Here is a 57,671-nt window from a genome sequence, read left to right on the forward strand (position 1 = left end):
GACATTACTCACCCGTCCGCCACTCGTCACCCAAGGAGCAAGCTCCTCTGTGCTACCGTTCGACTTGCATGTGTTAGGCCTGCCGCCAGCGTTCAATCTGAGCCATGATCAAACTCTTCAATTTAAAAGTTTGATGCTCAATGAATTAAACTTCGTAATGAATTACGTGTTCACTCGTTGAGACTTGGTATTCATTTTTCGTCTTGCGACGTTAAGAATCCGTATCTTCGAGTGCCCACACAGATTGTCTGATAAATTGTTAAAGAGCAGTTGCGACGCGCTTTAGCGCTCTGTCGCGAGGTCCCGTATATTACGTTTTCCTCATTCAGAGTCAAGCATTTATTTTTGCTTTTCTCTACGAGATTCTCAGGAGAACCCCGCTGACCCGGCGGCTTGTAATCCGTTGTTCCGTGTCAGTGGAGGCGCATTATAGGGAGTTATTTCAGGCTGACAAGGGGAAATTTAAAATAATCTTCCGAGTGCGTATTTTTTCATCAAAACCACTTAAACTGACAGTTTTTCGAGCGTTTTAAAGCCATAGCGCTGTAGCACAGGCAATAATTGTTCAGCTTCTGTCGTCATTGCCATACAAAATGCAACGTTCTCATCGGTTGATTTCGCATCTGGTGCTTCATGCTCTAACAACCAGGCCGTGCGGCGCGCTATCGCGGCACCAGAATCCACCAGTCTCGTCCCCTCGGGAAGGACCTGTAAAAGTTCTTCCTGTAATAGAGGGAAATGAGTGCAACCGAGCACTACTGTGTCAGGTGGTTCAGACATCCGCAGCCACGGACGCAGAATACGCCGCAGCTCTTCCAGAGAAACTGTTTTACCGTGCAGCTTCGCTTCCGCAAGTTCCACCAGCTCAGCAGAACCCAACATTGCAATTTGGCATTCGTTAGCGAATCGTGCAATCAGCTCATGGGTATACGACCGCTTCACCGTTGCACGTGTAGCCAGTAGCCCCACAACACCGTTCGCCGTGAGTCGCGCTGCCGGTTTAATCGCAGGCACCACGCCCACAACCGGGAATGCAAATTTCTCACGTAACGCAGGGAGTGACACCGTGCTTGCTGTATTACACGCGATGACCGCAAGAGAAAGGGGATAGCGCTGCTGGACCGCAGTCACAATCTCAACAACACGCTCGACGATAAACTCCTCGCTCTTCTCTCCATAAGGAAAAGCGACGTTGTCGAAAGCGTAGATATAGTGGAGATCCGGCAGAAGACGCCGGATCTCGTCATAGACCGACAACCCACCGACGCCGGAATCAAACACCAGCACGGTGGGACGGGGATCAGAAGGTGTAGCTGCCAGACAAGGTGTATTCCCGTCCTGCAGTTGCGTAGCCATAAACTGTCTCGTAATCTTTATCGAACAGGTTGGCGATTTTACCACGAACTGTCAGCTGTGAGGTGATTGGATATGACACTCCGATATCCCACAAGCTGACGCCGCCCAATTTAACATCACGATTATTGTCATAATCATTATCGTAACGTTCACCTATATATTGATAAGCAACGTTCCACCCCAAGTCCTGAACCTGCCCAGTTAACTCATACTTAACCTGCTGTTTTGCTCGGCGATAGAGTACCTTATTCGTATCATCATCCCGCGGGTCAACATACTGTAGCGTCAGGTGATGATCTACTGGGCCAGTCGTAACATTCCCAGTCCATTCCAGCCCTTTAATCGTGGCTGACTTAACGTTGATATACTGGTTATTCTTGTAATCGATCAGGTTTTGAATTTCATAATGATATGCAGAAAGACGCCAATCAAGCGGCCCTGTCAATCCATCAATCCCTGCTTCCCACTGTTTAGATTCTTCCGGTTTCAAATTCGGGTTGGCTGCAATACCCGGCCCATAGGAAGAGGCAAAACGCGTAGCCCCGTATTGCTGACCAAGTGAAGGGGCCAGGAAACCTGTGCCATAAGAGAGCGTTGCACGGTAGCCATCAACAAACTCCCAGCCTGCAGCAGTCTGCCAGGTGCCATGCCAGCCGAATTGTTCATCATGATCTTCACGGCCTGAGGCTTCCAGCGTGACGCTATCAATTTGTTGTTGCCCAGTTAGATAAAGTCCGGTCGTATCACGTTTATAAGCGTCCGATTTCGTGGTACTACTGGAAGTCAGCTTTTCTTGTTTCCAGTCGACACCACCGCTAATCGCTCCATGCCCAACCTCAACGTTATTTCCCCACTGAATATAGCGCTGTTCCATATTATCCAGCGTAGCATCCCCCGCATAACGACCGAGTTGATTGCTATAGTTGTAATCTTTGAGATGCTGGTAGTTAGCAATCAGTTGGGCGGAATAGATACCTGAGCTGTAACGAAGGCCGGAATCCCAGGACTGAGTGTAATTCTGAGCTTCGTCATTACCGCCAGCATAGCCATAAGAGCCCTGATCGTAATCGCTATTCGCCGTGTAGCCGTAACCACGGAAGAAACCGGAGAAGTTATCGTTAAACTTGTGCTGCAAGCCGCCCCAGAACAGTTTGTTGCGATAACCATCGCGATCGCTGTCACCGCTGTAAGGGGAATCAGGTTGAATGTTAAAACCTTTGGTCGTCTGGTAAGCGCCAGCCGCCGTCACCATCGTGTCACCAAATCGTTTATTTATCGTGCCGTCGTAGGTCTGATAACCATCAGTCCCCATACCTGCGTTGATCTGTGATTTCTCTTCATTACTCATCGTAATGATGTTCATCACACCACCGATCGCACCAGATCCGTACACAGCTGAACGCGGCCCGCGAATATATTCAACACGTTGCACCAACGATACCGGAATCTGACCAATATCAATCGCATTACCGATGCCTGCACGCGCCATCGGCACGCCATCAATCAATACCAGGACATGCCGGGACTCAGTACCGCGAACATACAGCGAGGAGCTTTTTCCCATACCGCCGCTTTGCGAAATATCTACGCCCGGCAATCGGCGCATGACATCATTGAGATCTTTTGACTGCCAGCGCTGAATATCTTCACGCGTCACCACATCAGTGGGGGCAAGGACAGTATTAACAGGCTGCTGAAAACGGTTGGCAGTAACAACGAGAGTATCTGGGCTAGTATCCTGTGCCCAACCAGAAAATGCCGTGACGGAAAGTGCCGTGCACAGCAACGATTTTTTAATCATTGTAAAGCATCCACAATATAAGAAGGATGCCGCAGGTCCCACCGATAGTACGCGATGATGAAAGCCAGATGCGACGTTAGCCGGCAGGTCTTCGGGCTTGGAGGCAACTTAAAGAGACGATAACTTCCCACGGCATGCCGCAGTGTCTGCACCAGGTGCGCTCATCCCCTACCTTCCTTACCGCTGCGCGTCAGCTCCAGATTCACACTGGATTCCCTTTTAACTCACAGGACCGGAAAACGGATGCTACAGTTTGTTACAACCCACTGTCCAGACTGCGTATCACAATATCGGAAATCATCAATGACTGGACATCTGATGAGCAATCCCTACAATCCCCGCGTACTTTTATTTTTCAGGACGCATCATGACCCCCGAACACCTTCCGACAGAACAGTACGACGCACAGTTAGCTGAAAAAGTGGTGCGTCTGCAGAGCTTAATGACGCCATTTTATGCACAGGCTCCGGAAGTGTTTCGCTCACCGGTCAGCCACTACCGTATGCGCGCGGAATTCCGTCTGTGGCATGACGGTGATGATCTGTACCACATCATGTTCGACAGCCAGACCAAAAACCGTATCCGTGTCGACAGCTTCCCGGCAGCCAGTGAGCTTATCAACACGCTGATGACGGCAATGATCGAAGGCGTTCGCAACAACCACGTCCTGCGTCACAAACTGTTTCAGATTGATTACCTCACAACCCTGAGCGGTCAGGCGGTGGTATCGATGCTGTACCATAAAAAGCTGGATGATGAATGGCGTCAGGAAGCTGAAGCGCTGCGGGATGGGCTACGGGCGAAAAACCTGAATGTGCATCTGATTGGCCGGGCAACCAAAACCAAAATCGAGCTGGATCAGGACTACATTGACGAACGCTTGCCGGTTGCGGGTAAAGAGATTATCTATCGCCAGGTTGAGAACAGCTTCACCCAGCCGAACGCCGCCATGAATATTCAGATGCTGGAGTGGGCGATTGATGTCACCAGGGGCTCAAAAGGCGATCTGCTGGAGCTGTATTGCGGCAATGGCAATTTCTCGTTAGCCCTGGCACAAAACTTCAACCGCGTACTGGCAACGGAAATCGCCAAGCCGTCCGTTGCTGCTGCACAGTACAACATTGCGGCTAACCAGATTGAAAACGTACAAATAATCCGCATGGCGGCCGAAGAGTTTACTCAGGCGATGAACGGCGTTCGCGAGTTCAACCGTTTGCAGGGAATCGATCTGAAGAGTTACCAGTGTGAAACTATCTTCGTTGACCCACCGCGCAGCGGTCTGGACAGCGAAACGGAGAAAATGGTGCAGGCGTATCCGCGCATTCTGTACATCTCCTGCAATCCGGAGACGCTGTGTAAAAACCTGGAAACGTTAAGCCAGACGCACAATGTTTCACGTCTGGCGCTATTCGATCAGTTCCCGTATACGCACCATATGGAATGCGGCGTACTGTTAACCAAGAAGTAAAACTGAACGTAGGCCGGCCGCTTCAGATTGCCGGATGGCGGCTTTGCCTTATCCGGCCTACAGTTACAACTGTTACTCTGCTATTTCCTGCTTACGGTTACGCACTTTAAAGCCGATCCAGAACACCAGAATCACCGACAGTACCGCCGGGAAGAAGTTAGAGCCGATATCCGGATATTCAGCGCGTACTACGGTGCTGTACAACAGAACGCCGAGGATAAAGCAGGCGGCAGCCAGGCCCGGCAATCCCACAGGCATGGTGCGGTTCTGATAGCGTTGATGCAGACAATACACCGTCAGCACCAGCGAAATGATCGGGAATACTGAGAATGGCACAATGGAGCTAAACAGCGCCGCAAATGTACCATTGATCGATAAGCCAGCAACCAGCGCCAGCAGCAGCGTACCTTTATCTTGACCTGACTGTTTCATTGCTTGTCCTTCTCGTTACTCGGAGTGGTGCGTCATCTTCTCTTGTTCACGGCGGTACCAATAAAATGCGCCTTTCGCGATCATGCGTAGTTGCAATACCAGCCGCTCTTCCAGCTGTCGGCGCTGCTCAGCGCCAACATCCAGTGCTTCTGCCCCGGCGCTGAACACAATGGTTACCATGGCTTCGGCTTGTGCTTCAGTAAACGCACGAGGCATATGGTTTTCGAGTTCCAGATAGTCCGCAAGTTCCGCGATGAAGTGCTGAATTTCACGAGCGACCGCTGCACGAAACGCTGCGGATGTCCCCGAACGCTCGCGCAATAATAAACGGAAGGCGTTGGGATTGTTGCCGATGAACTCCATAAATGTTGAGACCGAGGTGCGGATCACACTCCCGCCCTTCGCGATACGCTGGCGCGCCTGGCGCATCAACTGACGCAGCATCAGACCGCTCTCGTCCACCATCGTCAGGCCGAGTTCATCCACATCGCGGAAATGGCGATAAAACGAGGTTGGCGCAATGCCCGCTTCACGAGCAACTTCGCGTAAACTGAGGCTGGCAAAACTACGCTCAGCGCTGAGTTGACTAAATGCGGCTTCTACCAGCGAACGCCGGGTTTTCTCTTTTTGTTGCGCTCTAACGCCCATCACGATGTCTGAATCCTTCCACATACCTTGCTGGCACTATACCAGAGATTAGGCGGTTGGCATGGCTTTGTGAATGATTGTTTACGCGCAGTTTGTGCTTCGACTTCGCAAAAAAGCACAACGATAATTGGGTTATCTCAACAACGATGTTACTATTCTGTTGCTTTTATGTATAAGAACAGGTAAGCCTGACCATGTCACATTCTTACGATTACGATGCAATAGTAATAGGTTCCGGTCCCGGCGGCGAAGGCGCGGCAATGGGTCTGGTTAAGCAAGGAGCGCGCGTCGCGGTAATTGAGCGCTATCATAACGTCGGCGGAGGTTGTACCCACTGGGGCACCATCCCGTCGAAAGCTCTCCGCCACGCCGTCAGCCGCATTATTGAATTCAATCAGAACCCACTGTACAGCGACCACTCCCGACTCCTTCGTTCTTCTTTCGCCGATATTCTCAACCACGCTGATAACGTTATTAATCAGCAAACGCGTATGCGGCAAGGATTTTACGAGCGCAACCACTGCGAAATTTTGCAGGGAAATGCTCGTTTTGTTGATGAACACACGATCGCCCTGGAATGTCACGACGGTACGGTGGAAACGCTGACTGCGGATAAGTTTGTTATTGCCTGCGGTTCGCGTCCTTATCGCCCTGTTGATGTCGACTTTTCGCATCCCCGGGTTTACGACAGTGACTCTATCCTGAGCCTGCACCACGAACCCCGTCATGTGCTGATTTATGGCGCAGGGGTCATTGGCTGTGAATATGCGTCGATCTTCCGTGGAATGGACGTCAAAGTTGATTTAATCAACACCCGCGATCGTCTGCTGGCATTCCTCGATCAGGAGATGTCCGACTCGCTCTCTTACCACTTCTGGAACAGCGGTGTGGTCATTCGCCACAACGAAGAGTATGAGAAGATTGAAGGTTGCGATGACGGCGTCATCATGCACCTGAAGTCCGGTAAGAAACTGAAGGCCGACTGCCTGCTGTACGCCAATGGCCGTACCGGTAATACCGATTCGCTGGCGCTGGAAAACATTGGTCTGAAAACCGACAGCCGCGGGCAGCTCAAAGTGAATAGTATGTACCAGACGGCGCTGCCGCATGTGTACGCCGTAGGGGATGTGATTGGTTATCCGAGCCTGGCATCGGCGGCCTACGACCAGGGACGCATTGCCGCCCAGGCATTGGTAAAAGGCGAAGCCACTGCGCATCTGATCGAAGATATCCCAACCGGGATTTATACCATTCCGGAAATCAGCTCCGTTGGTAAAACAGAACAGCAGCTCACGGCAATGAAAGTTCCATACGAGGTTGGCCGCGCCCAGTTTAAGCATCTGGCACGCGCACAAATCGTGGGTATGAGTGTCGGAACGCTGAAGATCCTGTTCCATCGCGAAACCAAAGAGATTTTGGGGATCCACTGCTTTGGGGAGCGCGCGGCCGAAATTATTCACATCGGGCAAGCGATAATGGAGCAAAAAGGTGGTGGTAACACTATCGAGTACTTCGTTAACACCACCTTTAACTACCCAACCATGGCAGAAGCCTATCGGGTAGCGGCGCTAAATGGCTTAAACCGCCTGTTTTAACGCACTGTCGAAATGGCCATCCATTGATCCACGGATGGCCTCTGCCAGCTGTTCATAACGGCTGCGCAGCGGCGAACCAGGACGGTACACCAGACCAATCGTACGACGCGGTTCGGGTTTAATGCATGGCAGATAAACGACACCATCACGCTTACGCTCCGGTGGAACGGCCAGCGCAGGCAGTAAGGTAATACCACTGCCTGCCGCCACCATGTTACGCAGCGTTTCCAGACTGGTTGCCCGAAAATGGGTATCTTCATCAGCACCCGCTTCAAAGCAGAAACCCATCGCCTGATCGCGCAGACAGTGGCCATCTTCCAGCATCAGCAGTTTTTCACCCGCCAGATCGGACATCGGTACACAGTCACGGTTTGCCCATGGGTGATCTTCATAGATCGCCAGCATCATAGGCTCATCAAATAACGGTACTTCGATGAACGCCTCACTCTCTTTGACCAGCGCCAGAATGACGCAGTCGAGCTTGCCGCTATCCAGTTGCGCCAACAGCTGATGTGTCTGCGCTTCATGGAGATACATCTCCAGTTTTGGGAAGGTCTGGTGCAACATCGGAATAATATGCGGCAGCAGGTATGGCCCCACCGTTGGGATCAAACCAATATGCAGCGGGCCAGACATTGTCTCGCCTTGTTGGCTTGCCATCTCCTTGAGCACTTTGACCTCGCGCAGCACGGTACGCGCCTGATCCACCAGCAGCAAACCGGCCTGGGTGAACAGCACCTTGCGACTCGTACGCTCCAGCAACATGACGCCAAGCTCATCTTCCAGCTTGCGGATCTGCCCGCTCAGCGTTGGTTGGCTAACGTGACAGGAGTCTGCCGCTCGTCGGAAGTGACGATGTTCGGCTAGTGCCACCAGGTATTCAAGATCACGAATATTCATTATTCATCCTCCATCGCCACGATAGTTCGTAGCGATAGGTAGCATAGCAACGAACGATTATCCCTATCAAGCTTTCTGTTTAATAATGCACCACAGAAACGGAACGGTACCCCTTTAACCCTTGAAGCTACTGTCCGTTTGAGAGTTTCTCTCATACTCGAAATAACTAAAGCCAACGTGAACTTTTGCGGACCTTGAGTCCGCATTTTTTTTGCATAAAAAAAGCCCGGCGTCGCAAAGCTCGGCCGGGTTATGGTTTGGTAGGCCTGATAAGCGTAGCGCCATCAGGCAGAACGGCGCACAGTGCCGGATGGCGGCTTCGCCTTATCCGACCTACAGGCGTGCCTTCGCGTAGTCGATCGCCTGCGCAACCTGCTGCGGCGACACGCCACCTTTCGCTGCACGTTTATCCAGACACGATTGCAACGAGAGGATCGGGTAAACGTCATCGCCAATCACCTGGCTGAACTTTTGTAAGTCGGCAAGCGACAGCGCTTCCAGCGGTTTGCCCTGACGAATCGCCTCGACCACCGTTTCCCCCACAATATGGTGCGCTTCGCGGAACGGGACGCCTTTCGCCACCAGATAATCCGCCAGCTCAGTGGCGTTAGCATAACCCTGCTGCGCCGCTTCCTGACAACGCGGACGTTTCACCTGAATGCCATCCAGCACCAGCGCGGCCATATGCAGGCAGTCCAGCCAGGTGTCGAGCGCGTCGAACAGCCCTTCTTTGTCTTCCTGCATATCTTTGTTGTATGCCAGTGGAAGGCCTTTTAACGTCATCATCATGCCGGTCAGCGCACCCTGCACGCGACCGCATTTGCCACGGATCAGCTCCAGCGCATCCGGGTTTTTCTTCTGCGGCATCAGAGATGAACCGGAAGTCACACGGTCGGAGAGTTCAACAAAGCCCGCTTCGCCGGTGTTAAAGAAAATCAGATCTTCAGCAAAACGCGACAGGTGTACCATGCCGATAGAGGCATCGGAGAGTAACTCCAGCACATGGTCACGGTCAGAAACGCTGTCCAGGCTGTTGCGCGTTGCCGAGGCAAAGCCCAACCAACCCGCCAACTGCTCTCGATCGATTTCATACGCCGTACCCGCCAGCGCGCCGCAGCCTAACGGACTGACGTCCAGGCGTTTGAGCGCATCCTGCAAACGGCTCTCGTCACGCGCCAACATTTCAACATAGGCCAGACACCAGTGAGCAAACGTCACCGGCTGCGCACGTTGCAGGTGGGTGTAACCCGGCATGACGGCGTCCTGGTTATTCTCCGCCGTCACCACCAGCGCAGTTTGCAACTGACGATTGGCCGACAGTAATTCGATAACCGTGTCTTTGCACCACAGCTTGAGATCGGTCGCGACCTGGTCATTACGGCTACGCCCGGTATGCAGTTTTTTACCAAGCTGGCCGACTTTATCAATCAGCTTACCTTCCACCCAACTGTGAATATCTTCGGCATCGCTTTGCAAAATCTGCTGAGGATTCGCGCGAACCTCTTCCAGCAGGTTATTCAGCGCCTCTTCCAACTGCAGCTGTTCATCGGCAGTCAGTACACCTACCGTTACCAACGCTTTGGACCAGGCCACAGAGCCAACAATATCCTGTTCTGCCAGGCGGTAGTCAAAACGCAACGAGTCGTTGAACTGTTTGAACCGCTGATCTGCTGCCTGTGTAAAACGCCCACCCCAAAGTGCCATAACGAATTTCCTTAATATGATATTTTTGCCCGGTGGCGCTGCGCTTACCGGGCCTACAAAACCCACGTAGACCGGATAAGGCGAAGCCGCCATCCGGCACATTAATAGTTAAGCCAGAATACGCGTACCAATTGGCGTGCCGTTAAACAGCGCCGGAAGTTGCTCTGCATGACGCCAGGAGGCGATATCCACCGGACGGCCCAGCGTACGCGCGGCATCCAGCGCTGCATTCACCTTCACGATCATGCCATCGGTAATAATGCCCTGTTCAATCAGCTGTTCCGCTTTCGCCGCGGTCATTTCGGCAATGCGCTGGCCTTTGCCATCCAGAATACCGCTCACATCAGAGAGCAGGATCAGATCCGCACCCAGCGTTGCCGCCAGCGCCGTTGCAGCCTGATCGGCATTCACGTTCATCAGCAGACCATCATCAGTGACACCAATAGAGCTCACTACCGGCAGAAAACCGCTTTCCAGCAGCGTGTTAATCAGCTTAGGCGAGCCCGGCTGCGCCAGTCCAACATGACCCAGTTCTTTATCGAGCGGCGTCACTTTTACGCTGTCGCCATCGCCAAGATACAGACCAACAGACGCGATGTGATGCTTTTTCGCCCAGGCCAGCAAGGTTTTATTCGCCGTTCCCGCCAGGGCACCGGTAATAATGTCAATTTGATCGGCAGGCGTGACGCGCAGACCATTTTTCTTTTTCACCGGCAGATTCAGCTGCTTCATCAGCTCGTCGACCACGCAGCCGCCGCCGTGCACAATGACCAGCGGACGCTGGTGCGACTCACGATAATTCACCAGTGCGGTAAACAGACGCTCCAGCGCCTCTTCGCTATCCAGTAAAACGCCGCCCAGCTTGATAATTAATGGATTCATTGTTGCACCCTTAAATAAGAGACTGCGTTTGGGCAAAGCCAAAACGAATATTTGCGCACTGCATCGCCTGTGACGCCGCGCCTTTCAATAAGTTGTCTTCCGTCGCCACAACGATCAGATGCTCACCCTGCACAGCAAACCCGATATCACAGAATGGTAATCCAACCACATTCTTCAGCGCTGGAACCCCTTTGTCATACAGACGCACCAGCGGTTTATCGCCATACGCCTGTTGCAGCGTCTGTGCTACCTGAGCATGAGTTACGCCCGCGTTAAGGCGGCAAGTGATAGTTTCCAGAATTCCGCGCGGGAAGTTGCCCAGATGTGGGGTGAAAATCACTTCAGCCCCCAGATGAGTGGCGATTTCCGGCTGGTGACGATGGGTAAACACGCCATACGGTTGCAGGCTTACTTCGCAAAAACTATTAGAGATAGCCGCTTTACGGCCCGCGCCGCTCACGCCGCTGGTCGCATTAATTACCGGCCACTGGCTGAGATCCAACAGCCCGGCGTCAATCAGTGGTTTCAGCGAAAGCTGCGCCGCCGTCGGGTAACAACCCGGCACAGCAATCAGATTCGCTTCTTTCAGTTGGTCTTCGTTCCATTCCGCCAGCCCGTAAACTGCCTGCTCCAGCAGATCGGGATGCTGATGGGTAAAACCATAATATTTTTCATAGAACGCGCCGTCATTTACGCGAAACGCGCCAGAGAGGTCAAACACCACGCAACCGGCCTGCAAAAACTGCGGAGCCAGGTCATGACTTACCTCATGAGCCGTTGCGAGGAACACAACATCCACCCCTGCGCTAAACTCGCTGATATCTGACATTGGCTGCAACGGTAAATCGACAATGCCTTTCAACTGCGGATGCAAATCGGAGATTAATTTTCCTGCATCATTGCTTTGCGCTGAGACGGTCAAAGCGGTTATGGTCATATCAGGATGGCGATTTACATAGGTCACAAGCTCTGCGCCGGCATAGCCACTGGCGCCCACAATCAGCGTATTCAACATCGGGGCTGCTCACCTTCTTAGATTCTGTTGCCAGGTATAAGCCTTTATCACCTCACCTTACACTTGGTGGGTTTTATTACGCTCAACGTTAATGTATTTTTATTCATAAATACTGCATGAATATTGATACTATCATGACCCGAGGTGTGTCAACAATGAAAAACAATTTACCGCCATTTATCGAGATTTACCGCGCTCTGATTGCCACGCCATCGATTAGCGCTACCGAAGAAGCGCTCGATCAAAGCAATGCAGGTTTAATCACTCTGTTGGCGGGCTGGTTTAAAGATTTAGGCTTCAATGTGGAGGTCCAGCCGGTTCCCGATACGCGAAATAAATTCAATATGCTGGCGAGCATTGGACAGGGCGCTGGTGGTCTGTTGTTGGCGGGCCATACCGATACCGTACCCTTTGACGACGGACGCTGGACGCGCGATCCGTTCACCCTGACCGAGCATGACAATAAGCTCTATGGTTTGGGTACGGCGGACATGAAAGGCTTCTTCGCCTTTATCCTCGACGCGTTGCGTGATGTCGACGTCACGAAGCTGAAAAAGCCCCTCTACATTCTGGCCACTGCTGACGAAGAGACCAGCATGGCGGGAGCTCGCTACTTTTCTGAAACCACTGCTCTGCGCCCAGACTGCGCGATTATTGGCGAACCCACTTCACTGCAACCGGTTCGCGCACACAAAGGTCATATCTCTAATGCGATACGCATTCTGGGACAATCGGGTCATTCAAGCGATCCGGCACGTGGCGTTAATGCGATTGAACTGATGCATGATGCCATCGGCCATATCATGCATCTGCGCGATGACCTGAAAGCGCGCTATCACCATGATGCCTTTACCGTTCCGTATCCAACGTTAAATTTGGGCCACATCCACGGCGGCGACGCCGCCAACCGAATCTGCGCCTGCTGCGAACTGCATATGGATATTCGCCCGCTACCGGGTATGACGCTAAACGATCTCAATGGGTTACTTAACGAAGCGCTGGCCCCTGTCAGCGAACGCTGGCCGGGTCGCCTGACCATATCGGAACTGCATCCACCGATTCCAGGCTATGAGTGTCCACCTGACCATCAACTGGTAGAGGTGGTTGAGAAACTGCTGGGCGCACAGACTGAAGTGGTGAACTACTGCACCGAAGCGCCATTTATCCAGACGCTTTGCCCGACGCTGGTATTGGGTCCAGGTTCTATTAATCAGGCGCATCAGCCGGATGAATATCTGGAAACACGCTTTATTAAGCCAACTCGCGAATTAATCACCCAGGTTGTGCATCATTTCTGCTGGCATTAACTGCTTATCACCCCGCTAATCCTTTAGTGGTAAGCGGGGTGATTTTTTAACATTTCCATAAGCAACGCTTATTTGATTGGATGTGAATTAAATAACGTAAATTCACGGCATTTATTCGTTTGCTGAACCGATTTCGCAGCAATTGACGTCACGTGTTTTACGTGGCTTTATAAAAGACGGCTAAAAAGTTAAGTCCGCAAGATTTCGCGTGATAGTCAGGCGTGAAAGATACAGGACATATTCAAAATAGATGGGGTGTCTGGGTTAATATGAACGAACAATATTCCGCGTTGCGTAGTAATGTCAGTATGCTCGGCAAAGTGCTGGGAGAGACCATCAAGGATGCGCTGGGAGAGAACATTCTTGATCGCGTAGAAACAATTCGTAAGCTGTCCAAATCATCTCGCGCTGGCAATGAAGTTAATCGCCAGGAATTGCTCACCACACTGCAAAATCTGTCTAACGACGAGCTGCTGCCGGTTGCCCGCGCATTTAGCCAGTTCCTGAACCTGGCCAACACCGCCGAGCAATACCACAGCATTTCGCCAAAAGGCGAAGCAGCCAGCAACCCGGAAGTGATTGCTCGCACTCTGCGTAAACTGAAAGAGCAGCCCAACCTCAATGACGCCACCATCAAGAAAGCCGTAGAATCACTCTCTCTGGAGCTGGTACTCACCGCCCACCCGACCGAGATCACTCGTCGTACGCTGATCCATAAAATGGGTGAAGTGAATGCCTGCCTCAAGCAGCTTGATAACAAAGACCTCGTCGATTATGAACGCAACCAACTGATGCGCCGTCTGCGTCAGCTCATTGCCCAGTCCTGGCATACGGATGAGATCCGCAAGCTGCGCCCAAGCCCGGTTGATGAAGCCAAATGGGGTTTCGCGGTAGTTGAAAACAGCCTGTGGGAAGGTGTACCAAACTACCTGCGCGAGCTGAATGAACAACTGGAAGAGCATCTGGGTTATAAGCTGCCGGTTGATTTTGTCCCGGTTCGATTTACTTCCTGGATGGGCGGTGACCGTGATGGTAACCCGAACGTAACGGCAGATATCACCCGTCACGTGCTGCTGCTCAGCCGCTGGAAAGCAACAGATCTGTTCCTGAAAGACATCCAGTTTCTGATTTCTGAGCTTTCAATGGTGGATGCCACGCCGGAGCTGATGGCGCTGGTAGGCGAAGAAGGCGCAGCTGAACCTTATCGCTATCTGATGAAAACCTTGCGTTCTCGTCTGATGGCAACTCAGGCCTGGCTTGAAGCCCGTCTGAAAGGCGAGAAATTGCCGAAACCTGCGGGACTGCTCACCCAAAACGAACAGCTTTGGGACCCGCTATACGCGTGCTACCAGTCTCTGCAGGCCTGTGGCATGGGTATTATCGCCAATGGCGAATTGCTCGACACCCTTAGGCGCGTGAAGTGTTTCGGTGTGCCGCTGGTGCGTATTGATATTCGTCAGGAAAGCACCCGTCATACTGAAGCCCTGGGCGAACTGACCCGTTATCTGGGCATTGGCGACTACGAAAACTGGTCGGAAGCGGATAAACAGGCTTTCCTGATCCGCGAACTGAATTCCAAGCGTCCGCTCCTGCCGCGTAACTGGGAACCGAGCAACGACACCCGTGAAGTGCTCGACACCTGTCGGGTCATTGCCGAAGCCCCATATGGCTCCATTGCCGCCTATGTTATCTCGATGGCGAAAACTCCGTCGGATGTGCTGGCCGTGCATCTGCTGCTGAAAGAAGCCGGAATTGGTTTTGCTATGCCGGTCGCTCCGCTATTTGAAACGCTGGACGACCTCAACAATGCCGATGACGTCATGTCTCAACTTTTAAATATCGACTGGTACCGCGGCTTTATTCAGGGCAAACAGATGGTCATGATTGGCTATTCTGATTCCGCAAAAGACGCGGGCGTGATGGCGGCCTCCTGGGCGCAATACCAGGCTCAGGACGCGCTAATCAAAACCTGCGAAAAAGCCGGTATCGAACTGACGCTGTTCCACGGTCGCGGTGGTTCCATTGGTCGCGGCGGCGCGCCTGCACATGCGGCGCTACTCTCTCAACCGCCGGGCAGCCTGAAAGGCGGTCTGCGCGTGACAGAACAAGGGGAGATGATCCGCTTTAAGTACGGCCTGCCGGAAGTGACCATCAGCAGCCTGTCGCTGTATACCGGAGCAATTCTGGAGGCCAACCTGTTACCACCGCCAGAACCGAAAGATAGCTGGCGTCATATCATGGATGAGCTTTCCGATATTTCCTGCGAGCTCTATCGTGGATATGTGCGTGAAAACAAAGACTTCGTCCCTTATTTCCGCTCAGCGACACCGGAGCAGGAACTGGGTAAACTCCCGCTCGGTTCACGTCCGGCAAAACGCCGTCCGACCGGCGGGGTAGAGTCTCTGCGCGCCATTCCGTGGATCTTCGCCTGGACGCAGAACCGCCTGATGCTCCCGGCCTGGCTGGGTGCAGGTACCGCGCTGCAAAAAGTGGTTGAAGACGGCAAGCAAAGCGAACTTGAAGCCATGTGCCGCGACTGGCCATTCTTCTCCACACGCCTTGGCATGCTGGAAATGGTTTTCGCGAAAGCAGACCTGTGGCTGGCAGAGTATTACGATCAGCGCCTGGTCAAAAAAGATCTGTGGCCGTTGGGTGCAGAGCTACGCCAACGCCTGGCAGCAGATATCGATGTCGTACTGGCGATTGCCAACGACTCACATTTGATGGCCGACCTGCCGTGGATTGCCGAGTCCATTCAGTTAAGAAATATTTATACTGACCCGCTGAACGTATTACAGGCAGAGCTGTTACACCGCTCACGCCTGGCGGAAGAGCAAGGCAATGCACCGGACCCACGCGTGGAACAAGCATTGATGGTCACAATCGCTGGTGTCGCCGCTGGTATGCGTAATACTGGCTAACGACCCCTCTCGTCGCCTTCGTGCTATTGTATGAAGGCGACGGCAAAAACTGCTGTCCTAACCGCTTCTTTTTCAATATATTCCCGCCTGAATATATTCACTCCATGAATATATCAACAACAAAACACGATCCTAAGATCGTGATGCTTCAGTTCCTCTTAATGTTTAGTCGCTACTCTTGGCGCTACGATTAAAGACAGGCTCACATTATGCAATCCTTACAACTCCAGTCTAAACCCGCCTTTAGCTGGAAAGCCCTGGGTTGGGCGCTCCTCTATTTTTGGTTTTTTTCCTCATTACTGCAGGCCGTTATCTATTTTAGTGGCTACAGCGGATCTACCGGTTTACGCGACTCCTTGCTGTTTAGTTCGCTGTGGTTGATTCCGGTATTCTTATTTCCAAACCGTATCCGCATTATTGCTGCCGTGATAGGCGTGGTGTTATGGGCGGCCTCGCTGGCTGCTCTGAGCTATTACGTCATCTACGGGCAAGAGTTCTCGCAAAGCGTTCTGTACGTAATGTTTGAAACCAATGCGAACGAAGCCAGCGAATATCTGAGCCAATATTTCAGCCTGAAGATTGTCTTAATTGCGCTGGCCTATACAGCTGTGGCAATTCTGCTATGGACACGTCTGCGTCCTGTGCATATTCCATCACCCTGGCGCTATCTGGTGTCGTTTGCACTGTTATACGGATTGATTCTGCATCCGATGACAGTGAACACATTTATCAAACATAAGCCGTTTGAAAAAACGTTGGATGGTCTCGCCTCACGCATGGAGCCTGCCGCACCGTGGCAGTTCATCTCCGGGTATTATCAGTATCGTCAGCAGTTGACCGCGCTGAATAGCCTGCTGAATGAGAACAATGCCCTGCCACCGCTGGCCAACTTTAAAGACAACTCCGGTGATGCGCCGCGTACGCTGGTACTGGTGATTGGCGAGTCAACGCAACGTGGCCGCATGAGCCTGTACGGTTACCCACGCGAAACAACGCCTGAACTGGATGCGCTGCATAAATCCGATCCTAACTTCACCGTGTTCAATAATGTCGTGACCTCCCGTCCGTACACCATTGAAATCCTGCAGCAGGCGCTGACCTTTGCCAACGAGAAGAACCCGGATCTGTATCTGACCCAGCCATCCCTGATGAACATGATGAAACAGGCGGGTTATAAAACCTTCTGGATCACCAATCAGCAGACAATGACTGCCCGCAACACCATGCTGACGGTGTTCTCTAAGCAGACAGATAAGCAGTTCTATATGAACCAGCAGCGTACCCAAAGTGCGCGCGAATATGACAGCAACGTGCTGGCGCCATTTAAAGAAGTACTGGCTGACCCTGCACCGAAAAAGTTCATCATCGTTCACCTGCTGGGTACGCATATTAAGTACAAATTCCGTTACCCGGATGGTCAGGGTAAGTTCGACAATAATATCGACAATGTGCCCGCTGGCCTGAGTAACGATGAGCTGGAAGCTTACAACGATTACGACAGCGCGAATGTCTACAATGACCATATCATTGCCAGTCTGATCAAAGACTATAAAGCGACCGATCCGAACGGCTTCCTGCTGTACTTCTCCGATCATGGGGAAGAGGTATACGATACGCCACCGCATAAAACGCAGGGTCGTAATGAAGACAACCCAACGCGTCATATGTATACGGTGCCGTTCCTGCTGTGGACCTCGGAAAAATGGCAGGCTGCACACCCGCGTGACTTCTCACAGGATGTGAATCGTAAATACAGCAGCTCAGAGCTTATCCACACCTGGTCTGATTTAGCGGGCTTCACCTATGATGGTTTCGATCCAACTCGTGCCATTACCAGCCCACAGTTCAAAGAAACGACCCGCTGGATTGGCAACCCGTACAAAAAGAATGCCCTGATTGATTACGATACCCTGCCTTACGGCGATCAAATCGGTAATCAGTAACAGTCTGCCGGATGCGCTACGCTTATCCGGCCTACAGCTCGCAAAGACTTGTAGGCCGGATAAGGCATTAGCCGCCATCCGGCAATAATCGCTTGAGGGCGATTGTTTTCAACGTTACTGTTTCCCTGTCTGCTGCCTGCAAGGGATTAACATGTATCACGACATCAGCCACCTGCTCTCTCGCCTGATCAACGGCCCCACACCGCTGCGGCAGATTTACTTTGCCAGCACCAGTAGCTCAACGCCGGAACTGGCGTATCAGGTCGATTTTCCCCGACTGGAGATTGTGCTGGAAGGTGAATTCACCGATAACGGTGTTGCTGGTGCATCCGCGACGTTACAGCCTTGCGATGCCTTGTTCGTTCCGGCTGGTGGCTGGAACTTTCCACAGTGGCTCACACCGGTGACCACGCTCAGTATCTTATTTGGCAAACAGCAACTGGGTTTTAGCATCGTTCAGTGGGACGGTAAGCAATATCAAAACCTTACCCGCCAGCACGTCGCGCGGCGTGGACCGCGTATTGGCTCATTCCTGCTGCAAACGCTCAATGAAATGCAGATGCAGCCGCAGGAGCAGCAAACCGCCAGGCTAATCGTTGCAAGCTTACTGAGCCACTGCCGCGATCTGCTCGGCAGCCAGATCCAAACCGCATCACGCAGCCAGGCGCTTTTCGAAGCCATTCGCAACTATATTGACGAACGCTACGCTTCACCGCTCACCCGAGAATCCGTCGCGCAGGCGTTCTACATCTCACCCAATTATCTTTCCCACCTTTTTCAAAAAACGGGCGCTATCGGTTTTAACGAATACCTGAACCACACGCGACTGGAACACGCAAAAACGCTGTTGAAGGGTTACGAATTGAAGATTAAAGAGGTGGCGCACATTTGTGGGTTTGTTGACAGCAACTACTTCTGCCGCCTGTTTCGCAAAAATACCGAACGTTCACCATCAGAATACCGTCGGCAATACCACAGCCAATTGACGGAGAAAGAAGCTAATCCAGAGTAAGATGTGTGTGCTGTGGCGCTGAAAGCAGCTTTCGCACGGCGCTCATCACCCGCTGCGGCTCACGCAGAAATGCGCTAATGCCCGACTGAACGTATCGGCTCTGCGTAAAACGCTCTGCTCCTGCCAGTTCAATATCAGTAATGAGCAACACCACATCAGCGCGGTTAATATCCTCTTCCGTCAGGCGATTTTCGGTACCCAGTGCCCCTTGAGTTTCGATCTTGATGCTCCATTTTTCCTGCTGGCAAAGTTTCTCCAGCCGCTCAGCTGCCATATAGGTATGGGCTACGCCGCTTACGCACGCGGTGACAGCAACCAGATATCGTACAGGTGCGATGGTCATACTATCCTCCTACTGTTACCTGAAATCCGGCGCATTCTGCCATCTTACGTATAATATCCACCTCTTGCGCTGTCGGTACGGGCACTTCTTTCATCAACCAGGGCAAACCGAGCAGGCTGTATTTGGGCTCGCCATATTGATGAAACGGTAGCAGGTGTACCTGTTTTATGCCTAGTGATGACAACATCGTCAACACATGCTGCGTGTTATCTGAATTCATCGTAAAGCCCGGAATCAGCGGCAGGCGAGGTATGACATTAACCCCTTCCTCCACCAATAGCCGTAAATTCGCCAGTACACGCGGTAGGTTCATGTTGATGACCTCACGAGCCAGATCTCCATCCATTATTTTGAGGTCGAACAACACCTCATCACACTCTTTTGCCAGCGATAACAAGCGACCGGCCGGCGCATCGCCAGCCGTTTCAATTGCACAGCGCACATCCCAGCGCCGCAGACGTTGCAGGAACCGTGTGGCAAAGGGCGCTTGCATCAGCACTTCACCGCCGGAAAGCGTTACCCCCCCACCAGAAGAGCGAAAGAAAATATCATCTTTCATCACTTCACGTTCCAGCTCGTCCAACGTGATATCACGACCAATACGTTCAAACGCCCCAGAGGGACACTCGTCGGCATCACGCAGACAGGGTGTACAGTGCAGACATTTACTCTCCCGCCGTACCGTTTCAATACGTGGTGAGAGTGATTCCGGGTTAGCACACCAAGGGCAGGTATGCGGACAGCCTTTAAAAAAGACGACCGTACGAATACCCTGCCCATCATTCAGTGAGTAACGCTGAATGTTGAATATACGCGCGACTTCCTCGCCTCGTGGGTCAATTACCTCACAGTTGATGCGCGGTGCGGCGAATGATGTCATCCTGGATCTCCTTCGACAACTCGACAAAGAAGGCGCTGTAACCCGCCACACGCACCACCAGCCCGGTGAAATCCTGCGGGCGCTGCTGCGCTTCGCGCAATGTGTCGGCATTCACCACGTTAAACTGGATATGCTGGAGTTTGAGCTGGGTAAATGCCCGCAGAAAATCCGCCAGCTTGCGTAAACCGGCCTCACCTTCCAGTGTGGCTGGTGTAAACTTCACGTTCAGCAACGTCCCATTGGAAAGCAGTGTGTTATCCAGCTTGCTGACCGACTTCAATACCGCCGTCGGTCCTTGCATATCCTGTCCCAGCATCGGCGACAGCCCCCCATCTGCCAGTTGCTCCCCGGCTAAGCGGCCATCCGGTGTTGCCCCAACGACCGAACCCAGCGGCACGTGTGCAGAGACGGTATACGAACCCGGCGTAAATTGCCCGCCGCGTGGATTCTGGTATTTCTCTACCTCTTTGCAGTAATGACGTAGCAGTTCGGCGCTGATGTTATCTACATCATCGATATCGTTGCCGTATTTTTCGAAGCGATTGATCAGCCTGGAGCGAACTTTCTCGCCTTCCGGGGTAGCAAAGTTATCTTTTAGCACCGACAAAAGTTCATCAAAAGATAAGCGCTGTTGTTCGAATACCAGCCCATTGAGCGCATGCAGCGAATCGCTCAGGTTTGCAATACCAATCCCCTGTACGCCGGAGAAGTTATAACGCGCGCCACCGTCGGTAATATCGCACCCTTTATCCAGACAGTCGCTAATAAATGAGGAGAGCAGCGGCACCGGCGCCCAGTCGCGGTGACCGATATCGCAGATATTACTGCCCTCCACCATCAACGTGATGTAGTGGCTGATTTTGGCACGAATATGCGCCAGGAGATCGTCGTACGTCAGAGTACGGTTGCCTTCGTTCTCATGCAGACAAATTTCCATCACTTTCAGCAGATTAAACATAGCGATATCGTGCAAACCGTATGTTCTGCCTGGAATAGACAGCTCGACACAGCCTACTACCGCGTAATCCCGCGCATCTTCCAGCGAAACACCGCGATTAAGAAACGCGGGCACCACCACTTCATCGTTAAAGATTTGCGGGATGCCGGTACCAAGACGAATGGTCTGTGCTGTTTTCATCAGGAACGGTGTATCGATCAATGCATTCGTGCGCACACCGAGGTTTGGTTGTGGTAGCTGTACGTTCTGATACGCATCAAGACAGAGGAAAGACAAAACATTTACCGCACTACGACCATTCTCCGTCAATCCCCCCAGTAGCGCGGTGTAGCCTGTTGGGAAGCCAGCGAAATAGCGCGCACTACTGGTGGATCGCAGCAGTACGATGTCATTACATTTCACCCATAGGGATTCGAGGATCTCTTGTAAGAATGCTGGGTCTTCCCCCTGCGTCAGCGAAGCCTGATAAAACGGCAGCATATACTGGTCGAAGCGTCCAAGTGAAAGAGAACTGGCGTTGGATTCATATTGCAAAATAATGTTCATGTACCAGAACAGCTGACATGCCTGCCAGAAGGTTTGCGGCTTGCTTTGGGCGTTATGCCGAGAGTTTTCAGCAATCGTCAGTAATTCCTGGCGTCGCTGCGCATCCGGGCAGCTTTCCGCCATCTTCTCTGCCAACATAGCGTAACGCAAAATATGTTTTTGCGAAGCCTCAAGCAGTAGCAGCGCAGCCTGATAAAAGTGATTCTCCGGCTGCTGCAGACAATGCGCTCGCATCTGCGCTACCAGTTCGCCAAGCCCATGATTCAACAGGCGTGGATAATCAATAATGATATGTCCCTGACCTTTGTCAGTCTGGTTAATGCTAAAAATCTGGGTGCTGACGGCGGCTTTAACCTCATCGGTCATCTGACCGTTGATGAAATCTTTCATCGACCGCTTTTCCCAGTACGGATACAGCACATCGCGATAGAGATGTTTATCCTCTTCGCTGATGTCAAAACGGTCCTGCGGACGGGTTGGAAACTGCTCCAGCTCTTTAAGCAGCCAGTAAGGATCCATTTCCGGTGACATAATGCCCGCACGCGGTTTAACAGTACGGTTTCCGGCAATCAGTTCCTCATCACGAATCGAAATCTCAACGTGCTCAAGAATATATGCGGTGGCTTTCGCCCGACGCAGAATAACCGGCTCTCCCTCCGTCTGCTGGTGGCTGGCGGTATATAACAGCGCACGTTCAAGCGAAATTTCACGGTTGTTCTGAAACAGAGCGGTTTTTAAACGTTGGATACGGTTCGTCATGAGGAACTCCTGCGGGAATAGTTGCCTGATGGCGCTACGCTTATCAGGCCTACGCATCTGTAGGCCGGATAAGGCGAAGCCGCCATCCGGCAAACAAACGGTTAAGCGGTTTGCGCCAGATGCGTGCCAATCTTGTTCATGATGGCGTCGGCACGTTTCACTGCATCGCTGATGTTGACGCGAACGATAGTTTTGCCCGCAAAACGTTCTTCAAATTTAATACCAATGTCCTTGGTCAGAATGACCATGTCGGCTTCCGCCACATCCGCCGCGGTCAGTTCGTTTTCCAGACCGATCGAACCCTGAGTCTCAACCTTTACTTGCCAACCTTTAGCTTTAGCGGCGCTTTCCAGCGCTTCGGCTGCCATATAGGTGTGGGCAACGCCAGAAGGACATGCGGTTACTGCGATAATCTTGGTCATGACTCATTCCTCACTTAATTCATTTCAAAATCTAAATCCAGGTCATCTTCTTTCTGATCGACCTGAGACACTTTTTTCCGCGCCAGACTTTTCAGTACGTTAACGCACACGGCGGTCACTACAGCACCAACGGCAACAGCCGCGATATAACCCAGTTTTCCTTCCACTACAGGCAGAACAATCAGTCCGCCCCAGCCGGCATAACACTGCGCACCAAACAGGGCGGCGGTTACCGTGCCACAGGCGGAACCCACCATAATCGATGGAATGACACGCAGCGGATCGGCTGCAGCAAACGGAATCGCGCCTTCCGTTACGCCAACGCAGCCCATTACCAGCGCAGCTTTACCGGCTTCGCGTTCTTCAGAAGAGAAATTCTTACGACCAATCAGCGTCGCTAAACCTAAACCCAGCGGCGGCACGCAGATCCCTACTGCGGCGATTGCCACGACGGTATAAACCCCCTGCGCCACGCAAATCAGCATGAATGCGTAGGCAACTTTGTTAATTGGCCCTCCCATATCGAAGGCCAACATCAGTCCCATAATTACCGCCAGCAGCACAATGCTGCCCTGCTGCATACCCTGCAGCCACTCGGTCAGGCTAGTAGTTAACGCGCCAACAGGCTCCCCCAGCCCCCACATCATGATACCTGCGGTGATAAAAGTGCCGACGATGGGAATAACGAAGATAGGCATTACCGAACGCAACACCTTATGTACGGGGATCTTCTTCAGATAATGGACAACGATACCGCCAATAATCCCAGCAATTAATGCGCCAAAGAAACCTGCACCGAAGCTGTTTCCCACCCATGCGCCAATCGCACAAGGGGCCAGAGCAGAACGTTCAGCGATGGAATAGCCGATATAAGCAGCAAGAAATGGCACCATCAAAGTCAACCCGGCGACGCCAATATCAAACAGCTTTTTAAGATTAGGATCGGTCGCAGCATCCGGTACCGCGCCTTTGCCATACAGCATGACGGAGACAGCCAGCAAAATACCGCCCGCTACGACGAAGGGGATCATATGCGAAACACCGGTCATCAGGTGCTGACGAGTATTTTTCAGGATTTGTACCAACTCTTTCATAAGTCGCTCCCGGGCTGCCTAAAGCCCATATCCATAAACTTGTTGCGGAAAACAATAGGCAATCTGACGCGACGCAAACAGTGGATAAAAAGGCCATTTGCTGGACTTTTGTAATGTCAGTACAAAAATGCGATCCGCCTCATAACTTGCAGTTTCTCGGAATTTATAGTGGATACGCTGACTTGTGAGGGATGTCTCACTTTGATGGTTATATTACATTTATCCAGTTTTTGGCAGATTTGTCACATGGCAGGCTCAGGCGTTGCCCTTTTATCCTGTAGCGAGAAATCGTTATGGGAGATGAGGCTATGGCCCTGATTGTGGAATTTACCTGTGAGCTACCCAATGGCGTACATGCACGCCCGGCAAGCCACATAGAAACGCAGTGCAACACCTTTACCTCACACATTGAGTGGCACAACCTGCGTACCGAACGTAAGGGCAACGCTAAGAGCGCACTATCGCTGATTGGCACCGATACTCTGGCGGGTGATAGCTGCCAGTTGCTGATTTCCGGTACAGATGAACAGGCAGCCCACCAGCATCTGAGCCAATGGTTACGAAATGAATTTCCGCACTGCGATGCACCGCTAGCGGAATCCAAAAACAACGAGCTGGAGCCACTTCCAGCATCGCTCACCCATTTAAATCCACAGCTTTTCCGCGCTCGCACCGTCTGCAGCGGCAACGCAGGAGGCGTTCTGAGTCTGCTTTCTTCGCTGGATCTTAACGCGCTCAGTAACCTTCCATCCGCTCAAGATATTGAAACCGAGCAAGCGGCACTGGATAACGGTTTAACGCTGTTGATGAAGAATATTGAGTTTCGATTACTCGACAGCGACGGCGCTACCAGTGCGATTCTGGAAGCACACCGCTCGCTGGCAAGCGACCTCTCACTGCGCCAGCACCTGCTCGCTGGCGTATCACGCGGGTTAAGCTGCGCCCAGGCGGTTGTCGAAAGTGCCGGACATTTTTGTGATGAATTCGCCCGTTCAAGCAGCAGTTATTTACAGGAGCGTGCACTGGATGTACGCGATGTTTGCTTCCAGCTTCTGCAGCAAATTTATGGGGAACAGCGCTTCCCTGCACCGGGAAAACTGACCCAGCCTACGGTTTGCATGGCGGATGAGCTAACACCGAGCCAGTTCCTCGAACTGGACAAAACATTGCTGAAAGGCTTGCTGTTAAAAAGCGGTGGTACTACGTCACACACGGTGATTCTCGCCCGGTCATTCAACATCCCTACGCTGGTTGGCGTAGATATTGAATCTTTGATGCCATGGCTACAGCAAACGGTTTATATCGATGGTAACGCAGGAGCAGTCGTCGTTGCCCCTGATGAATCCATCGTACGTTATTATCAGCAAGAAGCCCGTATCCAGGATGCCATTCGGGAACAGCAACGTATCTGGCTGACCCAGGAGGCACGCACGGCTGATGGCATCCGTATGGAAGTCGCCGCCAACATCGCCCACTCCGTGGAAGCACAAGCAGCCTTTAGTAACGGTGCGGAAGCGGTTGGCCTGTTCCGTACGGAAATGCTGTATATGGACCGTACCTGCGCCCCGGATGAGAACGAACTATACAACATTTTCTGCCAGGCGCTGGAACCCGCAAAGGGACGCAGCATTATTGTACGCACCATGGATATCGGCGGTGATAAACCCGTTGATTATCTGAATATTCCTGCTGAGACCAACCCATTTCTCGGTTATCGCGCGGTGCGTATTTATGAAGAATATGCCACGTTGTTTACTACGCAACTGCGATCGATCCTGCGCGCCTCAGCGCACGGTAGCCTGAAAATCATGATCCCAATGATCTCCTCGATGGAAGAGATCCTGTGGGTCAAAGAGAAACTGGCAGAAGCCAAGCAGCAACTGCGAAGTGAACACATTCCGTTTGATGAGAAGATCCAGCTCGGTATTATGCTGGAGGTTCCGTCTGTGATGTTCATCATTGACCAATGCTGTGAAGAGATTGATTTCTTTAGTATTGGTAGCAATGACCTGACGCAATACCTGCTGGCGGTCGACCGCGACAACGCCAAAGTTACCCGCCACTACAACAGCCTGAATCCGGCCTTCCTGCGCGCACTGGATTACGCCGTGCAGGCAGTACATCGACAGGGGAAATGGATTGGCCTGTGCGGTGAACTGGGTGCCAAAGGTTCTGTACTGCCACTGCTGGTGGGACTGGGTCTGGACGAACTTAGCATGAGCGCTCCCTCCATTCCCGCCGCCAAAGCGCGGATGGCGCAACTCGACAGCCGTGCCTGCCGTCAATTGCTGAATCAAGCGATGGCTTGTCGAACCTCGCTGGAGGTCGAACATCTGCTGGCTCAGTTCCGCATGACCCAACAGGATACACCTCTGGTTACCGCCGAATGCATCACACTGGACAGCGACTGGCGCAGTAAAGAAGAGGTAATCAAAGGGATGACCGATAACCTCCTGCTGGCAGGCCGTTGCCGCTATCCACGTAAACTGGAAGCAGACCTGTGGGCGCGCGAAGCCGTCTTCTCTACCGGATTAGGTTTTAGCTTCGCCATTCCACACAGCAAATCCGAACATATTGAGCAGTCCACCATCAGCGTAGCGCGCCTGCAAGCGCCGGTACGTTGGGGTGATGATGATGCACAGTTCATTATTATGCTGACGCTCAACAAACATGCCGCTGGCGATCAGCATATGCGTATTTTCTCGCGTCTGGCGCGCCGCATTATGCATGAAGAATTCCGTAACGCGCTGGTTAGTGCCGCCTCAGCCGACGCTATCGCCAGCCTGTTGCAACATGAACTTGAACTTTAAAGAGGATGTTTTTGTATGGAACTTTACCTTGATACCGCCAACGTCGCGGAAGTTGAACGTCTGGCACGCATCTTCCCTATCGCGGGTGTTACCACCAACCCAAGCATTGTGGCGGCAAGCAAAGAATCTATCTGGGATGTACTGCCACGCCTGCAAAACGCCATCGGCGAAGAGGGTATTTTGTTTGCCCAAACCATGAGCCGAGACGCACAGGGCATGGTGGAAGAAGCCAAACGCCTGAGCAACGCGGTGCCTGGTCTGGTAGTGAAAATCCCGGTGACATCCGAAGGTCTGGCCGCGATTAAGATGCTGAAAAAAGAGGGTATCACCACGCTGGGAACCGCCGTATACAGTGCATCTCAGGGGCTACTGGCTGCGCTGGCAGGAGCTAAATATATCGCGCCTTACGTTAACCGTATCGACGCACAGGGCGGCGACGGGATTCGCACAGTACAGGAACTGCAAACGTTACTGGAGCTGCATGCGCCAAACAGCATGGTACTGGCAGCCAGCTTTAAAACCCCGCGTCAGGCGCTGGATTGCTTACTGGCAGGATGTGAAGCTATCACCCTGCCATTAGACGTAGCGCAACAAATGCTCAATACCCCTGCGGTAGAGTCAGCAATAGAGAAGTTTGAGCAGGACTGGAACAACGCATTTGGTCACATCAACCTGTGAGGGAAATAAAGTATGGATCGCATTATTCAATCACCTGGTAAGTACATCCAGGGTGCCGATGTTATTACCCGTCTTGGCAGCTACCTCAAACCACTGGCAGAACGCTGGCTGGTCGTTGGGGACAAGTTTGTCTTAGGCTTTGCCCAGGGCGCACTGGAAAAAAGCTTCCAGGATGCCGGACTGGCGCTGGAAATTGCACCGTTTGGCGGCGAATGTTCACAAAACGAAATCGACCGTCTGCGCGGCGTAGCGGAAAAAGCGCAGTGTGGCGCAGTACTTGGTATTGGCGGCGGTAAAACGCTGGATACCGCCAAAGCGCTGGCGCACTTTATGGGCGTGCCTGTCGCCATTGCCCCAACCATCGCCTCTACCGATGCGCCGTGCAGCGCGCTGTCCGTCATTTACACCGATGCCGGTGAATTCGATCGCTATCTGCTGCTGCCCAACAACCCGGACAGGGTCATTGTGGATACCAAAATTGTCGCGGGCGCACCGGCGCGTCTGTTAGCTGCGGGTATTGGCGATGCGCTGGCAACCTGGTTCGAAGCGCGTGCCTGTTCACGCAGCGGCGCAACCACCATGGCGGGCGGTCAGTGTACTCAGGCGGCGCTGGCGCTGGCAGAGCTGTGCTTTAATACGCTGATCGAAGAAGGCGAAAAAGCGATGCTGGCAGCCGAGCAGCACGTGGTGACACCAGCACTGGAACGTGTTATTGAAGCCAACACCTATCTGAGTGGCGTCGGTTTTGAAAGCGGTGGTCTGGCAGCGGCTCACGCCATTCATAACGGTCTGACCGCAATCCCGGATGCGCATCACTACTACCACGGCGAGAAAGTGGCTTTCGGTACGCTGACACAGCTGGTGCTGGAAAACGCGCCAGTTGATGAAATTGAAACCGTTGCCGCGCTGTGTCATTCCGTTGGCCTGCCGATTACCCTGGCGCAACTGGACATCAAACAGGATATCCCGGCGAAAATGCGCATTGTGGCTGAGGCAGCCTGTGCAGAAGGCGAAACCATCCACAACATGCCTGGCGGCGCAACTCCGGACCAGGTGTATGCCGCCCTGCTGGTGGCTGACCAGTACGGTCAACGTTACCTGCAAGAGTGGGAATAACCTGCCAATAAAAAATCCCCGCAATCGCGGGGATTTTTTTATTCATACTATGCCGGATACGCACAAGCGACATCCGGCATTATCTGTTACAGCAGATCGAAACGATCCAGGTTCATCACTTTCACCCATGCGGCAACGAAATCTCTCACGAACTTCTCGTGAGCATCGCTGCAGGCATAAACTTCAGCCACTGCGCGCAGTACGGAGTTAGAACCGAACACCAGATCGGCGCGGGTTGCCGTGTATTTCACTTCACCGCTCAGACGGTCACGACCTTCGAACAGCTCTTTTGACTCATCAACCGCCTTCCACTCATGGCGCATATCCAGCAGATTGACGAAGAAGTCAGTGCTGAGCACGCCAGGACGATCGGTAAAGACGCCATGCTGGCTGCCGTCGAAGTTGGTGCCCAGTACGCGCATACCGCCCACCAGCACGGTCATTTCCGGTGCGGTCAGCGTCAGCTGCTGCGCTTTATCAATCAGCAGCGACTCGGTGGTCGATACGTCAGGACGGGAGCGGTAGTTACGGAAGCCATCGGCGATCGGCTCAAGCAGTTCAAACATCTCAATATCCGTTTGGTCCTGACGCGCATCCACGCGGCCCGGCGCAAAAGGTACTTTAATGCTGACACCCGCAGCGCTAGCCGCCTGCTCTATACCAACAACACCGGCCAGCACGATAATATCGGCTAACGAAGCGGTATGGGCTGACTTATAAATGCCTTCCAGCACAGGCAGTACGCGTGCCGCGGTAGCATTCACATCCCAGCCACGCTGTGGGTCCAGCGCCAGACGCGCACCGTTAGCGCCGCCACGTTTATCCCCACCGCGGAACGTTGATGCAGAAGCCCACGCCACTGACACCAGCTCGCCCACGGACAACCCGGAAGCAGCAATGGTCGCCTTCAGTTTCAGGATATCTTCTTCGCTTGGGTTAAAGAACGCATGCGGCAGCGGGTCTTGCCAAATCAGATCTTCTTTTGGCACTTCCGGTCCGATGTAACGCGCTTTTGGCCCCATATCACGGTGCGTCAGCTTAAACCATGCGCGGGCAAACGCTTCGTTGAAGGCCTGCGGATCGTTCAGGAAACGGCGGGAAATCTTCTCGAACTCCGGATCGAAACGCAGCGTCAGGTCGGTAACCAACATTGTTGGCTTACGTTTTTTCGACGGATCGAACGGATCGGGGATAATTTCTGGCGCATCAACCGCTTCAAATTGAATCGCGCCTGCCGGACTGCGGGTTTGTACCCATTCATATTTGAACAGGTTCTCGAAGAAATAGTTGCTCCATTGGGTCGGCGTCTGCGTCCAGACCACTTCCAGACCGGAAGTAATTGCGTCTGCACCCGCGCCGCTGCCGTAGCTGCTGGCCCAGCCCAGGCCCTGCGCTTCAATTGGTGCGGATTCTGGATCGGCGCCTACGTGCGAAGCCGGTGCTGCACCATGGGTTTTACCCAACGTATGACCGCCGCCAATCAGCGCTACGGTTTCTTCGTCGTTCATACCCATGTTACCGAAGGTCGCGCGAATAGCCGCGGCCGCAGAGAGCGGTTCGCCGCTATGGTCCGGCCCTTCCGGGTTCACATAGATAAGGCCCATTTCGGTTGCGCCCAGCGGCGCTTTTGCCAGTTCTTCCGGATGACGGTGGGTCAACCAGGCTTTTTCATCACCCCAGTTTACGTCGAGATCCGGTTCCCAGACGTCTTCACGACCGGCACCAAAGCCGAAGGTACGGAAGCCTGAGTTTTCCAGCGCCACGTTACCCGCAAGGATAAACAGGTCGGCCCAGGAAATTTTCTGGCCATATTTCTGCTTGATTGGCCACAGCAGACGACGCGCTTTATCCAGGCTGACGTTGTCCGGCCAGGAGTTCAGTGGTGCAAAACGCTGCTGTCCGCGACCCGCGCCACCGCGTCCATCGATGGAGCGATAGGTCCCTGCACCGTGCCATGCCATGCGGATAAATAATCCGGCATAGGTTCCCCAGTCAGCGGGCCACCACGGTTGAGATTCGGACAGAAGGGCTCTGAGATCCCCTTTCAGGGCAGAGTAGTCAAGTTTGCTAAATTCTTTGCGGTAGTCGAAGTCCTCACCCAGCGGGTTAGAACGGTTGGAATGTTGGTTTAAAAGATCTACACGGAGTTGATTGGGCCACCAGTCGCGGTTGTTCGTTCCTGCTCCCGCGCTGTGATCCGGCCCGCCCTGATGAAAAGGACACTTACCGGCAGTTGATGCGTTCTGGCTATCGTCGGACATGCTCATCTATATGCTCCCTTTACAGTGTTCTGACTACGATATACACCACCAGAGATAAGATATAGTCGAAAAAACCCACAGATTCGATAGCTCATTCCTTTTATATTTAAAGTTACAGAGATGTAGATCAAAATGATCAATAAAAAACCCTCCGAAGAGGGCTGAGGCACTAATTATGCTGGTCTTACTCCCAGCGTGTGACAAATTGCGTAGCTCATCTCGGCACGGTTAAGGGTATAGAAGTGAAAATCTTTCACCCCTTCGCGACTGAGGATTTTCACCATGTCCATAGCGATGTTTGCACCTACCAGCTTGCGGGTTTCCGCATCATCATCAAGACCATCAAACATGGTCGACATCCAGGAAGGGATACGAACATTGGTCATATCGGCAAATTTTTTCGCCTGCTTAAAGTTAGAGACTGGCAGGATACCCGGAATAATTTCCACATCGATTCCCGCAGACACACAGCGATCGCGAAAGCGCAGATAGCTTTCTACATCGAAGAAGAACTGAGTAATGGCGCGGTTTGCACCGGCATCAACCTTACGCTTCAGGTTCAGCAAATCGGCCTGAGCGCTCTTCGCTTCTGGGTGTACTTCCGGGTAAGCCGCAACGGAGATATCAAAGTCCGCAACGTCTTTCAGCAGAGTCACCAGGTCAGAGGCATACATATCCGGTTTACCGCTTCCCGGCGGCAGGTCACCGCGCAGAGCAACAATATGACGAATACCGTTATTCCAGTAGTCCTGAGCAATGGTGCGCAGCTCATCGCGGGTTGCATCAATACAGGTCAGGTGCGGAGCTGCTTCAAGACCAGTGCGATCCTTAATGCCTTTAATAATGCTGTGCGTACGGTCGCGCTCACCAGAGTTTGCACCGTAGGTGACTGAAACAAACTTCGGCTTCAGGCTGCTCAGGCGATCGATAGAGTTCCACAGGGTTTGCTCCATTTCACTGGTGCGCGGCGGGAAAAATTCGAAAGAAACGTTAATCTGCCCCTGTACTTCGGCCAGACTCTGATTCAGCGCTTCCCGCTGGTTGGCGTGAAAAAAGCTCATACCTTACCTCATCAATCTTTTGTCGTTATATGTTGTGTTGTGAACTGCTATACGTTTAGACGTCTAGATGTAAAAATGACGGAAAAGCATGCTGGCGTCAACACAAAAATCATCGTTAAAGGTGAGGAATACTCAGCCAACGTGAAAAAAATTCACATCAGCCTGAAATGATGAGGGATTGCGTCACGACCGTCTGCAGCCATGCTAATTTTGTTACGTTCTCAGGCAGCATCAGCAACCCCATGCTAATACGCAATTCGGTATCGGTAAGAGGAAGGAATATCACGCCCTGACGTTGGATCGCGGAAAAGGAGGCCGGAATCAGGCTCAGGCCGTCACCCTGCGCGATCCGCGCCAGCAGCACGTCATGTTCCAGCGGCTCTTCAATACAGGCAGGCGAGTAACCCGCACGACGAAAAATGTGTCGGGTGTAATCAAAGAAGGCAGGGTTACGTTCGCGTTTGAACCAGAACAGCGGTCGGTGGCTCAGCGCGGTTAATGAGAGTGACGACAGCGTCGCTTCTGCCCACTGCGCGGGTAAGGCGGCAATCATCGATTCTTGCCAGCCAAGCGGCGTGACGCTAAGCCCCGAAGTTTCAAGCGGTAGTGCCACCAGAGCGGCATCCAGTTTTCCCCGACGAACCTGCCGCACCAGCTCAGGCGAACCATGCCGGACAATATGTAGCTTCTGTACGCGCATATTAAGCCGGGACTCAAGCGCCGTAAAGACACCCTGCTCAAACGCCGTACTTAGCCCTAAGCGCAGAGATTGCTCCCCCGTTTTCGCTAACTGACCCAGCGCCGCCCAGGTTTTATCCTGTAGCGCCAATAGCGGGCGTACGATTTCAAGTACGCGCAGACCATCTTCCGTCAGCGTCAAACCACGGGTATGGCGGACAAAAAGCGTCACTCCCAGGCGTTCTTCAAGCTGGCGAATGTGGCGACTCAGCGGCGGCTGCGACATAAACAAGCGCTGCGCCGCCCGGCTCATATTGTTCTCTTCCGCTACTACGGAAAAGTAACGCAGCAGGCGAATGTCCAGAGAGTGCAAAGACGATGTTGTCATACCGAAAAGGTATCACGGAAACGGTATTATCCCAATCATTCCGCACGCCCTATCCTCACACTACAAACCACACGAAAGAGGAAGGAATGATGCCTTCAGAACGCTTTATTACCGGTCAGGAGATGTTGCAAAAAGTGGATGGTAAAGGGGGCGATGCGGTCGTCGAAAGTCTGCAGGATATTGCGCCAGACTTCGCCCAATACCTGATTGAATTTCCTTTTGGCGACATCTATTCAAGGCCGGGGCTGGATTTACGCAGTAGAGAAATCGCTACCGTCGCGGCATTAACTGCGCTGGGTAACGCCGCACCGCAGTTGAAAGTGCATATTGGCGCGGCATTACACGTGGGTTTAACGCAGGATGAGATCATTGAAGTGATTATGCAGATGGCCGTATATGCTGGCTTCCCCGCGGCACTCAACGGCTTGTTCGCCGCAAAAGAGGTGTTTGCCTCCCACAAAGGCTAAAACAACAGGCCAGCGGAATATCTGCTGGCCTGACCTCACTACGGTTTCACATCTTCCACACGCATGCCTTTGAGTTGCTCATCCGTCAGCGTATTTCCCGCTTTGAAATATTCAACGACAGCATTAGAGACATAGTAACCACCGAATGTGTTACGCGCTTTACCTTCGGTGAATGCCGTAAAACCATCACCGCCGTCTGCCAGGAAGCTATTGGTGGCAATGTGATAAACCACAGCGTCCTCAATTGGCTTACCGTTAAGCGTCAATACGGTGACCCGCTGGCCAACCGGTTTGCTGCTGTCATACTTCATCTCCAGTCCTTTGGACACCTGCAATACGCCGTTGCTTAAACCCGCGCCGTGCTCCATCAGGCTACGTAACTGCTTCCCGGTGAGATCCATGGTTGCCAGCTCGTTCGGGAACGGGAAGGTGCTAATGACGGCACCCATCGTGATAGCACCTGCCGGGATTTCATTCCGGATGCCGCCCGAGTTAGTGAGTGCTAACTGGGTATCTTTACCCGCCGCAGCCAGCAATGCATCTGCCGCCAGATTTCCCAGGGAAGAAGATTCACCGTAAGCACGCGTCAGCTCAACCGGAGAGTTGGCTACCGTTTGTTGTACCACTTTATCGAGCTTTTTATTCCAGCCATCAATGACCTGTTTCGTTTGCGGGTCTGGCTGCCATTCATCAGCAAAAATGGTCTTCAGTTCGAAGTTCTTAACGGTAAATTGATGCGGTTTTTGCTGGTAATCCAACACCAGTTTACCCACATCAATACCGCCGCTGTCGGTGGAGAGAATTAAGGTATTACCGACTTTAATCGGCTCTGGCGTGCCCACATGCGCATGGCCGGTGATCAGGATATCCAGGCCATGCACCTGACCTGCAGTCTGGATATCTTTATCCAGCGCACGACGCACATCTGTACTTCCCTGGCTGGACTGACGTGCTGGCGTGCCTTCGTGGATGAGTGCCACGGTGAGATCAACTTTGCCTTTAAGCTCATCGATATAGCGTTGCAACCACTTCACTTCATCCCGCGCCTCAATGCCAATGCGCGTCGCAGCGGAAACCGTATCATCAAAAGCAAACACACCGTGCAGACCAATCACGCCAATCTTCACACCGTCTTTTTCAATAATGGTGTAAGGCTTATCCCAGAACATTTTGCTGCTGTTCTGATAAAAGATGTTGCCCTGCACAATGGGGAAATTCGCCTGGCTTAACTGGAGCAGCGTGTTATCCCAGCCGTGGTCGAACTCATGATTACCCATGGTGACAGCATCAAAATTCATGGTGTTCATGATATCGATAATCGCCTTACCCTTGGTCAGGCTGCTGATATACGGCCCGGTAAAATAATCACCGGCATCAAAAAACCAGGTGGCGCTATTTTTCGCTTTCTCCTGCTTCACCATCGTCGTGATATTAGCCCAACCGCCAATGTCACGTGAGCCATTAGCAATCCATGGGACTTTATAAGGTTCGACATGGGCATGGAGATCGTTGGTATAGATAATCGTAACGTCTTTGGCACTCGCCCAGAGCGGCAAAGATACCAGAACACCGACAGCAAGCATTTTTAACTTCATAATCAATCCCTTTCAGTTATATAAAGAATCGCTACGTTACGTTCTGAAAGGTTTTTTTATGTGAGAAGACTCACATCCATCGGTGATAGTTGCGGGCCAAAATCAACGACTATTAAAAATCGTTGGTAATACGATGACCTCACTGTTCACCATCAATTGCTGCAAGTCCTATGGCTGCCAAAATCTGGGGCTGGCGAGCTCAGCAGATTACAGCTGGCCAGAATATCGGCTGGGTTATGCCGCACTGCATTGTCGGGCATGCGGCAGCTATCCCCCGCTGTTTAATGAGGAACAGTTCCGTAGCTGGTTGTCGGCATATTTAACGGATTTTGCAGCCCAAAGCGGTCATTTTTGCCCACGTTGTTATCAGCAGGAAACCATCCGCTATGGACATAATCCCCAGGGCAGCCAACGCGTTCAGTGCCGGAGCTGCAAAAAGGTCTGGACACCAAAGCACCCGCAGCCCACTTCCCCCCTTCCGCCAGAACAAATAGCGACAGTCCCCCTGACCGTCCCTTTTCAGGGTGTGAGTGCAGGCCAGCAACTCTATGTATTACTCTCTTTTGACGCTATTCGCGGCATTGTCCTGCATATTTCCAGCAACTACACGCCGCACACTGCCGACGCATCATTGCTTTACCGCTGGCGCGGCAGCGCTGAGCCAACAGTCATTCATGACGATATCGTTGAGCGAGTCAGCCAGCGGGAAACACAGTTTTTACGCCGCAGCCAGTTTGACGAAATTCAGTACGGCAGCGCCATACTCAAACGGAACGCCAGCGGCGCGATTTTACGCCCGGTCATTACTGCCCATGGGCATTTCCGCCTGCTGAGCCATCTGTGGCCAGAGGTAAAAAACCATATTATTGCCCACGAATGCTTCCTGCGCGGCGCAGCGATTACCGCATGGTCGGAACAGTTTCGCCATCATCGCGCCTCGCTGTGGTTTATTGATGAAGAAATGAATAACGATAAGCGCACGCTGCCCTGGCAATTGCTGGGTAAAACCTATCAGGGATGGTGGCAAAATGAGTGGCAAATCTGGCAACGAGGCGATACGCGTAAAATGGTGTGTTTGTTAACGCAGGGGCGTGTTGAAGAAGGCGCGTCAAAAACTCTGGCGGCAAGCCATCATTTTCTCGCCTGGTTGCGGCAACAGACGGAATTTCAGCAAAGCCCCCGCTACTCCGCCCATTCGGTATTTCAGACGATAAGGACGCTGGTAGATCAATACAACGCCTTGATCACCCAGCACGATTTGCCCGGTGGCGCTGCCGCTTACCGGGCCTACGATTCATGAAATATGTAGGCCGGATAAGCGTAAGCGTCATCAGGCAACGCAAACTACAGCAGCTGCGCCAAACGGTTGATGTCTGACTGAATAGCGCCGGCGGTAACGTCACGACCTGCGCCCGGTCCACGGATTACCAGCGGGTTATCGCGATACCAGCGGCTTTCAATGGCGAATACGTTATCGCACGGCAACAGCGCCGCCAGCGGGTGTTCAGGACGAACCGCTTCAACACCAACGCGCGCTTTACCGTTAGCATCAAAACGCGCCACATAGCGTAGCACCAGCCCCATTTCACGCGCCGCTTCCAGACGCTGCACCATCTGCTCGTTAAGCTCATCACCATTCTCAAAGAAATGGTCAATAGAGCCTTCTTCACAGTGCGCAGGCACCAGCGATTCCACGCGAACCTGGTCCGGTTCGATGTCGTAACCTGCTTCACGCGCCAGAATCACCAGCTTACGCATCACATCTTTGCCGGAAAGATCTACGCGCGGATCGGGTTCAGTCAGCCCCTGTTGCCACGCCTGATCCACCAGATCGGTGAACGGGACCGTGCCATCAAATTGCAGGAACAACCACGACAACGTACCGGAGAAGATCCCGCTGATCGACAGAATGGTATCTCCGCTATCAATCAGATCGCGCACGGTATGATTGATCGGCAAGCCTGCGCCTACGGTAGCGTTATACAGCCAGTGGCGACCGGTTTTTTCAAAAGCATCATGAATTTGGCGATAATTATGACTGCTGCTTGCCCCCGCCAGTTTGTTGGCGCTGATAACGTGGAAACCATGGCTGGCAAAATCCAGATACTGATCCGCAAGTTGCTCGCTGGCAGTAACGTCCAGCACCACTAAATCATCATACGGGTGAGCACGCATCCACAGGAATAGAGACTCTTCATCCTGCTCTACTGCCTCGTCATCAAAGAAAGCTAACGCGCGGCTGGCATCCAGCCCTTCGTAATTCAGCAGGCTACGACGGCTATCAACCACACCCGCCAGCACAAACTCTAATCCGGTGCGCGCCGAGAGCGTGCTCTGCTCGCGAGCGAACAGCTCCAGCCAGCGTGAGCCGATGTTGCCTTTGCCGAAAAGCACCAGACCAATGCGTTTTTCCGCGCGGAAAATAGACTGATGCAGACCCTGAATCAGGCTCTCTGTTGGCCCAGTACGCAGTACCGCGACCAGGCTGATACCCTCTTCCGATTGCCAGGTGAATTCAACCGGCTGACCTTTCAACTGTTGCCAGAAACGGTGGCAGTGCAGCGGATTACGGGTGACGCCCGCCCCGACCATCGCTACCAGCGCCAGCCCCTGGCGCAAACGCAGCTCGCCCGGCAGACCAGCTTCATCCAGAATTTTCAGTGCGCCGTCAGCGACTTCGGAGGTATAGCAAAATTGCAGCAGTTGGCGGTCAGGATGCACACCCACTGCCAGCGGACGCACCTGGGTACGTTTTAAAACCTGATCAATCTCTTTATAAGCCAGCTTAAAGTCCTGGCCAGTCGGAACCAAAAACTCAATCAGGCAGACGTCATCATGACTGGTCACAATACGCGCCCCGGTACCGGAGGCCAGTACGCGTTCAATGCGCGTTGAACCCTGCTCCGGCGTATAGCTACAACGCAGTTGGAGATCGATATCGCTACCGGAAACCGGCTGTAAGGTACGGGCATGGAGAACCGGCGCCGCCAGACGCGCCAGTTCGCTGGCTTCATCCAGACGCAGCAGCGGCAGCAAACAGGCGTCTTTTACTTTACGCGGGTCCGCGCTGTAAACCCCGGCGACATCGCTCCAGATAGTTACGCGAGAAACGCCCGCCAGCGCGCCAACCTGCGTCGCCGAGTAGTCGGAGCCGTTACGCCCCAGCAGGACCGTTTCACCGGCATTGCTGCGGCTAATAAAGCCGGTAACCACCAGCCGTTTACCCGGATGCTGTGCCAGCAGTTGCTGTAGCAGCGGGTAAGAAAGACCTTCATCTACCTGCGGCTGGGCACCGCGTTCAGCACGTAAAAAATCGCGCGCATCCAGCCAGGCTGACTCCAGCCCCTGTTGGTTAAGGACCGCAGACATCAAACGCGCGGACCATACCTCACCATGCCCAACAACCTCAGCATAGACGGCATCGTTCACGCCGCTGTCGAGTAATCCGGCCAGACGCTCCAGATCGTGAATAAACGCGCCAATCAGTCCATCCGCTATCTCAGGCGGTAACAAACCGCTGATAAGCTCGCTCTGATAGCGACGTAACGCCTGTTGAACCTGATGCGCAGAAAGGCGATCGGTCTGGCTTAATTTCAGCCAGCTAATCAACTGGTTAGTGGTACTGCCTGCGGCTGAAACAACCATCATGTCATCAGGCTGCGAGTACTCCGCCATAATGCCTGCGACACGCAGATAACATTTCACATCAGCCAGACTACTACCACCAAATTTGTGCAGTTGACGACCCTTCGCCCCTGCCTGCGCAATCACACTCATGTTTACCCCTTGTTTGCAGCCCGGAAGCCATTTTCCAGGTCGGCAATTAAATCTTCGCCATCTTCAATACCGGTGGAGATACGCAGCAGCGTTTCGGAAATTCCGGCAGCAGCACGCGCTTCTGGCGCCATGCCCGCGTGTGTCATGGTTGCGGCGTGGGAGATCAGACTTTCAACGCCCCCTAACGATTCCGCCAGCGTAAACAATGACAACCCTCCGAGGAAGCGGCGCAGCGTTTGCTCATCACCATCCAGTTCAAAACTTAACATCGCGCCAAAGCCTTTTTGCTGACGCGCGGCAATCTCATGGCCCTGATTATCCGGCAATGACGGGTGATACAATTTTTTCACCAGCGGCTGAGTTTGCAGATAATCGACTATCGCCTGAGCATTACGTTGCGCCACCTCCATTCGAGGAGACAGAGTACGCAGGCCGCGCAACAGCAGATAACTATCAAACGCGCCGCCGGTCACACCAATATTATTCGCCCACCATGCCAGTTCAGTGACCGTTTCCGGATCTTTCGCTATCACAACACCAGCCACCACGTCTGAGTGACCGTTTAAATATTTCGTGCATGAATGCAACACCAGATCGGCGCCCAATGCCAGTGGATTTTGCAGTGCCGGGCTTAAAAAAGTGTTGTCGACCACGCTGACCGCGCCAGCTTCACGCGCCAGCTGACAGATTTTCGCAATATCCACCACGCGCAGCAGCGGGTTGCTTGGGCTTTCTACCAGCACCAGCTTCGGTTTTTCCGCCAATGCGGCCTGCAATGCCTGCTCATCTCCTTGATCGACAAACAGGACGCGGTAACAGCCACGTTTTGCCAGACTGTCAAACAGTCGGTAGCTCCCGCCGTAGCAGTCATGCGGTGCGACCAGCAGATCGCCTGGCTTGAGGAAGACTGTGGTCACCAGATGAATCGCCGACATGCCAGTATTGGTCAGCACAGCACCTGCACCGCCTTCCAGTTCCGCCAGCGCACGCTGAACAACATCGCGCGTTGGGTTGCCGCGACGCGAATAGTCATGGGCGCGAGGTTCATTAAATCCGGTAAAGTTATAGGTGCTGGAGAGGTGAATCGGCGGGACAACGCAACCGTACTGTTCGTCGTCATTTAACCCGCTACGCACTGCGATGGTGGCCTGTTTACGCGTCATATTGAGGAGATCCTGGCTGAGTCGGTGAAAAGTCAGACACCAGAGTAATCATAGTTACGATAGCCGTCAATACATCTGGACATCTAAACTTCTTTGCGTATAGATTGAGCAAACTGGAAATAGCCGTTAAAATTATATGCATTAGCGTACATCTGCGTCGGCTTACTTCGTGTCAGGGCCACGCCACTACGATAAACTACGCGCAATTATGGTCCGGGCTCAGGTTCTGGCCTCAATATTAATGACGAAGAGGATTAGGTATCTCATGGCTGAATGGAGCGGCGAATATATCAGCCCATACGCTGAGCACGGTAAGAAGAGTGAGCAAGTCAAAAAAATTACGGTTTCCATTCCTCTGAAGGTGTTAAAAATCCTTACCGATGAACGCACGCGTCGTCAGGTGAACAACCTGCGCCACGCCACCAACAGCGAACTGCTGTGTGAAGCGTTTCTGCATGCTTTTACTGGGCAACCCTTACCCAACGATGACGACCTGCGTAAAGAACGCAGTGATGAAATCCCGGAAGAAGCAAAGGTAATCATGCGTGAACTGGGTATCAACCCGGAAACGTGGGAATACTGATAGTTAGAACGGCAATGGGCGTGTAGAGGCGGGAATGCTCCCGCCTTTTCTCACAGTGTTACTTACTAATACCATTGAGTTTATTCAATGTTTCTTCCATTTTGAGCGTTTCCGTACGGTTCAATGGATAGAAATAAATCAGAATGACCGCCGCCAAAAACAGGCATAGCGCCGGCAAGAGATTCGCCATCGTATAAATATTTTCCTGCACAATGCTGGTTTGCACTGCACCACCTGTTGACGATGATTGATAGCCAATGATAGCCAACATAAAGCCACCAATCGCCCCTGCGCATGCCTGACCAACCTTGCGCGCAAAGAAGTTCACACCATAAACCGTGCCATCCTCGCGATCGCCAGTGACATACTGATGGTAGTCACAAACATCAGTCATAAACGCCCAAATCATCAGGTTGAATAACCCTGCACCCAGCGTCGCCAGGAACAAGAAAACCAGATAGACCTTTGCATCCGTAATGTGGACAAAGTACATAATCACATACATGACCACGGCAAAAAGCAACGCGCCTACGCTGGCTTCTTTTTTACCAAACCGCTTCGTGAGCCAGGATGCCGATGGCGCCAGCAGAACCAGGGAACCAAAGGTAAACAGCAATGCGACTGACATCGCCTCTTTATTGTGGAAATAGTCATTAAACAGGTAAGTCATGTTGGTACCGGACAACCCCTGATTAATTACAATCAGCAAATCCACAACCACTAAAACAATCAGCGCCTTATTGCGTGCCAGTCCCTTCAGCAACACCGAAACGGGCATGCTCTCTTTTCTCTCCACGCGCACGCGCTCCGTCGTTAAATGACAGGTCAAGGATAAAAAGATCAAGCCCAGCACTGCGCAACCAATGGAAATCCAGAAGAAGTGTTGCCCGGAAATCACCTGGCTTCCATCCACCAGGGTGGTGTACATCAGGATTGGAATGAAAAAGCCAGTTGCCCCACCGCCAATTGCTGACCCAACGCTACGCCAGGTTGAAAGCGATACACGATCTTCAGGATTCGAGCTAATCGCCGCAGACATAGCACCGTACGGAATACTCACGGTCGATAACAGCGAACCGTAAATGAAATAGGAGCAGCAGATGTAGATGATTTTCGCCGTATAAGAAAAATCATTCACAAACGGCAGGAACAGGACAACCGCAATGATGCAAAATGGATACTTCATACGACGCACCCACGGGTTGAAACGTCCATGTACCGTCAGTTTAGAGGTATCGCATAAGCGCCCTACACCAACATCAACAAACGCATCAAAGAGTTTGGTCACAAAATAGAGTGAACCAACAATAACGCCGGAAATACCGAGGACGTTAGTGTAATAAATCATTAAAAAACTATTAACTAAGCCAAGAATAAAACAGGTTCCGAGGTCACCACATAAATAACCAATTTTATCTCTAATTCCGAAAGGCCTGACGGCAGTGGTTTCATTATTTCCGATAATAGCTCCATCATTAGACATGATGTCAACTCCTTAGACATATTATTCACACAAACTATGCTTATCGACGTAATCAGCCGATACGAAAACTATTACCGATTAAAAGTTATAACCAAGACCGACACGATAACGGGTCTGACGATCGTCTGTCGTTGTTGTGTTATAACCCGAGGAAACGTTGCCAACCTCAACAAATGGAACCCAGGAGCCTAATTTGTACGCCACGCGGAAGTTATATTCATAATCATCTTTCCGGTTGTTATATAAATCTTCGCTATCGGCAATTTTATAAATACCATTTAGCTCAAACATCCAGTCATTGACATTATAACCAAGCCAGGCTTCCGGACGATAGACCATGCGGTCATCTTTGCCGTCAGTGTTTCTGCGCATGTATTCCTGACGATAGCGGAACGCGGTCCACCAGTTGTCGTTGATGTTGTACTGCACGCGGATATAAGGCTTATAAATCGCGATATTATCGCCCGTTTCGATCGCAATGCCGGGCTGCCAGACAAGACCCTGCCAGGTGAACTGATAGCTTGCGGTATACTCGTTGCCGTTACTTTCCATATTATTCCACGCATCATTTGACTGCGTGTTTTCGGAACGAGAAATGGCTTCTACTGCCACACCAAAACCCGTGGCAAAACGGTGAGACATATACACACGATCGTAATTACGTCCATCGTCATAATATTCATGTCGGTAATCAACATAACCCGCCTGTGCGGCCGCAGAGAATAATGGAATCAGTAATAACGCAGATTTAAATTTCATGACAATCCCTCTTCACACTCAACAACGGAAATAATCCATCTCGTTTGTCCATAAAATGGGAAAACAAAAAGGCTTTTAGATTAATTTTATATTTCCACGAAAGTGTATTTTAGAAAGAAAGCAGAAACCTTTGGTATTTTGCCAGGAGCTGGTAAAAGTGGCAAAAGACAGAAGATAAAAAGGACGCAGATCACCAGTTGCAATATTTTATCGAGAAAATAAAACACCGTTTTATTTATTGAATAAAATAGATTATTCAATACATCAATATATATTTCAGTTCTGAAGCGCAGAAACAAAAAAAGCGCCGTAAGGCGCTTTTTTCTGACAGCTGAAACTTACTTGCTGCCTGGGATGCTGAAACGCTTGTTGAAGCGATCAACACGGCCACCGGTAGCAACATCACGCTGCTTGCCAGTATAGAACGGGTGGCACTGACCGCACACGTCCAGGTTCAGATCGTGACCGACGGTAGAGCGGATTTTCATGACGTTACCGCAAGAGCAGTTTGCAGTAATTTCTTCGTATTTCGGGTGAATATCTTTTTTCATGGGAAAACCTCGGTTTAAGGCCGCGTCGCTCTTCCAGCCCTAACGCCAGACACCACGCGATGTTAATTATTCCCCGTCACCTTTCACGCTGCATCAACAGCCTGAAACTCTCGGGTAATGGTCATTGTTTGACGCAATCAATTTGCATCAAAGGCGGCGAATCATACAGAAATTAACCTGCTCATGCAAACTGATCCGCATTCTACCCTCCACTAATGTGTATACTAACCCGCCAGATTTCAAGTCAGGATGATTCAATGCCCGTTGCGCACGTTGCCTTACCTGTTCCGCTACCTCGCACCTTTGACTACCTCCTGCCGGAAGGCTTGAGTGCCAAAGCCGGGTGTCGTGTACGCGTGCCCTTTGGCAAGCAGCAGGAGCGCGTGGGTATCGTCCTTTCCGTCAGCGAGCACAGTGAACTGCCGCGGAGCGAATTGAAAGCCGTTCTCGAAGTGCTGGACAGCGAACCTGTCTACTCGACCTCTGTCTGGCGTCTGCTGTTGTGGGCGGCTGATTATTATCATCATCCCATCGGTGACGTACTGTTTCACGCTCTGCCAATTTTACTGCGCCAGGGACGCCCGGCGACAAACGCGCCCATGTGGTACTGGTTTGCCACTGAAGAAGGCCAGGTAATTGACCTCAACAGCCTGAAGCGTTCTCCCAAGCAGCAACAGGCGCTGGCTGCGCTACGCCAGGGGAAAATCTGGCGCGACCAGGTGGCTGAACTGGAATTTAATGATGCCGCATTACAGGCACTGCGGAAAAAAGGGCTGTGCGATCTGGCGAGCGAAACACCAGGCTTTAGCGACTGGCGTACGCACTACGCGGTTTCCGGTGAGCGTCTGCGGCTGAACACCGAGCAGGCCACCGCCGTCGGGGCGATTCACAGCGCCTCAGACAGTTTTAGCGCCTGGCTATTAGCGGGCGTAACGGGATCAGGCAAAACAGAGGTCTATCTCAGCGTTCTGGAAAACGTCCTTGCCCAGGGCAAGCAGGCTCTGGTGATGGTGCCGGAGATTGGCCTGACGCCGCAAACTATTGCCCGTTTTCGCGAACGTTTCAATGCGCCGGTCGAAGTCCTGCACTCCGGTTTAAACGACAGTGAACGTCTTTCAGCCTGGCTGAAAGCAAAAAATGGCGAGGCGGCGATAGTTATCGGCACGCGTTCTTCGCTGTTTACGCCGTTTAAAAATCTCGGCGTGATTGTCATCGACGAAGAACACGACAGCTCTTATAAACAGCAGGAAGGCTGGCGCTATCATGCGCGCGACCTCGCGGTTTACCGCGCCCATAGTGAGCAGATCCCGATTATTCTCGGCTCAGCCACTCCGGCACTGGAAACGCTGTGTAACGTGCGGCAGAACAAATACCGCATGCTGCGCCTGACGCGCCGAGCCGGAAATGCGCGCCCAGCCACTCAGCACGTGCTGGATCTCAAAGGTCAGCAGGTGCAGGCCGGACTCGCCCCTGCGCTAATCGCCCGTATGCGTCAGCACCTGCAGGCGGATAACCAGGTGATCCTGTTTTTGAACCGTCGTGGTTTTGCGCCCGCCCTGCTTTGCCACGACTGTGGTTGGATTGCCGAATGTCCGCGTTGCGATCATTACTACACGCTACATCAGGCGCAGCACCACCTGCGTTGCCACCACTGCGACAGCCAGCGCCCAATACCGCGTCAGTGCCCCTCCTGCGGTTCGACGCATATGGTTCCGGTAGGACTCGGCACCGAACAGCTTGAGCAGGCTCTGGCACCTTTTTTCCCCGGTGTGCCAATTTCACGTATCGATCGCGACACCACCAGCCGTAAAGGGTCGCTGGAGCAGCATCTGGCGGAAGTGCATCGCGGCGGCGCACGAATTCTTATAGGCACGCAAATGCTGGCCAAAGGCCACCACTTCCCGGACGTCACTCTGGTGGCGCTGCTGGACGTTGACGGCGCGCTATTCTCCGCAGATTTCCGGTCAGCAGAACGCTTCGCCCAGCTCTATACGCAGGTCTCTGGCCGTGCCGGACGCGCCGGGAAACAAGGCGAAGTGGTGCTGCAAACGCACCATCCTGAACATCCGCTGCTGCAAACCTTGCTGTATAAAGGCTATGACGCGTTTGCCGAACAGGCGCTGGCCGAGCGACAAACGCTCCAGCTTCCACCGTGGACCAGCCATGTGATCGTGCGGGCAGAAGATCATAACAACCAGCATGCACCAATGTTCTTGCAGCAACTACGGAATCTCATTCAAGCCAGCCCGTTGGCCGATGACAAACTCTGGGTGCTCGGCCCGGTTCCCGCACTGGCGCCCAAACGCGGTGGTCGTTATCGTTGGCAAATATTGTTGCAACATCCATCACGAATTCGTCTGCAACATATCGTCAGCGGCACGCTGGCACTGATCAATACGCTACCCGATGCACGCAAGGTTAAATGGGTGCTGGATGTCGATCCCATCGAGGGATAACCCCTCACGATGCGAGGCGGATCGTAAAATTAAAGATCCATCACACTTTTTATGAAAATTCTGTAACCGCTTCCATTCACTATCTGATAAAAATGTTTCAGATGAAGGTTATCCAGGGACGAGTCTGTGCCAGCAGCTCTCTGGCGAGGAGAAAGAGTGAAACCGAATAAGCAGGTTGCCGCCGCTACGATGAAAGATGTTGCTCTGAAGGCGAAAGTCTCAACGGCAACCGTATCCCGCGCATTAATGAACCCGGACAAAGTCTCGCAGTCAACCCGTAACAAGGTTGAGCAGGCAGCGCTGGAAGTGGGATATCTACCCCAATCAATGGGACGTAACGTTAAGCGTAATGAGTCACGTACCATTCTGGTGATTGTGCCAGATATCTGCGATCCGTTTTTTAGCGAAGTGATTCGTGGCATCGAAGTGACTGCCGCAGAACAGGGATACCTGGTGCTTATTGGCGACTGCGCGCACCAGAACCAGCAGGAAAAGACGTTTCTTAACCTCATTATCACCAAGCAGATCGATGGCATGGTACTGCTCAGCTCACGCCTGCCGTTTGATGCCAGCGTGGAAGAACAGCGCAATTTACCGCCGATGGTCATGTCGAACGAGTTCGCGCCAGAGCTGGAACTCCCTACCGTGCACATTGATAACCTCACCGCCGCCTTTAACGCGATGAATTATCTGCTGGAACTGGGGCATAAACGCATTGGTTGTATCGCCGGACCCGAAGATATGCCGCTGTGCCATTACCGTCTGCAAGGCTACGTTCAGGCATTACGCCGCAGCGGAATTACGGTCGATCCGCATTTCATCGCGCGCGGTGACTTTACCTATGAAGCGGGAGCCAATGCGTTGAAGCAGCTCCTTGAACTACCGCAGCCGCCGACCGCTGTCTTTTGTCACAGCGACGTCATGGCGCTGGGCGCACTCTCTTACGCCAAACGTCAGGGTCTGAAAGTCCCTGATGATTTATCCATTATTGGCTTTGATAACATTTCGCTCACGGAATTTTGTGATCCACCCCTGACAACCGTCGCACAGCCGCGTTTCGATATCGGACGTGAAGCTATGCTGTTACTGCTCGATCAATTACAAGGGCAGAGCGTCAGCAGTGGCTCACGTTTACTGGACTGCGAGCTTATTATTCGGGGTACTACCCGGGCACTGACGTAAAGTAAAGTGCTTTCGGACTCCCCTGTCTGGTCAAAGGCCCGCCGCTTAAGTAACATGGCGGGCTGACGAACGAATATATACAGCGAAACGATAGTGGCACAACGAGATTATGTACGTCGCGGCCAACCGGCACCTTCGCGGCGCAAGAAGAGCACATCACGGAAAAAACAACGCAATACGCCTGCGGTATCGCCCGCAATGGTTGCTATTGCTGCAGCCGTACTCGTGACCTTTATCGGTGGTCTGTACTTCATTACGCATCACAAGAAAGAAGAGTCCGAAACGCTGCAAAACCAGAAAGTCACCGGTAATGGCATTCCGCCAAAACCGGAAGAGCGCTGGCGATACATCAAAGAGCTGGAAAGCCGTCAGCCTGGCGTACGTGCGCCTACCGAACCGTCTGCGGGCGGCGAGGTGCTGAATGCCGATCAGCTAACCAATGAGCAGCGCCAGCTATTGGCGCAAATGCAGGCTGATATGCGTCAACAGCCGACGCAGCTCAACGAAGTACCGTGGAACGAGCAAACGCCTGAACAACGCCAGCAAACGCTGCAGCGTCAGCGTCAGGTGCAACAGCAGCAGTGGAATAACGCACAGCAGCAGGCTCAGCAGCCGCGTCCACGGGCAACAGAACAGCCGTATCAGCAGCAGCAAACGCGTACAGCACAAGCCGCGCCGGTACAGCAGCCGAAAGCGCAGCCAAAACCGGCGGCGCAACAGCCGTATCAGGATCTGCTGCAAACGCCTGCGCATACCACCGCCGCTCAGCCGAAAACGCAACCGGCCGCGCCAATAACGAATGAAACGCAACCGCCAAAACAGACGGCGGAGAAAAAAGATGAACGCCGCTGGATGGTTCAGTGCGGGTCATTTAAAGGCGCTGAGCAGGCAGAAACCGTGCGCGCGCAGCTGGCCTTTGAAGGCTTTAACTCCCGTATTACCACCAATAACGGCTGGAATCGTGTGGTCATTGGTCCGGTCAAAGGCAAAGAGAATGCCGACAACACCATCAGCCGCCTGAAGGTTGCTGGTCACACAAACTGCATTCGACTCTCTACTGGGGGTTGAAACCCCCAAAATCCCCCCCATCTATACTTGCATTACGCCCCGTACACTGTGCGGGGCCTGTACATTGCATTTGTAACCAAGGGGTCTGCTCGTGACAACAATAGTAAGCGTACGCCGTAACGGCCATGTGGTAATCGCCGGTGATGGTCAGGCCACACTGGGTAACACCGTAATGAAAGGCAACGTGAAGAAAGTCCGCCGTCTGTATAACGACAAAGTCATTGCGGGCTTTGCGGGCGGTACTGCGGATGCATTCACGCTGTTCGAACTGTTCGAACGCAAGCTGGAAATGCACCAGGGTCACCTGGTGAAAGCGGCCGTTGAACTGGCAAAAGACTGGCGTACCGACCGTATGCTGCGCAAACTCGAAGCGCTGCTGGCCGTCGCAGATGAAACGGCATCACTCATCATCACCGGTAACGGCGACGTCATCCAGCCAGAAAACGATCTGATTGCTATCGGCTCCGGCGGTCCCTACGCCCAGGCTGCTGCACGCGCTCTGCTTGAAAATACCGAGCTTGGCGCACGCGAGATTGCTGAGAAAGCGTTGGATATTGCAGGGGATATCTGCATTTATACCAACCACTTCCATACCATCGAAGAATTGAACTCCAAAGCGTAAGGATCCCCCATGTCTGAAATGACCCCACGCGAAATTGTCAGCGAACTGAACAAACACATCATCGGCCAGGATAACGCTAAGCGTTCCGTGGCGATCGCCCTGCGTAACCGCTGGCGTCGTATGCAGCTCAACGAAGAGTTGCGTCATGAAGTCACGCCGAAAAACATTCTGATGATTGGCCCGACCGGCGTCGGTAAAACCGAAATTGCCCGTCGTCTGGCAAAACTGGCCAACGCGCCGTTCATCAAAGTTGAAGCAACAAAATTCACCGAAGTCGGCTATGTTGGTAAAGAAGTAGATTCCATCATCCGCGATCTGACCGATGCTGCCATCAAAATGGTCCGCGTGCAGGCAATCGAGAAAAACCGCTTCCGTGCCGAAGAGATGGCGGAAGAGCGCATTCTCGACGTGCTGATCCCACCAGCTAAAAATAACTGGGGGCAGTCAGAGCAGCCGCAGGAACCTTCTGCAGCGCGTCAGGCATTCCGTAAAAAACTGCGTGAAGGCCAGCTGGATGATAAAGAGATCGAAATCGATCTCGCGGCCGCACCGATGGGCGTTGAAATTATGGCGCCTCCAGGAATGGAAGAGATGACCAGCCAGCTGCAGTCCATGTTCCAGAACCTGGGCGGTCAGAAGCAAAAACCGCGTAAGCTGAAAATCAAAGACGCGATGAAGCTGCTGATTGAAGAGGAAGCGGCCAAACTGGTGAACCCGGAAGAGCTGAAACAAGAAGCTATCGACGCCGTTGAGCAGCACGGGATCGTGTTTATCGACGAAATCGACAAAATCTGTAAGCGCGGCGAATCCTCCGGCCCGGACGTGTCCCGTGAAGGCGTACAGCGCGACCTGCTGCCGCTGGTTGAAGGCTGCACGGTCTCCACCAAGCACGGCATGGTGAAAACAGATCACATTCTGTTTATCGCTTCTGGTGCATTCCAGGTAGCCAAACCGTCCGACCTGATCCCAGAACTGCAGGGTCGTCTGCCGATTCGTGTCGAGCTGCAGGCGCTGACCACCAGCGATTTTGAGCGTATCCTTACCGAACCGAATGCCTCCATCACCGTCCAGTACAAAGCGCTGATGGCGACTGAAGGTGTGGACATCAACTTCACTGAATCCGGTATTAAACGCATTGCCGAAGCGGCCTGGCAGGTTAACGAAACCACCGAAAACATCGGTGCACGTCGTCTGCATACCGTTCTGGAACGTCTGATGGAAGATATTTCCTATGATGCGAGCGATTTGAACGGCCAAAGCATCACAATTGATGCCGAATATGTGAGCAAACATCTGGATGCGCTGGTCGCAGATGAAGATCTGAGCCGTTTTATCCTATAATCGCGTTCAATGCATTTTCATCACTGTTGATGGGGCTGATAAAGCCCCATTTTTATTGGCGCTAAATATGACTGAACAACAACAAATTAGCCGCTCACAAGCCTGGCTGGAAAGTTTACGACCTAAGACCTTACCGCTCGCCTTCGCGGCGATCATCGTCGGTACGGCATTAGCATGGTGGCAAGGATACTTCGATCCGCTGGTTGCTCTGCTGGCATTGATTACGGCAGGACTGCTGCAAATTCTGTCCAATCTCGCTAACGACTATGGCGATGCCGTTAAAGGCAGCGACAAACCCGACCGTATTGGACCGCTGCGCGGTATGCAAAAAGGGGTCATCACCCAACAGCAGATGAAGCGCGCGCTGATCGTCACCGTGGTGCTGATCTGTCTGTCCGGGCTAGCCCTGGTTGCTGTAGCCTGTCACACGCTGGCGGATTTTGTCGGTTTCCTGGTGCTCGGCGGTCTGTCGATTATCGCCGCGATCACCTACACCGTGGGTAATCGCCCTTACGGATATATCGGCCTGGGCGATATTTCTGTGCTGGTATTCTTCGGCTGGCTCAGCGTAATGGGAAGTTGGTATCTGCAGGCGCATACGTTGATTCCAGCGCTGATTCTGCCTGCCACCGCCTGCGGCCTGCTGGCAACCGCCGTGCTCAACGTCAACAACCTGCGCGATATCAACAGCGACAGAGAAAACGGCAAGAACACGCTGGTCGTGCGTTTAGGCGCTGTCAATGCCCGCCGCTACCACGCCTGTCTGCTGATGGGCACGCTGGTCTGTCTGGCACTGTTCAACCTGTTCTCACTGCAAAGCCTGTGGGGATGGCTGTTTATCCTCGCCGCTCCGCTGCTGATCAAACAGGCTCGCTATGTAATGCGCGAGATGGACCCGGCTGCAATGCGTCCGATGCTGGAACGCACCGTAAAAGCGGCATTGTTAACTAACCTGCTGTTTGTCGTTGGAATTTTCTTAAGTCAGTGGTCTCTTTAACTGACAAATATCAATTAACAATTGATGATTTTGCCAACAGTACACATAGCGCGATATACTAAAAATTCTCGCAGCAACTGAACGTTAAGCCTATGAAATACGATACATCCGAGCTTTGTGACATCTATCAGGAAGATGTCAACGTCGTGGAACCGCTGTTCTCTAACTTTGGGGGACGGTCGTCGTTTGGCGGACAAATCATCACGGTAAAATGTTTCGAGGACAACGGGTTGCTGTACGATCTGCTCGAACAAAACGGCCGTGGTCGCATTCTGCTGGTCGATGGCGGCGGTTCTGTCCGTCGTGCGCTGGTCGATGCCGAACTGGCACGGCTGGCCGTACAGAATGAATGGGAAGGTCTGGTCATCTACGGCTCAGTACGCCAGGTAGACGATCTGGAAGAACTGGATATCGGCATTCAGGCGATTGCCGCTATTCCGGTAGGTGCCTCAGGTGAAGGCATTGGGGAAAGCGATGTACGCGTCAACTTCGGTGGCGTGACGTTCTTCTCCGGCGACCACCTGTACGCCGATAACACCGGGATAATCCTCTCCGAAGACCCGCTCGATATCGAGTAAGCGAAAAAGGCCATCAGCAAATTTGATGGCCTTTTTTTCATTCATTTGATTCGTAATGAATGACTTTAATATCATACTTTTTATATTTTTCTTCGACAACGATACTCATCGTCTCACGACTGACAGGATAAGTTTCGATATAAGCATTTAATTTATCCTCAGCTATCTGAATGCCACTCTTTTGTATCTCGGTAAAAATTATCTCACTGCGTTGAAGATGACTACCATCATCTGCATAGCTTACAAAAAACCAGTCGTTAGATATCCTTGGAGCCTGTTTAAGAGGTTTCGGTGTTAGCAGATGATAAAATAATAAATTCTGCTGAGTGTAGATTTTTTCTGTATAGATGCTCACCATAAAATGACAATAAAATAGCGCAATAAAAAGCATAAACACAATAATAAAACCTGATCTCCTGGATTTCATATGTGGAGTTCCCGAACATAATCAGGATTAGCAATAGGTCTTATTACATCCATAAATAAAGGTAATTCACCCGAATAGGGTTCATGTCTCTTATCTTTATTGATAGGGTCAGGAAACAGTAACGGAATAACACTTTTATTCTTAAACTCACCAACTGGGCCATAGAAGTCCCAGATTCGATAAGCCTTTTCTTTCGAGCATATCTGAAGGTAAGAGGTGTAATCTGCATAATTTACCGCTTGGTAAAAACCAAATAGATTTGAGACCAAATCTTCAGCACTATAACCACTATCCGTTAAATAAACATAAGGCCAAAAGTCCTGTAAGGACTCAAAGCGATGTGACGTACCTAAGAATATTGATAAAGCAATACCTTGTAAGGTTCGCTCCTGCAATCCTCGGCGCACCATAAATCTACGATATATACCAGTATTGATATTTATGCCATGAATGTTTTTGGACATACTTTGATGATAATTCACTTCATAAAACTCACTATCACCACCACGAGGCCTTGTCATTTCAAACCATAATTTTTCAGCCCCTGCCGGATTAGCATGGCCTAAATCAATCCATCCTAAATTATCTGTATAGATAAGACCATATCTAATATCTCTGGTGATAAGTCGATCCGAATCATCAATAATATCGTTTCTTTTTGTCATATCGTATTCTTTGATATTTAAAAAATACGATATCCTAATCTCTACATAGCAAAAAGGCATCCATTATGGATGCCTTTTTCAAGAAATCAGAATTAGACTTCTTCCATACGACCCAGCAGGGCATGCAGACGATCCTGCCAGCCGCTTTGCTGTTCTTTCAGGCTGTTGTTCTCACGCTCCAGTTCTTCACGCTGCTGCTGTGCAGTCTGAACTTCCTGCGACAGTGAGTTGTTCTTTTCTTTCAGCTCTTCGATTTCCATCTGCAACAGCGTGATGGTATCAATCGCCTGCTGTACTTTTGCTTCCAGTTTCTCAAACACTTCTAATGACATCGTCATACCTCTCCTGAATTGCAAGGCGTTGATGGATAAAAATCCTCGTCCCGATAACCGGCGACGCCTTAATAAAAACGAGCGCACTCTACTTAACACCGATTGTATGAAGCCGCGTCATCCCTGTCCAGCGGCATCCCGCGCAGATTGCGGTTTGCAACACTTTTAGTCTTTCTCCTGGTGACATTACTGTCATAACTCTTAAGTGTTAACAGATTGATCAGTGAAATGATTCAGCTCACACTATTTTTGTATAACAAATACCTCACAATGGCGCGGAAACGCTCATTTTGTTGATGCAGTACACACATTTTAATTTCGATATTTCTCGTTTTTGCGCGTTAACGATAAATTAACAGTGTGCCTACCGGCTCCGGGGATGTCAGTGACCTTCTCGCACACAATAAACATTAAACTCTCTTCAGGATCCGATTATGAGTCAAACATCAACCTTAAAAGGCCAGTGCATTGCTGAATTCCTCGGTACCGGGTTGTTGATTTTCTTCGGTGTGGGCTGTGTCGCTGCACTTAAAGTGGCTGGGGCTACTTTTGGTCAGTGGGAAATCAGTATCATCTGGGGTCTGGGGGTAGCGATGGCTATCTATCTGACCGCAGGCGTTTCTGGTGCACACCTGAATCCCGCGGTAACCATCGCACTCTGGCTGTTCGCCTGTTTTGATAAACGCAAAGTTGTTCCTTTTATTATTTCGCAAATTGCCGGCGCCTTTTGCGCAGCGGCACTGGTTTACGGGCTTTATTACAATCTTTTCCTCGATTTCGAACAAACTAACCATATCGTACGCGGCAGTACCGAGAGCCTGGGTCTGGCAGGTACTTTCTCCACCTATCCGAACCCGCATATCAATTTTGTGCAGGCCTTCGCGGTTGAAATGGTCATTACCGCTATTCTAATGGGGCTGATTCTGGCTCTGACCGACGATGGTAACGGTGTACCTCGTGGTCCGCTGGCACCACTGCTGATCGGCTTGTTGATTGCCGTTATTGGTGCTTCCATGGGTCCGCTGACAGGTTTTGCGATGAACCCGGCACGTGACTTCGGACCGAAACTCTTCGCCTGGATGGCCGGATGGGGTGAGATTGCCTTCACGGGTGGTCGCGATATCCCTTACTTCCTGGTTCCGGTGTTTGGCCCGATTACCGGCGCGATTTTGGGCGCATGGGCATATCGCAAACTGATTGGTCGTCATTTACCGTGCGATGTCTGCGCGATTGAAGAAAAAGACGTTGCGGCCAACACTCAACAAAAAGCTTCGCAGTAATGTGACTACGGGACAAAAAATTATGACTGAAAAAAAATATATCGTTGCGCTCGACCAGGGCACCACCAGCTCCCGCGCGGTCGTAATGGACCACGATGCGAATATCGTTGCCGTTTCACAGCGCGAATTCGAGCAAATCTACCCGAAAGCAGGTTGGGTAGAACATGACCCGATGGAAATTTGGGCGACCCAAAGCTCCACGCTGGTAGAAGTTCTGGCGAAAGCCGATATCAGTTCCGATGAAATTGCAGCGATCGGTATTACCAACCAGCGTGAAACCACCATCGTCTGGGAACGCGAAACCGGTAAACCTATCTATAACGCGATTGTGTGGCAGTGTCGTCGTACCGCGGATATCTGCGAAAAGCTCAAGCGCGACGGTATGGAAGAGTACATCCGTAATAATACAGGTCTGGTCATTGACCCGTACTTCTCCGGCACCAAAGTGAAGTGGATCCTCGACCACGTAGAAGGCTCGCGTGAGCGCGCTCGTCGCGGCGAACTGCTGTTCGGTACCGTAGATACCTGGCTTATCTGGAAAATGACGCAGGGACGTGTACACGTCACGGATTACACCAACGCCTCACGTACCATGCTGTTCAACATCCACTCCCTGGACTGGGATGACACGATGCTGGATGCGCTGGATATTCCGCGTGCAATGCTGCCTGAAGTTCGTCGCTCTTCTGAAGTGTACGGCCAGACCAACATCGGTGGTAAAGGCGGTATTCGTATTCCTATCTCCGGTATCGCCGGTGACCAGCAGGCGGCGCTGTTTGGCCAGCTGTGCGTGAAGGAAGGGATGGCGAAAAACACTTACGGTACCGGCTGCTTCATGCTGATGAACACCGGCGAGAAAGCCGTTAAGTCCGAAAACGGACTGCTGACCACCATCGCTTGCGGACCGACCGGGGAGGTGAACTACGCGCTGGAAGGTGCGGTATTTATGGCTGGCGCATCTATCCAGTGGCTGCGTGATGAAATGAAACTCATCAGCGATGCGTTCGACTCCGAATATTTCGCCACCAAAGTGAAAGACACCAACGGCGTGTACGTCGTTCCGGCATTTACTGGCCTGGGCGCACCGTACTGGGACCCGTATGCTCGCGGTGCCATCTTTGGTCTGACCCGTGGGGTAAACTCCAACCACATCATCCGCGCCACGCTTGAATCTATTGCATACCAGACCCGTGATGTTCTGGAAGCAATGCAGGCTGACTCCGGTATTCGCCTGCACGCCCTGCGCGTCGATGGCGGTGCGGTCGCCAACAACTTCCTGATGCAGTTCCAGTCCGACATTCTCGGCACGCGCGTTGAGCGCCCGGAAGTCCGCGAAGTCACCGCATTGGGTGCGGCATACCTGGCTGGTCTGGCAGTAGGCTTCTGGCAGAATCTGGATGAGCTGCAGGAAAAAGCGGTCATCGAGCGTGAATTCCGCCCAGGCATCGAAACCACCGAACGTAACTTCCGTTACAGCGGCTGGAAAAAAGCGGTCAAACGCGCCATGGCGTGGGAAGATCACGACGAGTAATACGTCATAGCCGGATGGCAACTGTGCCTTATCCGGCAATATCTTCGTGCGGGGACAACCCCGCACACACATCAATAATCTCGCCCCCTCCCCTGTGCTACACTTCGCGCCATTCCTTTCAGCTACGAGTTTGCAATGAGACGAGAACTTGCCATTGAATTTTCACGCGTGACCGAAGCGGCCGCGCTGGCTGGCTATAAATGGCTGGGCCGCGGCGACAAAAATACCGCTGACGGCGCGGCGGTAAACGCCATGCGTATTATGCTCAACCAGGTCAATATCGACGGCACCATCGTGATTGGCGAGGGTGAGATCGATGAAGCACCGATGCTGTTTATCGGTGAGAAAGTCGGGACCGGTCTTGGTGATGCGGTCGACATCGCCGTCGATCCTATCGAAGGCACACGCATGACGGCAATGGGTCAGGCAAACGCGCTGGCCGTACTGGCTGTTGGCGATAAAGGCTGCTTCCTGAACGCGCCAGACATGTACATGGAAAAGCTGATTGTCGGCCCAGGCGCAAAAGGGTCTATCGACCTGAACCTGTCGCTGGAAGCCAACCTGCATAACGTTGCCGCTGCACTCAATAAGCCGCTGAGTGAACTGACCGTCACCATTCTGGCCAAGCCACGCCATGATGAAACGATCGCCGAAATGCAAAAACTGGGCGTGCGTGTCTTTGCTATTCCAGACGGTGACGTTGCGGCCTCCATTCTGACCTGCATGCCAGACAGTGAAGTTGACGTGCTGTACGGCATTGGCGGCGCACCGGAAGGTGTCGTTTCTGCCGCCGTTATCCGCGCGCTGGACGGCGACATGCAGGGCCGTTTGCTGGCACGTCATGACGTCAAAGGCGACAGCGAAGAGAACCGTCGCATTGGCGAACAAGAACTGGTTCGTTGCGCCGCCATGGGCATTGAAGCGGGCAAAGCGCTGCGTCTCGATGAAATGGCGCGTAGCGACAACGTCATTTTCTCTGCCACCGGCATCACCAAAGGCGATTTGCTGGAAGGGATTAGCCGCAAAGGTAATATCGCGACCACCGAAACGCTGCTGATCCGCGGTAAATCACGTACGATCCGTCGCATTCAGTCGATTCACTACCTCGATCGTAAAGATCCCGATGTACAGGCGCACATCCTGTAATTGATTTGATCAATAGAGCCTTCCAGCCCATATGGGCTGGAAATCTTTCGTCCAACGAACGAAGATAAGGCAATCAAAGCAGACAGGAGAAAACCATGGCAGATTGGGTAACAGGCAAAGTCACGAAGGTACAGAACTGGACCGATGCCCTGTTTAGTTTGACCGTGCGAGCTCCGGTTCTTCCTTTCACTGCAGGTCAATTCACCAAGCTTGGCCTTGAGATCGAGGGCGAGCGCGTCCAGCGTGCTTATTCTTACGTCAATGCCCCTGATAACCCCGATTTAGAGTTTTATCTGGTGACGGTTCCCGACGGCAAACTCAGTCCTCGTCTGGCAGCACTGAAGCCTGGCGATGAAGTCCAGGTGGTGAGTGAAGCTGCTGGTTTCTTCGTGCTGGATGAAGTCCCCGATTGCGACACGCTGTGGATGCTGGCAACCGGCACGGCTATCGGCCCATATTTGTCGATTCTGCAATTAGGCAAAGACCTGGATCGCTTCAAAAATCTGGTGCTGGTCCATGCCGCGCGCTATGCCGCCGATTTGAGCTATCTACCGTTGATGCAGGCCCTGGAAAAGCGCTACGAAGGTAAATTACGCATCCAGACGGTGGTCAGTCGTGAAACCGTGGCAGATTCGCTGACCGGGCGTGTACCGGCACTAATTGAAAGCGGTGAACTGGAAAAAGCGGTCG

The 57,671-nt window shown here is 52.3% G+C and carries 48 protein-coding genes, 1 rRNA gene and 1 riboswitch (1 of these 50 running past the window's edge); of the genes, 23 read left to right on the top strand and 26 right to left on the bottom strand.

Annotated elements, in window-relative coordinates:
* The 3 genes from BZK40_RS18020 to btuB form a co-directional block, all read right to left on the bottom strand.
* A 16S ribosomal RNA gene (locus BZK40_RS18020) occupies window positions 1-124 on the bottom strand; the annotation flags it as partial.
* 380 nt (window positions 125-504) lie between these two features.
* Window positions 505-1,356 (bottom strand): glutamate racemase, encoded by an 852-nt coding sequence (murI, locus tag BZK40_RS18030; protein ID WP_079935051.1) that lies wholly within the window; start codon window positions 1,354-1,356, stop codon window positions 505-507.
* Window positions 1,301-3,157, bottom strand: a complete 1,857-nt coding sequence (gene btuB, locus BZK40_RS18035; protein WP_079935052.1) for a TonB-dependent vitamin B12 receptor BtuB — start codon at window positions 3,155-3,157, stop codon at window positions 1,301-1,303. Before btuB ends, murI begins: the two co-directional genes overlap by 56 nt.
* A 65-nt stretch (window positions 3,158-3,222) precedes the next feature.
* A riboswitch (cobalamin riboswitch) is annotated at window positions 3,223-3,409 on the bottom strand.
* 115 nt (window positions 3,410-3,524) lie between these two features.
* Between btuB and trmA the strand changes: the two genes are divergently transcribed.
* Entirely contained in the window at window positions 3,525-4,625 is a 1,101-nt protein-coding gene (trmA, locus tag BZK40_RS18040) for a tRNA (uridine(54)-C5)-methyltransferase TrmA (RefSeq protein ID WP_079935053.1), read from the top strand.
* Between the two features lie 72 nt (window positions 4,626-4,697).
* Here the strand turns inward: trmA and BZK40_RS18045 are convergent, their stop codons facing one another.
* Complete coding sequence (locus BZK40_RS18045; RefSeq protein WP_003825114.1) at window positions 4,698-5,057, bottom strand: YijD family membrane protein; 360 nt, start codon at window positions 5,055-5,057, stop codon at window positions 4,698-4,700.
* A gap of 15 nt (window positions 5,058-5,072) precedes the next feature.
* Window positions 5,073-5,708 carry an HTH-type transcriptional repressor FabR gene (gene fabR / locus BZK40_RS18050; RefSeq protein ID WP_003028862.1) on the bottom strand — a complete coding sequence of 212 codons (636 nt, stop codon included), beginning with the start codon at window positions 5,706-5,708 and terminating at the stop codon, window positions 5,073-5,075.
* Between the two features lie 191 nt (window positions 5,709-5,899).
* Between fabR and sthA the strand changes: the two genes are divergently transcribed.
* Window positions 5,900-7,300: a Si-specific NAD(P)(+) transhydrogenase gene (gene sthA / locus BZK40_RS18055; RefSeq protein ID WP_003028860.1), complete on the top strand. Its 1,401-nt coding sequence runs from the start codon at window positions 5,900-5,902 to the stop codon at window positions 7,298-7,300.
* On the opposite strand, the gene oxyR is transcribed toward sthA, so the two are convergent.
* From oxyR to argC, 4 genes are all read right to left on the bottom strand, one after another.
* Window positions 7,283-8,200: a DNA-binding transcriptional regulator OxyR gene (gene oxyR, locus BZK40_RS18060; protein WP_008787060.1), complete on the bottom strand. Its 918-nt coding sequence runs from the start codon at window positions 8,198-8,200 to the stop codon at window positions 7,283-7,285. The two genes, sthA and oxyR, sit on opposite strands and share 18 nt — an antisense overlap.
* Window positions 8,201-8,533: 333 nt before the next feature.
* On the bottom strand, window positions 8,534-9,904 hold the full coding sequence (argH, locus tag BZK40_RS18070) for an argininosuccinate lyase (RefSeq protein WP_032945646.1): 1,371 nt from the start codon (window positions 9,902-9,904) through the stop codon (window positions 8,534-8,536).
* A gap of 108 nt (window positions 9,905-10,012) precedes the next feature.
* Complete coding sequence (gene argB, locus BZK40_RS18075; protein WP_003028854.1) at window positions 10,013-10,786, bottom strand: acetylglutamate kinase; 774 nt, start codon at window positions 10,784-10,786, stop codon at window positions 10,013-10,015.
* Window positions 10,787-10,796: 10 nt separating this feature from the next.
* Entirely contained in the window at window positions 10,797-11,801 is a 1,005-nt protein-coding gene (gene argC / locus BZK40_RS18080; protein WP_079935054.1) for an N-acetyl-gamma-glutamyl-phosphate reductase, read from the bottom strand.
* Between the two features lie 155 nt (window positions 11,802-11,956).
* Between argC and argE the strand changes: the two genes are divergently transcribed.
* The 4 genes from argE to BZK40_RS18100 all read left to right on the top strand — a co-directional run bounded on the left by argE (window position 11,957) and on the right by BZK40_RS18100 (window position 18,984).
* Window positions 11,957-13,108, top strand: a complete 1,152-nt coding sequence (gene argE, locus BZK40_RS18085; RefSeq protein WP_003825137.1) for an acetylornithine deacetylase — start codon at window positions 11,957-11,959, stop codon at window positions 13,106-13,108.
* A gap of 269 nt (window positions 13,109-13,377) precedes the next feature.
* On the top strand, window positions 13,378-16,029 hold the full coding sequence (ppc, locus tag BZK40_RS18090; protein WP_003825139.1) for a phosphoenolpyruvate carboxylase: 2,652 nt from the start codon (window positions 13,378-13,380) through the stop codon (window positions 16,027-16,029).
* Between the two features lie 209 nt (window positions 16,030-16,238).
* Window positions 16,239-17,972: a phosphoethanolamine transferase CptA gene (locus BZK40_RS18095; protein ID WP_079935055.1), complete on the top strand. Its 1,734-nt coding sequence runs from the start codon at window positions 16,239-16,241 to the stop codon at window positions 17,970-17,972.
* Between the two features lie 151 nt (window positions 17,973-18,123).
* The gene (locus tag BZK40_RS18100) at window positions 18,124-18,984 is read left to right on the top strand and encodes a helix-turn-helix transcriptional regulator (protein WP_008787053.1); all 861 of its coding nucleotides are present in this window, start codon (window positions 18,124-18,126) and stop codon (window positions 18,982-18,984) included.
* Here BZK40_RS18100 and BZK40_RS18105 read toward each other — a convergent pair.
* The 5 genes from BZK40_RS18105 to BZK40_RS18125 form a co-directional block, all read right to left on the bottom strand.
* The gene (locus BZK40_RS18105) at window positions 18,971-19,327 is read right to left on the bottom strand and encodes a PTS fructose-like transporter subunit IIB (RefSeq protein WP_008787052.1); all 357 of its coding nucleotides are present in this window, start codon (window positions 19,325-19,327) and stop codon (window positions 18,971-18,973) included. The genes BZK40_RS18100 and BZK40_RS18105 overlap by 14 nt on opposite strands.
* Window position 19,328: 1 nt before the next feature.
* Window positions 19,329-20,207, bottom strand: a complete 879-nt coding sequence (locus BZK40_RS18110) for a [formate-C-acetyltransferase]-activating enzyme (RefSeq protein ID WP_079935056.1) — start codon at window positions 20,205-20,207, stop codon at window positions 19,329-19,331.
* Window positions 20,173-22,470 (bottom strand): formate C-acetyltransferase, encoded by a 2,298-nt coding sequence (locus BZK40_RS18115; RefSeq protein WP_079935057.1) that lies wholly within the window; start codon window positions 22,468-22,470, stop codon window positions 20,173-20,175. The genes BZK40_RS18110 and BZK40_RS18115 overlap by 35 nt, the downstream gene beginning before the upstream one ends.
* A 101-nt stretch (window positions 22,471-22,571) precedes the next feature.
* Window positions 22,572-22,892 (bottom strand): PTS fructose-like transporter subunit IIB, encoded by a 321-nt coding sequence (locus tag BZK40_RS18120; protein WP_079935058.1) that lies wholly within the window; start codon window positions 22,890-22,892, stop codon window positions 22,572-22,574.
* 14 nt (window positions 22,893-22,906) lie between these two features.
* Window positions 22,907-23,986: a PTS fructose transporter subunit EIIC gene (locus BZK40_RS18125; protein ID WP_003825153.1), complete on the bottom strand. Its 1,080-nt coding sequence runs from the start codon at window positions 23,984-23,986 to the stop codon at window positions 22,907-22,909.
* 308 nt (window positions 23,987-24,294) lie between these two features.
* Here BZK40_RS18125 and ptsP point away from each other — a divergent pair, with 308 nt between their 5' ends.
* Genes ptsP through gldA form a run of 3 tightly spaced genes read left to right on the top strand, consistent with a single transcriptional unit; the run spans window position 24,295 to window position 28,590 of the window.
* Entirely contained in the window at window positions 24,295-26,796 is a 2,502-nt protein-coding gene (gene ptsP / locus BZK40_RS18130; protein ID WP_079935087.1) for a phosphoenolpyruvate--protein phosphotransferase, read from the top strand.
* 15 nt (window positions 26,797-26,811) lie between these two features.
* The gene (fsa, locus tag BZK40_RS18135; protein ID WP_003825157.1) at window positions 26,812-27,474 is read left to right on the top strand and encodes a fructose-6-phosphate aldolase; all 663 of its coding nucleotides are present in this window, start codon (window positions 26,812-26,814) and stop codon (window positions 27,472-27,474) included.
* A gap of 12 nt (window positions 27,475-27,486) precedes the next feature.
* Window positions 27,487-28,590: a bifunctional L-1,2-propanediol dehydrogenase/glycerol dehydrogenase gene (gene gldA / locus BZK40_RS18140; RefSeq protein WP_003825158.1), complete on the top strand. Its 1,104-nt coding sequence runs from the start codon at window positions 27,487-27,489 to the stop codon at window positions 28,588-28,590.
* 86 nt (window positions 28,591-28,676) lie between these two features.
* Here gldA and katG read toward each other — a convergent pair whose 3' ends face one another.
* From katG to BZK40_RS18155, 3 genes are all read right to left on the bottom strand, one after another.
* Window positions 28,677-30,857 (bottom strand): catalase/peroxidase HPI, encoded by a 2,181-nt coding sequence (gene katG, locus BZK40_RS18145; RefSeq protein ID WP_032945632.1) that lies wholly within the window; start codon window positions 30,855-30,857, stop codon window positions 28,677-28,679.
* A 167-nt stretch (window positions 30,858-31,024) separates the two neighbouring features.
* Window positions 31,025-31,912 (bottom strand): methylenetetrahydrofolate reductase, encoded by an 888-nt coding sequence (gene metF, locus BZK40_RS18150; RefSeq protein WP_008787045.1) that lies wholly within the window; start codon window positions 31,910-31,912, stop codon window positions 31,025-31,027.
* A 157-nt stretch (window positions 31,913-32,069) separates the two neighbouring features.
* Window positions 32,070-32,978 carry a LysR family transcriptional regulator gene (locus tag BZK40_RS18155; RefSeq protein ID WP_079935059.1) on the bottom strand — a complete coding sequence of 303 codons (909 nt, stop codon included), beginning with the start codon at window positions 32,976-32,978 and terminating at the stop codon, window positions 32,070-32,072.
* A gap of 89 nt (window positions 32,979-33,067) precedes the next feature.
* Between BZK40_RS18155 and BZK40_RS18160 the strand changes: the two genes are divergently transcribed.
* The gene (locus BZK40_RS18160; RefSeq protein WP_048227742.1) at window positions 33,068-33,445 is read left to right on the top strand and encodes a carboxymuconolactone decarboxylase family protein; all 378 of its coding nucleotides are present in this window, start codon (window positions 33,068-33,070) and stop codon (window positions 33,443-33,445) included.
* Window positions 33,446-33,483: 38 nt separating this feature from the next.
* Here the strand turns inward: BZK40_RS18160 and BZK40_RS18165 are convergent, their stop codons facing one another.
* Window positions 33,484-35,040: a bifunctional metallophosphatase/5'-nucleotidase gene (locus tag BZK40_RS18165; protein ID WP_079935060.1), complete on the bottom strand. Its 1,557-nt coding sequence runs from the start codon at window positions 35,038-35,040 to the stop codon at window positions 33,484-33,486.
* A 133-nt stretch (window positions 35,041-35,173) separates the two neighbouring features.
* Here BZK40_RS18165 and BZK40_RS18170 point away from each other — a divergent pair, with 133 nt between their 5' ends.
* The gene (locus BZK40_RS18170; protein WP_079935061.1) at window positions 35,174-36,340 is read left to right on the top strand and encodes a cytoplasmic protein; all 1,167 of its coding nucleotides are present in this window, start codon (window positions 35,174-35,176) and stop codon (window positions 36,338-36,340) included.
* Between the two features lie 44 nt (window positions 36,341-36,384).
* Here BZK40_RS18170 and metL read toward each other — a convergent pair whose 3' ends face one another.
* Both metL and metB read right to left on the bottom strand, forming a co-directional pair.
* Window positions 36,385-38,817, bottom strand: coding sequence for a bifunctional aspartate kinase/homoserine dehydrogenase II (gene metL, locus BZK40_RS18175; protein ID WP_008787044.1), 2,433 nt, complete (start codon window positions 38,815-38,817; stop codon window positions 36,385-36,387).
* A gap of 2 nt (window positions 38,818-38,819) precedes the next feature.
* Window positions 38,820-39,980, bottom strand: a complete 1,161-nt coding sequence (gene metB, locus BZK40_RS18180; protein WP_003028818.1) for a cystathionine gamma-synthase — start codon at window positions 39,978-39,980, stop codon at window positions 38,820-38,822.
* A 265-nt stretch (window positions 39,981-40,245) separates the two neighbouring features.
* Here metB and metJ point away from each other — a divergent pair, with 265 nt between their 5' ends.
* Window positions 40,246-40,563 (top strand): met regulon transcriptional regulator MetJ, encoded by a 318-nt coding sequence (metJ, locus tag BZK40_RS18185; RefSeq protein ID WP_003825168.1) that lies wholly within the window; start codon window positions 40,246-40,248, stop codon window positions 40,561-40,563.
* A 58-nt stretch (window positions 40,564-40,621) separates the two neighbouring features.
* On the opposite strand, the gene BZK40_RS18190 is transcribed toward metJ, so the two are convergent.
* The 3 genes from BZK40_RS18190 to rpmE form a co-directional block, all read right to left on the bottom strand.
* Window positions 40,622-42,046, bottom strand: a complete 1,425-nt coding sequence (locus BZK40_RS18190; RefSeq protein ID WP_079935062.1) for an MFS transporter — start codon at window positions 42,044-42,046, stop codon at window positions 40,622-40,624.
* Between the two features lie 78 nt (window positions 42,047-42,124).
* Window positions 42,125-42,805, bottom strand: a complete 681-nt coding sequence (locus BZK40_RS18195; RefSeq protein WP_003825173.1) for an oligogalacturonate-specific porin KdgM family protein — start codon at window positions 42,803-42,805, stop codon at window positions 42,125-42,127.
* Between the two features lie 338 nt (window positions 42,806-43,143).
* A complete protein-coding gene (rpmE, locus tag BZK40_RS18200; protein ID WP_008787040.1) occupies window positions 43,144-43,356 on the bottom strand; it encodes a 50S ribosomal protein L31 in 213 nt (70 codons plus the stop codon).
* 257 nt (window positions 43,357-43,613) lie between these two features.
* Here rpmE and priA point away from each other — a divergent pair, with 257 nt between their 5' ends.
* From priA to rraA, 7 genes are all read left to right on the top strand, one after another.
* Window positions 43,614-45,812 carry a primosomal protein N' gene (priA, locus tag BZK40_RS18205; RefSeq protein ID WP_048215183.1) on the top strand — a complete coding sequence of 733 codons (2,199 nt, stop codon included), beginning with the start codon at window positions 43,614-43,616 and terminating at the stop codon, window positions 45,810-45,812.
* Window positions 45,813-45,968: 156 nt separating this feature from the next.
* Entirely contained in the window at window positions 45,969-46,994 is a 1,026-nt protein-coding gene (gene cytR / locus BZK40_RS18210; protein ID WP_003825179.1) for a DNA-binding transcriptional regulator CytR, read from the top strand.
* Window positions 46,995-47,087: 93 nt separating this feature from the next.
* A complete protein-coding gene (ftsN, locus tag BZK40_RS18220) occupies window positions 47,088-48,062 on the top strand; it encodes a cell division protein FtsN (protein WP_079935063.1) in 975 nt (324 codons plus the stop codon).
* A 91-nt stretch (window positions 48,063-48,153) separates the two neighbouring features.
* Window positions 48,154-48,684: an ATP-dependent protease subunit HslV gene (hslV, locus tag BZK40_RS18225; RefSeq protein ID WP_003028805.1), complete on the top strand. Its 531-nt coding sequence runs from the start codon at window positions 48,154-48,156 to the stop codon at window positions 48,682-48,684.
* Window positions 48,685-48,693: 9 nt separating this feature from the next.
* Window positions 48,694-50,025: an ATP-dependent protease ATPase subunit HslU gene (gene hslU / locus BZK40_RS18230; protein WP_003028803.1), complete on the top strand. Its 1,332-nt coding sequence runs from the start codon at window positions 48,694-48,696 to the stop codon at window positions 50,023-50,025.
* A 67-nt stretch (window positions 50,026-50,092) separates the two neighbouring features.
* Complete coding sequence (gene menA, locus BZK40_RS18235) at window positions 50,093-51,022, top strand: 1,4-dihydroxy-2-naphthoate polyprenyltransferase (protein WP_003825185.1); 930 nt, start codon at window positions 50,093-50,095, stop codon at window positions 51,020-51,022.
* A gap of 92 nt (window positions 51,023-51,114) precedes the next feature.
* A complete protein-coding gene (rraA, locus tag BZK40_RS18240; protein WP_008787034.1) occupies window positions 51,115-51,600 on the top strand; it encodes a ribonuclease E activity regulator RraA in 486 nt (161 codons plus the stop codon).
* A gap of 37 nt (window positions 51,601-51,637) precedes the next feature.
* On the opposite strand, the gene BZK40_RS18245 is transcribed toward rraA, so the two are convergent.
* The 3 genes from BZK40_RS18245 to zapB form a co-directional block, all read right to left on the bottom strand.
* Window positions 51,638-52,027 carry a hypothetical protein gene (locus BZK40_RS18245; RefSeq protein WP_032945603.1) on the bottom strand — a complete coding sequence of 130 codons (390 nt, stop codon included), beginning with the start codon at window positions 52,025-52,027 and terminating at the stop codon, window positions 51,638-51,640.
* Window positions 52,024-52,692, bottom strand: a complete 669-nt coding sequence (locus BZK40_RS18250; RefSeq protein WP_032934070.1) for a hypothetical protein — start codon at window positions 52,690-52,692, stop codon at window positions 52,024-52,026. The genes BZK40_RS18245 and BZK40_RS18250 overlap by 4 nt, the downstream gene beginning before the upstream one ends.
* 92 nt (window positions 52,693-52,784) lie before the next feature.
* Window positions 52,785-53,030 carry a septal ring assembly protein ZapB gene (zapB, locus tag BZK40_RS18255; RefSeq protein WP_095533156.1) on the bottom strand — a complete coding sequence of 82 codons (246 nt, stop codon included), beginning with the start codon at window positions 53,028-53,030 and terminating at the stop codon, window positions 52,785-52,787.
* A 428-nt stretch (window positions 53,031-53,458) separates the two neighbouring features.
* Here zapB and BZK40_RS18265 point away from each other — a divergent pair, with 428 nt between their 5' ends.
* From BZK40_RS18265 to fpr, 4 genes are all read left to right on the top strand, one after another.
* Entirely contained in the window at window positions 53,459-54,304 is an 846-nt protein-coding gene (locus tag BZK40_RS18265; protein WP_003825195.1) for an MIP/aquaporin family protein, read from the top strand.
* Window positions 54,305-54,326: 22 nt separating this feature from the next.
* Complete coding sequence (gene glpK / locus BZK40_RS18270) at window positions 54,327-55,835, top strand: glycerol kinase GlpK (RefSeq protein ID WP_003028792.1); 1,509 nt, start codon at window positions 54,327-54,329, stop codon at window positions 55,833-55,835.
* A gap of 135 nt (window positions 55,836-55,970) precedes the next feature.
* Window positions 55,971-56,981: a class II fructose-bisphosphatase gene (gene glpX / locus BZK40_RS18275; protein WP_079935064.1), complete on the top strand. Its 1,011-nt coding sequence runs from the start codon at window positions 55,971-55,973 to the stop codon at window positions 56,979-56,981.
* A 95-nt stretch (window positions 56,982-57,076) separates the two neighbouring features.
* Window positions 57,077-57,671 carry the 5' portion of a ferredoxin--NADP(+) reductase gene (gene fpr / locus BZK40_RS18280; RefSeq protein WP_048215185.1) on the top strand. 152 nt of this gene lie beyond the right edge of the window, so only the first 595 of its 747 coding nucleotides appear in the window; the start codon lies at window positions 57,077-57,079; the stop codon falls past the right edge of the window.

The sequence above is a fragment of the Citrobacter portucalensis genome, assembly GCF_002042885.1.
Classification (GTDB): domain Bacteria; phylum Pseudomonadota; class Gammaproteobacteria; order Enterobacterales; family Enterobacteriaceae; genus Citrobacter; species Citrobacter portucalensis.

What these genes read in the sequence shown, in the direction of transcription:
- oxyR (WP_008787060.1), bottom strand. Translation starts at nt 8,200, where the DNA reads ATGAATATTCGTGATCTTGAATACCTGGTGGCACTAGCCGAACATCGT.
- BZK40_RS18105 (WP_008787052.1), bottom strand. Translation starts at nt 19,327, where the DNA reads ATGACCATCGCACCTGTACGATATCTGGTTGCTGTCACCGCGTGCGTA.
- BZK40_RS18170 (WP_079935061.1), top strand. Translation starts at nt 35,174, where the DNA reads ATGACCTCACTGTTCACCATCAATTGCTGCAAGTCCTATGGCTGCCAA.
- glpK (WP_003028792.1), top strand. Translation starts at nt 54,327, where the DNA reads ATGACTGAAAAAAAATATATCGTTGCGCTCGACCAGGGCACCACCAGC.
- fsa (WP_003825157.1), top strand. Translation starts at nt 26,812, where the DNA reads ATGGAACTTTACCTTGATACCGCCAACGTCGCGGAAGTTGAACGTCTG.
- glpX (WP_079935064.1), top strand. Translation starts at nt 55,971, where the DNA reads ATGAGACGAGAACTTGCCATTGAATTTTCACGCGTGACCGAAGCGGCC.
- zapB (WP_095533156.1), bottom strand. Translation starts at nt 53,030, where the DNA reads ATGACGATGTCATTAGAAGTGTTTGAGAAACTGGAAGCAAAAGTACAG.
- BZK40_RS18195 (WP_003825173.1), bottom strand. Translation starts at nt 42,805, where the DNA reads ATGAAATTTAAATCTGCGTTATTACTGATTCCATTATTCTCTGCGGCC.
- hslU (WP_003028803.1), top strand. Translation starts at nt 48,694, where the DNA reads ATGTCTGAAATGACCCCACGCGAAATTGTCAGCGAACTGAACAAACAC.
- sthA (WP_003028860.1), top strand. Translation starts at nt 5,900, where the DNA reads ATGTCACATTCTTACGATTACGATGCAATAGTAATAGGTTCCGGTCCC.
- ptsP (WP_079935087.1), top strand. Translation starts at nt 24,295, where the DNA reads ATGGCCCTGATTGTGGAATTTACCTGTGAGCTACCCAATGGCGTACAT.
- metB (WP_003028818.1), bottom strand. Translation starts at nt 39,980, where the DNA reads ATGACGCGTAAACAGGCCACCATCGCAGTGCGTAGCGGGTTAAATGAC.
- metF (WP_008787045.1), bottom strand. Translation starts at nt 31,912, where the DNA reads ATGAGCTTTTTTCACGCCAACCAGCGGGAAGCGCTGAATCAGAGTCTG.
- BZK40_RS18110 (WP_079935056.1), bottom strand. Translation starts at nt 20,207, where the DNA reads ATGACATCATTCGCCGCACCGCGCATCAACTGTGAGGTAATTGACCCA.
- priA (WP_048215183.1), top strand. Translation starts at nt 43,614, where the DNA reads ATGCCCGTTGCGCACGTTGCCTTACCTGTTCCGCTACCTCGCACCTTT.
- murI (WP_079935051.1), bottom strand. Translation starts at nt 1,356, where the DNA reads ATGGCTACGCAACTGCAGGACGGGAATACACCTTGTCTGGCAGCTACA.
- BZK40_RS18190 (WP_079935062.1), bottom strand. Translation starts at nt 42,046, where the DNA reads ATGTCTAATGATGGAGCTATTATCGGAAATAATGAAACCACTGCCGTC.
- argH (WP_032945646.1), bottom strand. Translation starts at nt 9,904, where the DNA reads ATGGCACTTTGGGGTGGGCGTTTTACACAGGCAGCAGATCAGCGGTTC.
- katG (WP_032945632.1), bottom strand. Translation starts at nt 30,857, where the DNA reads ATGAGCATGTCCGACGATAGCCAGAACGCATCAACTGCCGGTAAGTGT.
- BZK40_RS18165 (WP_079935060.1), bottom strand. Translation starts at nt 35,040, where the DNA reads ATGAAGTTAAAAATGCTTGCTGTCGGTGTTCTGGTATCTTTGCCGCTC.
- argC (WP_079935054.1), bottom strand. Translation starts at nt 11,801, where the DNA reads ATGTTGAATACGCTGATTGTGGGCGCCAGTGGCTATGCCGGCGCAGAG.
- BZK40_RS18245 (WP_032945603.1), bottom strand. Translation starts at nt 52,027, where the DNA reads ATGAAATCCAGGAGATCAGGTTTTATTATTGTGTTTATGCTTTTTATT.
- trmA (WP_079935053.1), top strand. Translation starts at nt 3,525, where the DNA reads ATGACCCCCGAACACCTTCCGACAGAACAGTACGACGCACAGTTAGCT.
- BZK40_RS18115 (WP_079935057.1), bottom strand. Translation starts at nt 22,470, where the DNA reads ATGACGAACCGTATCCAACGTTTAAAAACCGCTCTGTTTCAGAACAAC.
- metL (WP_008787044.1), bottom strand. Translation starts at nt 38,817, where the DNA reads ATGAGTGTGATTGCGCAGGCAGGGGCGAAGGGTCGTCAACTGCACAAA.
- gldA (WP_003825158.1), top strand. Translation starts at nt 27,487, where the DNA reads ATGGATCGCATTATTCAATCACCTGGTAAGTACATCCAGGGTGCCGAT.
- menA (WP_003825185.1), top strand. Translation starts at nt 50,093, where the DNA reads ATGACTGAACAACAACAAATTAGCCGCTCACAAGCCTGGCTGGAAAGT.
- argE (WP_003825137.1), top strand. Translation starts at nt 11,957, where the DNA reads ATGAAAAACAATTTACCGCCATTTATCGAGATTTACCGCGCTCTGATT.
- BZK40_RS18250 (WP_032934070.1), bottom strand. Translation starts at nt 52,692, where the DNA reads ATGACAAAAAGAAACGATATTATTGATGATTCGGATCGACTTATCACC.
- argB (WP_003028854.1), bottom strand. Translation starts at nt 10,786, where the DNA reads ATGAATCCATTAATTATCAAGCTGGGCGGCGTTTTACTGGATAGCGAA.
- rpmE (WP_008787040.1), bottom strand. Translation starts at nt 43,356, where the DNA reads ATGAAAAAAGATATTCACCCGAAATACGAAGAAATTACTGCAAACTGC.
- metJ (WP_003825168.1), top strand. Translation starts at nt 40,246, where the DNA reads ATGGCTGAATGGAGCGGCGAATATATCAGCCCATACGCTGAGCACGGT.
- BZK40_RS18265 (WP_003825195.1), top strand. Translation starts at nt 53,459, where the DNA reads ATGAGTCAAACATCAACCTTAAAAGGCCAGTGCATTGCTGAATTCCTC.
- BZK40_RS18120 (WP_079935058.1), bottom strand. Translation starts at nt 22,892, where the DNA reads ATGACCAAGATTATCGCAGTAACCGCATGTCCTTCTGGCGTTGCCCAC.
- BZK40_RS18155 (WP_079935059.1), bottom strand. Translation starts at nt 32,978, where the DNA reads ATGACAACATCGTCTTTGCACTCTCTGGACATTCGCCTGCTGCGTTAC.
- BZK40_RS18160 (WP_048227742.1), top strand. Translation starts at nt 33,068, where the DNA reads ATGCCTTCAGAACGCTTTATTACCGGTCAGGAGATGTTGCAAAAAGTG.
- ppc (WP_003825139.1), top strand. Translation starts at nt 13,378, where the DNA reads ATGAACGAACAATATTCCGCGTTGCGTAGTAATGTCAGTATGCTCGGC.
- BZK40_RS18100 (WP_008787053.1), top strand. Translation starts at nt 18,124, where the DNA reads ATGTATCACGACATCAGCCACCTGCTCTCTCGCCTGATCAACGGCCCC.
- btuB (WP_079935052.1), bottom strand. Translation starts at nt 3,157, where the DNA reads ATGATTAAAAAATCGTTGCTGTGCACGGCACTTTCCGTCACGGCATTT.
- BZK40_RS18125 (WP_003825153.1), bottom strand. Translation starts at nt 23,986, where the DNA reads ATGAAAGAGTTGGTACAAATCCTGAAAAATACTCGTCAGCACCTGATG.
- BZK40_RS18045 (WP_003825114.1), bottom strand. Translation starts at nt 5,057, where the DNA reads ATGAAACAGTCAGGTCAAGATAAAGGTACGCTGCTGCTGGCGCTGGTT.
- BZK40_RS18095 (WP_079935055.1), top strand. Translation starts at nt 16,239, where the DNA reads ATGCAATCCTTACAACTCCAGTCTAAACCCGCCTTTAGCTGGAAAGCC.
- rraA (WP_008787034.1), top strand. Translation starts at nt 51,115, where the DNA reads ATGAAATACGATACATCCGAGCTTTGTGACATCTATCAGGAAGATGTC.